The organism is Bacillus piscicola (genome assembly GCF_022458745.1).
Classification (GTDB): domain Bacteria; phylum Bacillota; class Bacilli; order Bacillales; family Marinococcaceae; genus Alteribacillus_A; species Alteribacillus_A piscicola.
The window spans coordinates 57,672-115,342 of the sequence record NZ_JAJJJF010000009.1 but is presented as its reverse complement, the minus strand read 5'-3'; the positions used below and the strand labels follow the sequence as shown (position 1 = coordinate 115,342).

The window sequence follows — 57,671 nt, the reverse complement described above, 5'->3', positions numbered from 1 at the left end:
TAACGCCAGGCGCCAAGCAAAACAATCCAACATATTCTGTTCCCAATTCGATATTGATGGATGGTATGAAAAGCTGGGAGATGGTACGCTGGCCGAAGCTATTCTCGACCGGATTGTCCATGATTCCTATGATATATTTATTGATGGAAAGGTATCCATGCGAGAACGCTTTGGTGTGCACCAAGAAGCAAGGAACGAAGAGAACGACGTTCTCCTCTAAAGAAAGGGATAAAGGACAAAAAAGGATGAAATCACAAGTGGGTTTCATCCTTTTTCAAGCGTGGTAAGAGGTAACGCAAAGAGTGGTACATTTACTCGCAAAAGGTGGTAAAAAAGATTGCAGTGGTGGTAAAAATCGTCCGCCGTACTCAGTACTAACCCGAGCATAGCCAAATAACATTTTTTGGAACCCCTTTTTGAATTTCGTTACTTATATGTTATCAAAAATGATTAAATAAGCACATATTGTAACTTTGTTTTTGATACGACTTTTGAAACTTGAGTTCAGGCCAAGTTTCGGGAATTTTTAAGAGTTTCAAATGAAAGTGTGGACTGTCTCAAAAACGAACGTTTTGGGGTAGCTGTCCGATTCGAAGCATAAGAGTTAGTTTAAACAGACTACATGATGGTGCCCGTCAATTAGTTTGTTTGAGCCATCTCTTAGATCGAGATGAGTTGAATCATACGGTTGATGAAATTAAGGAACGTTACGGGACTGATGCCATTATGTATGCGACATCTACATCAGCAGGAATAGCTAAATAAAGGGAGAAGGAAAATAGGTGCTCGTTTTATCGTTAACTCACAACTATTGGGACTCCTGTAAGGGAGGACGATCGCATGCAAATGAAGTTGGGATATCTTTGAGGGTAATTAAAAGATAATCATGTCAGGCGTCGTTTTTTTTTATCAATCTGAGCTAAGTATAATTCTAATTGTTTCAGTAAATTATCAATATCTTCTTTCGTTGGATAACAATTATCTGATGATTTTTTTGTTAAATAGCTCATAATAGATACCTCCTGCCATTACTATATACCTACTGTTATAGTACCGCAACCTGAGGGTGGGGAAGGAACTGTAATGGAGGAATCTGCAAAAATTGTGTCAAAATAGACTAATATTGGAAGCGAAGAAAAGTGTTGTCCACGTACCCTGCATGTTCTTTAGTAAAAAATTCACACAGTTAAGTTATTTATTAATGGTAGACGGTTCTTAATTAGCTGATAGCAGCTCTCTAAATGTCTAAATTCTTTTGTATCCAGTGTTTCCATATGGCAAATTTTATTCCGAATATCGGTTAATTGATATAAATGCTGCCGCTCTATTCTGGAAAAAAAGCCTTGTAAGGGAGGGGACTTGGCAAAATAGGGGATTAGCTCATGAAAATAACAAGTTTCCAACGCGCGATGCTCTTGTATTTGTTGTTCCCAATTTACCCCGTAGGCGGCCCGCAGCTCCTGAGCAATAGTCCTACTTAGGCTGATCTCAGGGGTTGGTGCTATTTGGAGGACAGGTGAACCTTGTTACCACCCACTGATGAAAAGTTTTTTTGGTCTTTCAGAGAAAGATGAAGTTTTAGGATTTATCTATTTGGGCTATGCAGATACTTTTAAGAGTAAAAGTCGTAGAGTCCCTTTTGAAGAAAAAACAGTATGGATTGAATCGGACTCTACAAAGGGAACATAGTGCCTGCTTCCAATATAGCGTCCTATCCGTCTGCCTCAGGCGAGCGGGGCAGGAGCACTTAAAAACAATGAAAAACCGGTTTCGAGAGGCAGCTTCGGAAAAACGAGAAGTGTTTGGAGATAAGGTAGTGGTACGGACGGTTCCCATGCCAGTTTATGAGACGGAATAGTGGTTATGATCTATTTGCCAAATAATCATCAACTGTTCCTTCTACCTTAATACACTTTTTTATAGTTTCATCTCTTCTTTTAGTATTTGGATCTGTTCTTTTGACAAATCCGTAAACTTGGCAACCATTTCCACGTTCAAACCTTCTTTGAGCATTCTTTTTGCCGTTTCTTTAATGGTAGCTTCTCTTGCTTCCTCTCTCGCCTCTTTTACTCGTAATTCTGCTTCTCGTTTGGCTGCTTCTTCATCCAGCACCTGTTTGAGGCGAGCATCATATGCGAGGACTTCCTCCGTTGATGCACTGAGTACATCCCATCCTTGGAAGGCACTTTTTAATGTTTCATCTTTCATGGCAATTACCTCCAACTCTTTATAGATATCTTCGTATACCTGGCCATTCCGATGATCTACCATCCCTAACAGCAGCATCCATCTTGCAAGAACATCATTCCACGGATCGAGTTTCTCCTGCTTCCAATCGCTCATAAGCTTTGGCATCTCTAAAAAATGAAATTCCATGACATCGGTCAACCGGAAGCACTCTTCATCCTCGTATAAATGATAGGTGGTATGAAAGCGGTCTGTTTGCTCAAATAAGGAAAAATTCATGATGTTGATGGCAATGACGGGACGAAGCTCGCTGTATCCCATCCTTCTCTTCATGGGGGCACGATATACAGTGGACCAGTAATAAATAGAGCGTTTCACCATATTGTATTGGTTTGTAAATTGTATCTCGATGTTAATCCATTCTCCGGTATTAGTCATCGCTAAAATGTCTAATCTGGAACGCTTATCTTCCTCGTATTCACCACTAAACTCGGTATTTTGAAAAGAAATGTCCTGGATTTCTTCGTGACCGCTTTGCTTGAGGATCGCATTCAAAAAGACGACGGTAATCTGAAACGGCGCTATTATCTATATTTTAGTGAATATTTACACCAAGTCCACCAATATGTTCCTCTTTTAAAAAATAGACAGTTAGGGTATGTTATATACAGAACACTAGTTCCTTTTTCGGAGGGTTGGATTATGGGGAAAGCAATCCTATTATGTGACATGGTTTCTTTCTATGCCAGTGTAGAAAAACTACATCGACCAGACTTGGACAATAAGCCGGTGGTAGTTGCCGGTGATCCCGAAAGAAGATCGGGCGTGATTTTGGCTGCATGTCCAGTCGCCAAACGATACGGTGTGAAAACAGCGATGCCGTTATGGGAAGCTCAAAATCATTGTCCTCATGTTGTTGTCATTAAACCACGAATGCAAACATATATAGAGATTTCTCTGGCTATTACAGAATTGATGCAAAGCTATACCGATAAGGTTGAGATATTTTCAATAGATGAACAATTCTTAGAGGTTGATGATGTTGTGGCTGATCAGGTAGCAGCCTCGTTACAAGAAGATATTCTGCGACATCTAGGATTGCAAAGCAGAGTGGGTATAGGCACTACTAAATCGTTAGCTAAAATGGCATGCGACCACTTTGCAAAGAAAAACAATAAGGGGATTTATCGTCTGCGACAAGATCAATTAGAAGATACATTATGGCCGCTTGATATTGGAAAGTTATTCGGTGTGGGAAAGAGAATGGAAGCGCACTTCCGCAATATGGCAATACGAACCATTGGGCAACTAGCTAATTACCCAGTAGACTTGTTGCAAAAACGTTGGGGTATTAACGGCGTGGTCCTTCATCAAACAGCATGGGGAATCGACTCTTCTCCTGTATCGCCTAACACTCATAATCGCAATAAAGCAATTGGTCATCATATCACTTTGCCAAAAGACTATGCGTTGTGGAAGGACATACGAGTTCCCTTGCAGGAACTTAGTGAAGAGGTGGCCAGGAGAGTGCGCGCCAATGGTTATATGGGGAAAGTTGTTGGAGTAGGGGCTGGTGGCCAAGACTTAAATGAACGTACTGGATTTCATCGTCAAGTATCCCTGCATGAACCTACAAATGATGGGAAAGTCATTTATCAAGCAGCGAAGAATTTGTTCGATAAATTTTGGGATGGTTACCCGATTCGGAGTTTAGGAGTCAGTTTAAACGGATTAGAGGACGGAACTTATCGACAATTAAGCTTGTTTGAATCATCATTAGAGCGTGAAGAATTAAATGAGACCGTAGACAGTATTAAAGAGAGATACGGAGCAGATGCCATTATGTATGCGACATCCTTAACTGCTGCAGGTTTAGCTAAAGAGCGTGCTAAAAAAATAGGTGGTCATTATAGATAACGAGCCTGGCATTGTTATGCTATGAGCCGACTATTACACAGTATAGTGACTTTAGTTATCTGGAACTTTCCATTAAAGAAAAAATGATATAAGAAAGGCAACAGTTTTAGGACGTGTTTTATCAATTTGTTATATTTAACTATTTTTTATATTTAATAGTTTTAGAACGAAAAAAAGCCTTTAGAAACAAGCCTTAGAGTCTATTAAGGCAACACTATTAGGATGATGAGCAACACTATTAGGATAGAAGGCAACGATTTTAGGATGACAAGCAACAAATTTAGGATAAGAAGCAACGATTTTAGGATGATGGGCAACAATTCTAGGACAAGAAAGCAATCACTTTGTTTATAAAGGCAACAGTTTTAGGATAAGAAGGGTACACAGTAAGGCAACAAATTTAGGATGGAAAGGCAACAGTTTTAGGATGGTAATTTCTAAACGAATAAACAAACGAGTGATGACAATAAAAAAACACGTATAAAGGCAACAAAAATAGGATGAATTTGAAATGAAAGGATTAAGGATAATATATTGAGTGAAAAAATTAGAAAATATAAAATGAAAGGCAACAATTTTAGGATGCGAGGTCTTTAAATGCCTATATCCATCCTAAAATTGTTGCCTTTAAATATTCGCCGTAGCCTTGTCGCACTTTGAAAAATGTACCATAATTATGTTAAAGAACACAGTTAAGTAGGTGCTGGTATATATGGTAGCTCTTAAAACAATTGAAAACGATACAATAGTTAAATCAAATAAGTTGAATGAAGCTCTGTTTAATTTAAGCTCGATAGAATATAAACTAGTTCTGTATATTGCATCTAAGATTAAAAAAGCGGATAAAGATTTCAAAACATACAAAATACCAGTACGTGAATTCACACAAGCTATTGGCGTGAAGGGAAATGCCTACCATAAAGAAATTGAAAATATTAGTGAAGAAATTATGTCTAAGCCTATTAAGTTTGTGGATGAAGAAGGCTTCCAAATAAGCAACTGGTTTAGTTACATACGATATAGAAGAAATGACGGATACATTGAAGTTCGATTTGATGCCAATTTAAAGCCTTACCTATTAAATCTTGAAGGGAATTTTCTACAATACACCTTTAGGCAAATCTCCAGTCTTAAAAGTACACATTCTATACGCATGTTTGAATTAATCAAACAGTACTTAGTCATTGGTCATCGAATCATTGATCTAGAGGATTTGAGGAAAATGCTCGATGTGGAAGACAAATATAAACGTTATAGTAACTTCAAACAGCGTATTCTACTGAGGGCTATTGATGAGATCAAAGGAAAAACGGATCTTCGCTTTGAAGTCGAGGAGATTAAGAAAGGTCGCAGCGTCCAGAAAATAAAATTTTACGATATTAAATTTATGGAGGCTGAATTTAATTCGTATGAAGAAGCTTTTGTGACCGATACTCCGTTAGAAGAAAAAGTAAAAAATGCTTTTTTTGCTTTAGGAGTGTATATTCGAGAAGATGATCTAAAAGAAATTACGAGTTATCCTGAAATGGTAGTCCAAAATGCAATGGAACAACTCAATAATAAAATGAGATCTGGGAGCGTTAATTATCCAGTAAGCTACCTAAAGGGTATCTTACAAAACCTGCATGACGCCCCAGAAGCAATGGAAAGCAGCGTGTACGATAGGTTGTGTAAGGCAATTTGTGATACGTATAAGGGTGAAAAAGGTACTGTACCTGGGTGGTTAATTGAAGAAACGGCAAAAAGTGTATTAAAAATAGACTTGAAAATAGAAGATGAAGAACAGATGAACAGTATTTGGAGTCAGTTTGGTAAGAGCATTATCCAACAGGTAAATAAAATGATTGAGAAAAATAGACGGCTGGGCAAAAAATAAACGATGTGGGAACATCGATGACCAGAACAAGGAATCACATTGACGTCATACAGCGCGCAGAGTTTCAAGCCGATGTGTGTGCTGTTTCAATGTTTATTGTATGTTTAAAAATAATATTTGTTCCTAAGATAAAAAGCGTAATTTTACTCTTTCATTAATTTTTTTAAAAATATACGATTAAATTATTATAAAAACACTTGATATTTATTAAATCTTATAATACTATAAGGGTAAGCAAAAAATAACTTGCTTTTTTAAAAAAATAATAAACCAAACTACCGGAACCCCCGATGTTTGTATATGATCTCAACAAGTGTACGTATGTATTTCTTGTATTCACTTCCTGTATTCAGGAATCTTTGGATACATAAATTCAATTACCGTACAAGTTGATTTTCATATAACAACGTCGGGGGTTTATTTGTGTTTAAGGGGGAGATACATAAAAAATACTGCTGTTAGATGAAGTTTCTAGATGTCGATTTTGTAACGTTCTCGATCTATGACCAACCCTATAATCTACAAAGTTATTCTCTGTGTCTCGTTCTTCTGTGATTGGTTCAGATGAGATGTTATATGCGTTTTCCAAATAGGTAACTAGAAGGGAACGGTAAGGTGGTGCTTATAAAAGACATCACCACAGAATCGAAATGAAAACCTTTTAGAAAAAATAAAAATTATTTTAAGGAGGAATACAGAAATATGAATCTGATGAAAAAATGGTTAAAAGAAGAAGAAGGTTTCCAGGTATTTGAAAAATTTGGTCTGACACAGGGCGGTGTTTTGCTTGCACTAGGTGTTGCTGCAGTCTGTGTGGTTGTTATGAATAACTACTGGGGTGAAGTAGGAGGACAATACTTCAGTTCCGATACAGGTATTGATGGTTTCGTAGACCCATCAAACGCTGAAATGATGAACTGGGGAACTTCTACTACTGGGCAAACTGGATGGCAGTAAGTCGACCGCTGAAAAACTCTCGCTGGATAGCGGGAGTTTTTCTTTTGAAAGGAGGTTTTTTAAATGACAAATCCATTTATCAAATGGTGGAACGAAGAAGATGGCTTTATTGTCTTTGAGTCATTAGGGCTGGTGAAGGGGAGCTTGATCGTTGCTACGGGTGTGATCAGTATCTTCCTAGTGATCATGGCATACGAGTACACCCGTATGGAAAACGAGTTCATTGGAAATGAGGTGGAGGCAAATGAAGCACTTCAACGTTTTTCAACAGGGTAAGCGGATGAGAAATGTGCTAAAGAATGAATCTGGTCATTATCTGATTTTTGAATGGAGTAAACTTACCTTGATTTTTATGATTCTCCTTTTCATTTTGCTCCCGGATCTCATCATGATTGGACGAGTTGCGTTTTATGGTCACAGCGCCAGCAGTTATGCAGTTGAAAGAGCAGCCGATCAAGGCCAAATGAACGACGCGTTAGCTAGTGACGTAATAAGCTACTTGAATGCACGAGATATACCGGATTGCGACAGTAGCGGGAGCGGGCGATCATGCTATGAACTGTATGGTAGCACCGAAATGAAAGGGATGAATAGTCCAGATCCCGACGTAGAAGTAAAGGTTGTCATGAAACACAAGCCTGCAATATTACAGGTTCTCCCTTCGTTACGGCTAAATGACTCGCTTGCAATGGAAGAGGGAGTTATTAATATGTCTTTTACTAAAATGGCGTCGGCAACACCGTATGTAAGAGATTAGCTATATATCCAACTTATAAATTTATGAAAATCTCATTTATCTTTTTTAGGAGGTATTGATAGTGAATAAAGGTGCTAAACACGATAAAACCATTTCTAATATAGGGAAGTACTCCACTGTGACAGCAACATTGGCAGCAACCATGATCGTACCAGCGATGGTGCAAGAAGCACCGGGCGCGGATGCCCAGCAAAACGACCAGAAAGACGAGAATACGCCGTTTAATGTGCTGGCGAAGCCATTGGCGTTTGTAAAGGACCAAGTGGCCCCTGCGACAGCGGAAGCGGCGAGTGTAATTATGATTGAAACACCGGAAGATTTAGACAATATACGTAATAATACATCAGGACATTATGAGCTTGCCAATGATATTGATTTATCAGGGATTAATTGGGAACCAATAAATTATTTTAAGGGAACATTAGATGGTAATGGCTTTAAAATCACCAATTTAACTATTAATAGACCTAGCTTGGATTATGTTGGGCTATTCAACTTAGTGAATGAAGATGGAGAAGTACGAGATATTGTATTTGAAAACGTGGATATTAATGCTAGGTATTATACAGGTACGTTAACCGGAATGGCTGAAGGAAGTAAGATAAGTGGGATTAGCGTAGAGGGTGGCAGTGTTAACGGGTACGACTATGTAGGGGGTATTATTGGTCAATTAAGAGGGGACTTAAAAAACAGTCACACCACTGTTGATGTAACAGGCCGTCGTGAAGTTGGAGGATTAATAGGTAGAGCTAAGTATTATGATACAAGAACACATAATAACTTTGTTGAAAATGTTTATTCAACCGGTAACATCAATGGAACAAAAGACGTTGGAGGATTAATAGGATTTTTATGGGGAGATATAGTTGTTAATGCATACACTACCGGAAGCGTTGAAGGGCGCATAAACGTAGGGGGAGTGATTGGAAGATCCGAGTCAAATGGTCCGGAAATTCATAATGTACTTACGACATCTAGTGTTATCGGAGTAGATTATGTAGGTGGATTGGTGGGGAATAACTTAGCTGGAAGGAACTCGAATTTATTTGCGCTTAATAGACAGATAGTGGGGAAGTCTGATGTTGGATTAGCTTTTGGTGGCTACAGATCAACTTATAGTGGGTATTGGAATGTCCACGTTAGTGATAAGTTAAAATCTACCACTAACACTACAAACAATTACTTCAATAAATTTATTAGCGATGAACAAATAGTACATCAACAAACATACGAGGAACTAGGAGCACCAAGAGGGTATTCCTTTGATTTCGGACCTGGGGCATGGTCTATTGATGAAGGAAGAAGTGTCCCTTATTTGTCTGAACCGTTCTTAACTTTCGAGCCTGAAATACCTATTCCAGAAGTTCCGGTAGATTTTAAAGAAACTAATGTAACCCCTGACTCTATCACTCTACAATGGGGTAAAGATAAAGATGCAGAATCATATGTTTTAAAACGGGACGGAACAATAATTTATGAAGGTAACAGTACTACTTTTAAAGACGAGTCGTTAGAAGCCAATACTACCTATGAGTATGAACTTATTGCCATAAATGAAAGTGGAGCCTCAGACCCCTCAACATTGACTGTTTCTACGACGAACAATTCTCCGACGATTGATAAAAATATCAAAAATCAAACAGCAGTCGTGAACCACGATGAACACAAATACATCACTATTGAGGATCTTAATATATATTTCCGTGATGAAGATGGAGACAGTTTATCATTCGATGCCACATCAGCTGACAAGTCCATTGCTACCACTGAAGTTAATGGTCATAGATTAACGGTTGAAGTCCTAAAAGACGCGGAAACAGAAATAACAGTTACAGCTAGAGACGGTAACGGGGGTTTAACTTCACAGACTTTCACCGTAAAAGGGGAGTACATTTTAAGTGAAGTACCAGAACTGGTAGTAGGAGAAACTACAAATAGTTCCATTTCGCTCAATTGGAACGAATTAATAGGCGCTGATGAATATGTGTTAGAGCGTCGTCCGAAACAAGCGGGTGTATTCCGTACACTATCTGCTTTCTCCCCTTTTACCGCAGGTGATGGGTTTGAAGAAGTGTACCGCAGCTCTGGTACCTCTTTTACGGACGACAACTTGCGAAAAGGTTCTCGATATGAGTACCGACTAAAGGCTGTTAATAAAAACAGTGAAACGGAATCAGCCATTCAAGAAGCTTATACCTATCAAATAGTTACCTTCCACTGGCTCCCAGTGTACGATGACAACCATGAAGAAGCGGAGGCATATGAAGTTTCTAAAAACGGAGAAATTGTGGATACAGTAACCGGTACATCTTACACCGACACGAAGGCTGTACCAGGTGAAACGAATCTCTACCGTGCAACACCAATATTCGCGGATGGCACCAAAGGTGACGACATTATCATTGACGATATTGTTGTACCAGAAGGAGAGGACGATGTTGTGGTTGATCCGCCAGCGGATCAAGACCAGGGGAATCCACCACCCGAAGAAGGGGATGGAGATGGAGAAAATCCAACAGACCCAGATTCCGGCGACGAGAATGACCCTACTGATCCTGGAAATGGAGAGGGCTCCGGCGGTGACGGAGAGAACACTGGTGGAGATGGGGACACGGGTGGTGAGGATGGTAGCGACCCAACAGATCCTGGTAGTGGAGAGGATGGTACAGGTGAGGATGGTAACGATTCAACAGATCCTGGTAGTGGAGAGGATGGTAGCGATCCTACACCTCCTGTCACCGATGAGGACGACAACACACCGATAGTACCGCCGGCGGATGAGGATCAGTTAGAGAAGCCGGATAACGGGAATATTGGAACACCTTCGAATCCTCCAAATCCAACAGACAAAGAAGATCCCGGCGACTTGGATAAACCGGACGCTCCCGGTGTAGACGTTGGACCCGACTACATGCGTCTTGCTTGGGGTGCGATTGATGGGGCTGCTTACTATGAAATCAAACGAAACGGCACCATCATTCACACCGAAGATCACGTGTCCGGGCACGATCTTTACAGCTATACCGATCAGCCTATCGACCCAACGGTGTCGTACCATTATGAAATCATTCCTTATGCGGCGAATGGCGACAACATCACGGATGAGGACGGAAACAATCCAATTCCACCGTTTGATGTGCTGGCAAAGCCAACATTCACAGAGATGCAGGACGCGGACGGGAATCTCTTACTGGATCTCTCCGACCTATCGAACGGCTCCACAGTCGCGTCTCCAGAAGCGGAAAGTCTGGTGTTAACGGCTGACTATCACGACGTCAAGGAAGGCCAAGTGGCAGAGTATTACACCGATGCGGATGGCTGGACCACGTATAACGACACCATTTCTTTAACGGAAAACGGGGATGTGTTCCTGCGCGTGCGATCCACTGAGCCAAACGACGATAGCGTGAGTGCTTACTCTTTCTTGACGTTTGCGAATATCATCGGAGATGGCAATGGCGATGAAGAACCATCGAAAGATTATACCGCTATTCCGTTTGCGATCACAGACGGCTTCCGTGGCAGTAAAGTGTTAGAGATGGAAGAACTGGAAGACGGCGTGACCGTTGAATTGAGGCAACAGGATGAAACAAAGTATGATGCCTACGCACGGAACGGACAAGCAAATTTTGGAAAGGTAGCCGCCGGCACCTATGACGTGTACTTTGACGGGGCGAAGCACCAAGACCAAGCGGTCATCGGCGATGCTTCCGGTGAAGATGGAAGCGGAGAGGGCGACACTGGGGAGCCGGGGGAAGACCTGGATTACAGCACCACCCCGTATGAGGTTGTGGAAGGCTTTCGAGGAAGCATTGGCATTCGCATGACGGGACTCCAGGACGGCGAAACGCTGGAAGTCACGCAAAACGGCGAAGTTGTTGCTAGTGCCACGTCTAAAAATACCGAAGCGTACTTTGGCCGCTTACAGGACGGCACGTATACGCTCGTGATTAACGGTCAGGAACACGAGACCCCGATGGTTGTAGGAGATGCTGCCGGCGAGGACGAGGGCGGTACAACACCGGACGGTGATTTTACGGCGTTGCCGTATGAGGTGGAACGCGGATTCCGTAATGCCGTACTTCTGAATATGGAAGGACTGCCGAAAGGGCAGAAAGTAGAGCTTCGCTTAGATGGCTCGGTCATCAAAACAGCAACCTCCACAAACGACAAAGTAAACTTTGGCATTGTTGCCGATGGCACCTATGACCTGTATATCAATGATAAGCGTCATGAGACGCCATTCTCGTTACAGGATAATTCGGATAGTGGAAACGACGCTAGTGGCGAGGACTACCAAGATACACCGTTCACAGTGTCCAACGGTTTCCGCAACACCATCAACATGGAGATGGAAGGGTTAGCGAGCGGGTTACGTGTGGAGCTTCACCAAAACGGAGAAGTGGTGGCTTCTGATACGTCTTCCAGTGGCACGGCGAACTTTGGTTTCGTGGCAGACGGGGAGTACGAGCTGTATATTCAAGGCACGAAGCATAATCAACCGTTTGTCGTGAGTGCAGGGGGAAATGGCGGCAGTCAGCCAGGTGGCAGCGATTCTTCGGCAGACTATACCACAACACCGTTTGAAATCGTTCACGGCTACCGGGGATCCATCGGCTTCTCGATGGAAGGACTTCAAGACGGGGTATCCTTTTTGCTGAAAGCTGACGATAAAGCCGTCGCTACCGCTACATCGCTTCGCGGCGAAGTCCAATTCGGTGAGGTTGCCGTTGGCACCTATGACGTGTACGTCGAAGGAGAGAAGCACCAAGACACGTTTACCGTCGGAGATCCGGGAGCGCCGGAGCCGGATGAACCGTCTCTTGTCACCACACCGTTTACCATAAAAGACGGCTTTCGTGGTAGTAAGACTCTCCAGATGGAAGGGTTGCCCAAAGGTTCGGAGGTGGAACTGAAACAAGCCGATGAGTTGGTTCAAACCGCTACCGCTAGGAAAGGAAAAGTGAAGCTACGCTCCTTGAAGAACGGCATTTATGACCTGTTCATAGACGGCGAGCAGCATGCTTTTTCCGTTGTGATCGGTAAACCAGCCTCGGAAGAGGTGGCGGTGACGAAAGAAGCGGATGGGTACACGCTTCAATTAGACAAAGCGAAAGCCGGCAATGTAGTAGCCGCTTTTGACAACGAAGGAAGAGTTTCTGTATTTACAATCAACGATAACGGCACAGCGCACATCGAGAATCTACCCCCTGGCGACTATGACCTATTTTATAGGGGATACATTAGTCTAGTGGAGGAAGCCGATTCAGAAAACACTCTTTCTATTACCATCGAATAAGATTGTTCAAACAGCGCGCAGGCTTTCACACGGGTCTGTGCGCTTCTTTTTGCTTCCCTGTAAAAAAACCCATTTTGTGGTCTACATGTGGAATGTGCAGTCCATGTGAAAGACAATTTGTGGTCTACATGTGGAATGTTCTCTATATGTACTCTACATGAATGCCCAAATTATTTACGAAAACTCCTTTCCCAATAGGAAATAGGAATTAAGCGTGAAAATAGAACCGAACCCTTACTAATAATTTCAGTTAGGGATCGGTTTTTTGTTTGTAGTGTCGTGTGGTTATCTTAAACTTTTAGTAAGGAGAATCACGATACATATCCTCAGCCTCTGTAATGGACTTTACATCAAATACACCATAGATGGCCTGGATAAGCTCTTTGATTTGTTTTTCTTCATAACCAAGCTTTTGGGCTCCAACGATCGCATAACCAAGGCAGGCTTGATTACTCCACTTATTTTCCGTAGACTGAGCTTCCCAAACCAGGTGGCGCAGGAATTGCGAACGATTTCCTTGAGCTTCTTTCTCAAACCATTCCCATTCATGCTCTGGGAGTGTTAAAGAGATTTTTTTAGTCGTACCAACCGGTGGACGACCCACAGGCTTTTTCTTCGAGAACAATTCAGTGTAGCAATGCTGACAGTATACTTTAAGTTCGTCGTTGATATGGATTTGCTTCACATTATCACGTCCATCACAGCGATCGCATAAGTGAGTTGCATTCATTTTTCAGTTCCTCCCACTAATAAAAGTTACTTTTATTTTACAATATAAGTAACCTAAATTAAATGTCCTGTTGTGCCTACTGATTGAACATCTATACTTTCAATATTTAAAAAATTTATTCTTCATGATAAAATAGTAGTAGTAAAATAGTTTTGAAAGAGGGAGAACAATGAAGCATGTTCCTAAAGAGACCAATACTGTACCAACAAAAGAAGAGGTGGATCAGTTGTTAGAAGAGTTAGATCGTTATTTGGCGGCAAGAGTTGAAAGATCGTGGTTGTGCCAAAGAACAGAAACAAAATCCTAACGTAGACGAAATAAGTAAACGACGATGTTTTGTGGTACATTCCATGCACCAGAGAATGAGGAAAAGCATATGTGAGGTACAAGTGATCAGTGGTATACATGTGGCATGTAGATCACTTGTGGAGATGAATATGTGTCCTCCATGTGGTTTGAGAATGTTAATGGGCATGAAAAAGTGAGTTAAAAACAAGTTTCACGGGTATACAGAAAGAGAATTAACATTTGTTTTTACTAAAAGAAAGCTTTTATTTAGAAGGACTTTTAAGAAGGAAAGCTTCTATACAACGTTGCTACTTGTTCTGGCGCAAGCGTTTCCCTTTGTAACCCAAACAAAAAACCGAAATTATGAAGCCATAACTATTAAAAAAGCGAAAATACGATTACAATTATCCTTAAAAAAACAAAAGAATATTGATACAACCCAATGAATGAACATGCTTCCCATGAAGTAGCTTTTTTTGTGGCGGTTATCCCCTCCTTTCACAATGTCCAGACAAAGGTTTTTGGTTTTGTAAGAGAATAAGCAATTGATAAGGTGTTAACCATATTTTATCCTCATGTATGTTTTTGTTTTTTTAAGAGATATGGCTGAAAATAAGGATAAACAGAGGAATGAATATACAACGTTGTACTCTTAATAGTGGTTAGAAGGGAAGAAAAGGAAAAGGATAAAAGCAAAGAAAAACAAAAAAGAAAGGCAACAGGTAAAAGAGCATACCTAAAACCCCTCTTTTAATATTTTTCAAAAACAGGGGGCTATTTGTCCGCAAAACCATTGATAAATACAGGTTTGAAGGACTGTTGGTTATAATTTTTAGTCTGCTGTTTCACTAAGGAAGCAGAGGAGCATGGGCTAAGAGATAATCCTCAAACTTCCATTCTTCCAGCGGAAATCTCTGGCGATGCTGCGCAAGACGTTCTGAGAAACAGGCTCCAAACCAATGGAGGGCTTGATCTACTCCATGTACCCTAGCGTGTTCCAGTAGCTGGTACTCCTTCTCTACGTACCACTCCACGTCAAATTGATGAAAATGAGCGATGTCGCGATAGGTGACCATTCCTGGCAGGGAAGAAGCTTCCTCGCATTTTTGATAGGATTCTAACCGTTGGTGGAGGACAGGAAGTATTTCGCCAATCCAGTCTTTTGCTCGTTTAAATAACCACTTCAACTGCTTGGTATTGAAGTGAGACATGGTGCTCGCAAACTCAAATCGTCTGTCATCATGATCTTTTTCATCCCATTTCCAGGTGATATACGCTTCGAGTCCCTCTTGTTCAGCCAAATCAATAATTTCTCTTGATTAGGCGAGAAGACTCCCACTTCAAGGAGCGTTAGCGAGTAAGTGGGAGATGAATCGCCTTCGGACAAGGGATAGCTTTAGCTATCTCGATTGTCCGACTGTTCTAAAGCATATTGAATAAGATAGATAATCGTTTGGGTGCGAGTCGTAAACCCCTTCTTTTCTTTAAATTCATCAATACGTTTCAATAATTCTTTCGGATAACGCATATTTAAAACTTGAGACATCATTCACCCTCCTTGTGTATTAAAATAATACATGATATAATTACTGTATATTAAAACAATACATGATAAAGGGGGTGAAAATCAATGGTCAACAAAGCATACAAATTTCGCATCTATCCTAACAAAGAACAAGAAATCTTGATTTCTAAAACAATTGGCTGCTCTCGCTTTGTGTTTAACCACTTCTTATCCAAATGGAATGATACGTACAAAAAAACTGGAAAGGGATTAACGTATAACACTTGTTCCTCCCAACTAACAAAACTAAAGAAAGAGTTGGGATGGCTCAAAGAAGTGGACAGTATTGCTATCCAGTCATCACTTAAAAACCTTGCTGATTCGTATACACGATTCTTCAAGAAACAAAATAAAGCACCGCGATTCAAGTCTAAAAAGAACAAGGTACAGTCTTATACGACAAAGTATACCAACGGAAATATTGCTATTGTAGGCAATAAAATTAAGCTACCTAAACTTGGGTTAGTTAAGTTTGCAAAAAGTCGTGAAGTAGAAGGACGGATTATTAACACTACTGTTAGACGTAATCCTAGTGGAAAATACTTTGTTTCTATTCTTGTTGAAACAGAAGTGCACAAATTACCTAAAACCAATTCTAGCGTAGGTATTGATGTTGGTTTAAAAGACTTTGCTATTCTTTCTGATGGTACAGTGTACAAAAATCATAAGTATTTCCGCACATTAGAAAAGAAGTTAGTAAAAGCGCAACGAATTCTTTCAAGAAGAAAGAAAGGTTCTTCTAATTGGAATAAACAACGCATTAAGGTTGCGTGCATCCATGAAAAAATACAAAACGCACGTAATGATTACTTGCATAAAATCTCCACCAAACTTGTCAAAAACCACGACATCATCGGTATTGAAGATTTGCAGGTGTCTAATATGTTGAAGAACCACAAATTAGCAAAAGCCATTAGTGAAGTCAGTTGGTCAGATTTTCGAACCATGCTTGAATACAAGGCAGAGTGGTATGGGAAGAAAGTGGTCGCTGTTGCGAAAAACTTCCCTTCCAGTCAGCTTTGTTCAAGATGTGGTCATAAACACAAAGACGTTAAGAATCTAAACCTTCGTGAGTGGAATTGTCCTAAATGTCATACTCACCACGACAGAGATATTAACGCAGGAATAAATCTAAAAAAGGAAGCAATAAGGCTTCTACAACCGCAGGGGCTGCGGGGATAGCTTAGTAAACTTAGGTGGCTATCAAAAGCACCTACGACCTAAGAATCCCCCACTTCAATCAACCCAAAGGGTGATAAGTGGTGGGTAGTTCAATAATTAGGATGTATTATGATATTTTGTCGAATATACATAAGGGAATTTTATCGGAATCTATGTTCGGAGAGCTCCATCTTATCGAGATAGTTGCGAATGAAAGGGGATTAGCCATTTTAGCGGCATGTAAAAATAGCCCCGTAAGGGGAACACCAAGGATTATATAAGACATGCAATATGGTGAAGTGATGAAGTCCTTGGCGGGCTTCTTTTTTTTCTAGTCATGTGGAATGTCGATTGTGCCGAAATTCATAAAAAGTTTGATACAATTGCAATGACTAGCTGAAATACGACAATGCAACAATCGGGCCAGATTATTGAATTTAAATTGGAGTGAAATATAATGGCAACTGTCGATAATATAATTCAAGACATAAAACAGGAACTAGATGGACTGCCAGGTGTAGTAGGAGTTGTATTAGGTGGGTCTAGGGCAAGAGGAACTCATAGTCCAGATTCTGATATAGATATTGGAATTTACTATGATGAATCAAAAGGGTTTAATACCAATGATATAGAAAAAGCAGCGTTTAATCTTAATGACGATAAAAAAGAGCATTTAATTACTTCTTTAGGTGAATGGGGCGAATGGATAAATGGAGGTGGCTGGTTAGTTATACAGGGTTATCATGTAGATCTTATCTTTCGTGATATTAAACGAGTCAGTAAAGTTATTGACGATTGTTTATCAGGTCTAGTATCCATTCATTATCAAACAGGACATCCTCACGGTTATTTGAATGCCATGTATATGGGGGAATTAGCTGTTTGTAATGTTTTATCTGACCCTGAAGGTACGTTAAGTGAATTAAAAAAGAAAACAGAACCTTATCCCGAGAAATTTCAAGAAGCGATGATTCAATATTTTTCCTTTGAAGCTTCTTTTTCCCTGATGTTTATGGAAGCCAATGCGAATAAAGACGACATTTCATACGTGATGGGGCATTGTTTTCGGAGTATTTCTTGCTTGAATCAAGTTATCTTTTCAAAAAACAAGGTGTATTGCATCAACGAAAAGAAAGCTGTAGCCATGATTCAAGATTTTTCAATAAAACCTATAAACTATAAAAAACGTATTGATGAAATTGTTTCCTTTCTTTCAACGGATAAAGATAAAACAAACCAAGCTGTAAACAACTTAAAAGAATTAATTTCTGAAACTGAAGCATTATAAATATTCCGCAAACGGGCGCGATTGTTGAATCTAAAAAAAGAACCCTCAAATTTTGAGGGTTTCGGTTCAAACCTTGAACGAGTATTCTTTAATGATCGAAGCGATCTGCTCAAAATCATTTTTATGGTTAACGACATCAACCGTAAAATCTTCTTGTGCTTTTTGGTTCAGCATTTCAAAATCAAAACCATTGTAATAAAGAAATTGGGTGAGTGATGTAAAAGCCGTCCTCTTATTGGCATTGTGAAACGGATGATTCTGTGCTAACGATTCAAAAAGGGCAGCCGCCTTTGTTTCCATCGTCGGGTATGCATCTTCTCCAAACGCTGACTGTTGAGGACGATAAACCGATGATTCAAGCATCGAACGGTCTTTCACTCCGATTGGTTCATTCGGTGAATACTTTAAGATGATATATTGATTGATCGCTTCAACTTCTTTGACAGTCAAATAACGCATCTTATCGGTCGATTAACCCCTTTAATGTTTCATCGTGTTTTTGAGTATTCCGTTCTAGTACTTCAAAAAAGTCTGAGCTAATGCCATCTGGCAAATCCACTTTACGACTTTTCTTAAAAGAAATTTCGCCATCTTTCCCTGTTACGCTTACGGTATCACCTGGTTTAATGCCATGTTCCTTTAACATATCAAGAGGTATGGTTATACCATAACTGCGGCCAATCTTTGTAACTTTTCTTTCCAAATTATTCACCACCATAGACATAATATTCCCTTCCTCCTTTTCTAATATATAATTATGTCCGTTATAACCATTATAATACGTATAATTATTAAATTCCACAGTGGTCTATTAAAATCGAAGATGTAAAACATATCCGTTCCATGCAGAAACACTGGAAGCGCAGCGACCGAAACGTTAATTCTTGGGATTTCTTTGACTTGGTTAGAATTTTAGGTGGGGGAGGATGTCAAAGAGTCGCATAACCTACGAATTTTGATGTAGAAAAAGTAAAAAAACAAAAAAGTATTTGAAGAATCATGAGTATCATTTCCTTCTAACGTGTATATACTACGTATATACATTTTCGGTCGGAGGTGATATAATGGAATCGAAAGAAACTAAAATAAACCAGAGTAAAGGGGTTGACTACATGTCTACAGTTACTGCTCAAAAATGGGGAAACAGTTTGGGCATTCGTATCCCAAAAGAAGCTGCTGACAGAATAGGTATCGACCAAGGTTCAGAAATGGAAATAAATGTGAGTAGGAGTGAAAGTACTATCACATTGAAACCCAAGAAATCACGAAAAGAATACAAATTAGAAGAATTATTAGCACAGATTACTCCTGAAAATCGACACAAGGAAATTGACTTTGGAATCGAGGGACGTGAATTAATGTAATGTCGGCATCCATCACAGAAAGAGGCGATTTAATTGTTTTAAATTTCAATCCACAAGCTGGTCATGAACAAGCTGGGAGAAGGAATGCTATTGTTTTATCGCCCAAAGAATTCAATGAAGCAACAGGATTTGTAGTCGTTTGTCCGATTACCAATCAAAAAAAGGGGTATCCCTTTGAAGTAGCATTGCCCGAAGAAGGAATATCTCTTGCCGGGGAAGGCTATCCCATAACAGGAGTGATTTTAACTGATCAGGTAAAATCACTAGATTGGACAGCCCGGAATCTAAAAGTGTTAAAGAAGTATAATCCAGAAGATGATCAAATTGATGAAATAATTGATGAATGCTTAGCGAAAGTAGCAACATACCTGACATAACCCTTTCTTTTTTAGAAAGGGTTATGTTAAAAAAACAACTTAATAATAGTGACCCTGTTTTTAGACTAACACGAACCCCCCAGTAAACACCATGCTGTATACTAGTAACATACAAAACACATCAACCCCCTCCTCCTTTTCTTCCCTTCCTTTTCCCTATATGTTTTTGTGCTGCCTAACATCCCCCCAAACGACCAATTTAATCAATACGTACTTATTAAGTTCCTACGTACTAATTAAATAAATACGTTGGGAAATAAACAGTTAAAGGTAAGTTTTAGTTCAGAAAGGAGAAGCGAGGAGGAGAGTGTGTTGGTGATTGTATGAGGCTGGGGGAGTGTATGGTATAATCATTGCGTACCTTTGTATGAAGAATAGGAGGCTTGGCGGTGGTTAGTTTATCCCAGCACTTGCTCGTTCAAATGATTGCGTCACGAGACCTTTATTACACGCATCGCAGCACAAGGGAGATATATGAGCTTGTCCGCTCCGTTACCGGAGAGCAAGCTCCCAATGAACGATATTGTAAAAAAGCCATTCAGCAGATGCTTCACCAGCAATGGATCACTGTTTCTTTTCAAGAGTGGACGACTCCGTACTATTCCCTTACCGATGAAGGAAGAAAGGTCTTTCGAGATCGAAGGAAAGCGGTTGTATCGAAACTAAAAGACTGCCAGGTGGTCGCCAGACGGATTCTGTATGACATCACACGGGACGGTGAAATGCCTTCCCAATTCGTCACATTGGAAGGGAAAGACCGAACCTTTTTCAGCTATATTGTTTCAACTAAAGACATTTTTCGTTTCTATGTCCTTCAAGAAGCCATGAAGCAGCCCTATATCGTCATGGCTGATATGATGCGCAGCATTGAAGATCATTTCGGCTGGACACCTTCCCGTGGATATGTCTATCAACTTGCGATGGAGATGGAAGATGACACGGTTACCGGTCCTCTCTTAAAAGGGAAATGGGAAGATCCGCGAATGAGAACCCGACGTTTCTGGAAGATCACAGAAGATGGTTATCGTTTTTTTCCACGGCTCAAACAGGACACAGCAGACCGAGCAAGAAGCACCATTCACTATATCGATCGCGTCACTGGTTATCTGGAAAAGTAGGAGGCCCAGCTATGGATATGAACCGTTGTATTGTACACGGACGACTGACGGTACATCCTCAACTCCATTACACCAAGCAAGGAATAGCGGTCGTTCGCTTTCCCATTGCCTGTGAGCGGCCCTTCACCGGGAAAAACGGAGAAAAACAAGTCGATTTTCTTCCTATCATTGCCTGGCGTTCTTACGGAGAACGAATCGCAAATAACCTTGAAAAAGGGCAAGAGTGCGCTATTACGGGACGACTGCAATCACGGGTCCGAGCGGACATCAAGATCAATACCTACGAGATTCTTGCTCAAGACGTGATTTTTGGTCAAACGCAACGGGGTCTCTCGAAGGACATCAATCACATCTTCTTTACCGGTCGGCTGACCGTTGATCCTGAGCTTCATTATGTAGGAACAGATGCGATTGCGGTGTGCCAGTTTACGGTCGCCGTCGAACGCGATTATACATCCAAAGAAAATAATGAAGCGGTCAATGATTACCTTTCCGTGTTAGCCTGGCGTTCCTATGCCGAGCGGCTAGCCAATGACCTGCGACAAGGAATGGCGATAGCGGTGATCGGTAGAATACAGGCAAGGCAGCACCACCAACATCAAACGACTATTCATGAAGTTCATGCGGAACAAGTGAAATATGGCTAAAGTGAATTGTAGACCACATGTGATTTCTATGTATCCCACATGTCGAGAAAGGGAGGGAGCCACCAGTGGACCCCAAAGCACAAGTGGACGACACTACTTTTTCTGATTTACTTGAATCTCTCCAACAACCATTTCCAAAAGAAGCGGTCAAACATCGCAAAATCAGCGATAGCTTAACGATTTCGTACATCGAAACGGATAACTATGTAGAACGGTTAAATCAAATGGCTGGACAGCATTGGAGCTGGCGCTTATCCAATGACCCCGTGTTCTATGATCGCGACGTGCTTGTCATTGGCACCTTAACGATCATGGGAGCCAAAAGAGATGGCATTGGAACAGCACCACTAAAAAACCAAGACGGTCGGACCACGAACCTAAAATATGCTTTACGTTCCGCTTCCCAAGACGCCTTGCGGGATGCTTGTGACTTATTCGGGATGGGGTGGACGAACCTGAAAGGTTCTCGTAGTAAACAGCAAAAACACCGCAACGCAACAGCAGGAGTGGCCGTTCCTACTTGTCAAAAGTGCCAAGAACCATTATCAGAAAGTCAAATCACATGGTTAAAGGAACACCATATTACCCTATACTTCTGCGAAAACTGTGTTCCTGCCCATTTCAAAAAAGACATATGAGCGTGTTTGGCGACAGAAAGATGATCTATCTCACACTATGTCACGTTAAGATGTAGCTGTCTACTCCTCGAAATGTAATAGTTAGCGGCGGTAGTCGATTGAAAGCAAGCTACAGCGGTGTACGATCATTTTGTTAAGTGACACAAAAAAAAAACGGGAATCACCTTACATTACGACACTCGTCTTCTCTATGTATCTCTAGAAAGAGAATGCAGCCCCCACTAGTGATCCACAGAGTAAATGTAGACCACAAAAACATAACCCTAACCACATAGAATTAGGTGATATTAGTATGAATTTATACTTTTTGTTAGATGAATTCTCTTCAAAAGAGACTATTCTGGCTTCCTCGTTTGATAACCAGTTAAAAACGTTTGGCTCCCTTCCTTTTGTGGAAGATATAGACTACACAGAACTAAAAGAGGAATGTATCTGTTATATCCCCAATTGTAGCTTGCAGCACATGGAAGAAATCCTATTTTTTTTGAGGAGAAACAGGTTACATTCTTATCTTCCCATTGTGAATACCCAAGATTACACAGGTTTGAACGCCTTGATTACACTAGGGTGCAATCATTTTCTCATGGAAAGGGTACAAAACATATCCAGGTGGATTCGTGAGCTCAAACAGGCGATGAGCTTCCCTGGTTACTTACCACTGGAATATCAAGATTATGTATTAAGGTACATTCAAGCCCCTTACCGGAATCAAATGAGCGAAAAACGCTTAAAAAAAGAATCGTTAGAACACTTACTCACACAGGCTGAGATGAAAGTATTCATGGAGTTAATTCAAGGCAAAAGCAACAGGCAAATCGCAGAAGCATGCCATTTTGCAGTCTCCACCGTACGTGACCACATGAGTCATATTCTAAGAAAATTAGAAGCAAGTAATCGTATTCATCTTATCAACAAGGCCGTTGAATATGGATATATCGACCTTCCTGTGACTGACGAAATTGAGCCTTGAGTTGTAGGTTATGCAGTTGTCAAAGAACAAAAGCGTGCGTTCACTGTACTTAGCATACAGAGGTTTTCTCTGCTGTTTCTCGTCTCTGTTTCCTTATTTGCATTAAACGCTCAAATTCTGCTAGATGTATTGACATCTCTTCCTGGGAATAGTGAGATTGATCTTGATTTTCGTTAGTCAGCCAGGAAGGGAGTGTGTCTTGACGTACAGGCAATGCACGACTGATCCCCCTGTGCCGGTGAGATGGCATTGGTGTGTCAGTAAATGCTTTTAACGCTTTTTTAAAGTATCGATAAAAATTACTTGGCTGGTAGTCTAGTACGGTATCTAGGACGTCGGTAAAAGCAAATGGGTTGTTAACTATTCTTTTTTCCCAAAGAGTATACGTTTGTTGAATCATAGAGTCAGTCAATCTATCTTTATTTTTGTTAATGAAGTTTACTATCTGATCGGGCACATGGACATTTTTTGATGATTTAATATTACTAGAATTAGTATTACTAGAGTCTATATACATAGGTTGCGTGTGCGCAACGGCCTGTTGCATGTCTGCAATGGGCCTAGTTGCATCCTTGCAACGGTCTGATTCTTCCTTGCAACCTTGCTCAGCGAGTTTTAATGCTTTATGGTCTTTTTCGAACACAGTGTCGCTATTTATGTTTGCAAGGGAGTCATCAGGGATCTGCTGTTCACTTTGCCTTTCCCTTTTTTCACGTAATGCCATCAGTCGATTAAATTCTTCTTCAATTTCTTCATTTGTAAGGTTTTTTGTTGTTTCGTCTTGGCTTTTATATGCATGAATACCATTTTTCGACGTGGTAGATAGGGAATCTGACACTTGTTGTTGCGCCACTTGCGAATGGTTCTCTTCACGGCTACTGTTGTGCTGATTATCTTCTGATTGTTTCGGATAGAAGACGTAAATGCGATCATTGTTTTCGTTTTCATCCTTATCCGTAGCGATCAGTCCAGATTCTTTCAATCTCTTAATACTTCGTTGAATAGAGGATTTATGATATCCTAATTTATTTCCTAATTTTTGAAGCGTATACACACAATAAACACAGCCGTTTTTATCCGTGTAATCCTTCTTGTTGTCAAGAGACAAACGGTATCGTTGAGCAAGTAGGCCATAAACCAATAGATCAAGTGGCTTTAGAGCACCTCTAGCTACATAGACGGTAAGGGGTTGGGGAATCATGAAAAAGGGTATGGAAAGACCTTCTTTTTTTTCTTCTTTGAAAGGAATTAAAAAACGTGGTTGTTGAGCAGTAACTGACATATTTAATGACCTCCTAATAGGAGGGAAGACCGTACACACCAACCGAATAAATGTTGAGCGTGGAAAGGCTAAAAAGTTCCATGAACCGGTTGCATGCGTCTTAATTGTATGGTATTATAATTAATACATGACACATTTAAATAATGTTCAATGGAACCTACAACTACCGTGTTATATGAGCGAGCTGCCAAACTTCTCATTCTTTTTTACGGTTGGTATGTAGGTTTTTCCCTGTCTTTATATTATATTTTTTTAGGTTAAAAATAAACGAGAAGAAAAAATAAACGTTTTTGAATCATTGAATTTAACAATAACATATAAAATCCTAATAGGAAATACTTGTTTTAAGTTTTTAATCTGATTATAATGGCAGAGGCGAAGACAGCATTCTTTCTTATTCCTAGTAAATACAGGTTATTCACTTTTATTTTCAATCGAGTAGGAGGGGGTGACTAACCCCCGACCTCTCACACCACCGAGCGTACGGATCCGTACTCGGCGGTTTCATCTAAGTCCAACGATGAGTTTGATATCTTTTCCATAGACTCTTTAACCCTTGACTGGCCCAGTATTGGTCATCAAGGGTTTTGTGAAGAATGGCACTTCCGGCAATTCGCCAATAGGCTTTTCGTGAATTTGCCCATTCCCAGGCCTTTGGCCTTGGGACACCGAATCTTCGAAGCATCTTTCCCTTTGTCTTCACTTTCTTCCATTCCTTCCACCGAATCATTCGAAGCCTGCGGCGAATCCAACTATCCATTTCTTTTAGGATACTCGGGGCATCAGTCAATTGATAATAACCCAGCCAGCCAACGAGGTATTTATTGAGTTTCTCCAAGCGATCTTCCATCGCAATAGATTTCTTCCGGCTTGTTAATTCACGGATACGTGTTTTGAACCGTTTAATACTTTCCTTGGCTATTCGTATCTTTGGACTCTTTCGGTGGTTAGTGAAACTGAAACCTAGAAACTTCCGTTTCCAGGGACGGTCTACTGCACTTTTCTCATGGTTCACTTTTAGCTTGAGTTTCTTTTCAATAAAGAGGGTAATGGAATTCATCACCCGTATTCCAGCTCGCCTGGAACGCACGTAGATGTTACAATCGTCCGCATATCTTACGAAACGCAGACCTCTTCTTTCCAGTTCTTTGTCCAATTCGTCCAGCACAATATTGGAGAGAAGAGGGCTTAATGGGCCACCTTGCGGGGCACCTTCCGTGTTTGGACGAACCAGTCCATCTTCCAATACTCCTGCCTGTAAATAGCGACGGATAAAACGTAGAACCTTCTTGTCCTTAATGCGTTCACTAAGCGTTCTCATCAATCGATCATGATTGACTTTATCGAAAAATTTCTCAAGGTCCATGTCTATAACCCAACGGTAGCCTTCTTTCATATAAGACTTCGCTTTCCTTACCGCATCATGTCCTCTTCTATTCGGACGAAATCCATAACTGTGGTCAGAGAAGGTTGGATCATAGACTTTAGTGAGAACCTGTGCAATGGCTTGTTGGAGGAATCGGTCCGTCACCGTTGGGATACCTAGTTTCCTTTTACCTCCATTCGGTTTAGGGATTTCTACGCGACGGACGGGTTCAGGAACATAGGTGCCCTTCGTGAGTTGATCCCGGAGGGATGGCCAATGGTTCATGAGGTGCTCTCGCAGGGATTTTGCGGGCATTCCATCTATGCCATGACTCCCTTTATTTCTTTCCACTCTTTCGAGTGCTTGATGTACATTGTAGTAATCAAGAATTTCCTCCAACATGATATCTCTCCTCGTGAATGACAGTATCTTCTTGTGTGGCACCATCTCTCGGCCCTTCTAACGTCCCCCGCGGGATTCACCGCATCCTCCGCTAGGAAGGTTTTCATGTTTCTGCTTCATCAAGTGGTACGTACGTAAAGTTGTCATTCTCCTTACATGATTCAGCCCTTCCCTGTTCTCTAGAATAACAGGTACTATGGCCTCGGCTGACTTCTGATCGTTCAGCGGCCTCTTTCGAAGCCGGTTACCGCAAGGGTACGGCGTGCCGATCAGACCTCCCCGGGTAAGTGCACAAACTTCCTCTCCATGTACCTGCCTCATTTACTGTCCTTCCCTTTGGTCGCTCGGACTTCGACTTGTGATGCAGCCTCATCCAAGAAGGACAGCCTTCTATGAGATTCGTGTTCCTCAGGTCGGAGATTTGCCTCCAGCTTCCTTCAGATTCCACCTTACGGTGGACACCCTTGCCTTTAGCTAACGGCTACAGCAACCTTCACCGTTCGGGACTTGAACCCTAAAGCGTGTGCACATGCCGGGCACACGTCAAAAAAAGAGCGATGAAAATTCTCGCTCTTTTTTTATTCTTATATTTCCTTATTGGGGGCCCTGCCGACAATCGCAGATATTATACGTTAAGAAAAATTAGACAAAAAAAGCCGAATTCCTCAATCAAGGAACCTTATTGCATCTATGAATCCTCTAAGTTTTCCTCATCTTCCTGCCTTTCTTTATCAAGGAGATCTCTTTCATATGCCTCAAAAAATAAGCTGGATAATATTTTTTTTAGTCGATCTATATCCTCTACCGTTAATGGCATACCCCTATATACAGTTAAGTTCTTTTCTAAAAACTCTTCCAAATCAGCTGTTTGGGGAGTCCTAGAGCTAAACTCATCTTCTTGATCCACATATCCAGATAAATAATCAGGTGTTACACCAAGACTTGCTGCCAAATCAAATAGAGTTTTTGCAGCAGGGATTTCATTTACATCCTCTACTTCTAGTCGTTTTATTTCCTCCACCGGTACTCCGGACCTCTTGCTCAATTTTCTTCTGGAAATATCCTTTTTCACTCGTGTAGAAAACAATCTCTCTTGGAATACGTGGAAATCTTGGTCTTTGTATAGATTTTCCAGGCTTTCAACTTCCTGATTATGACCAAATAATGTGTTGGCATCCACACCAAGTGCATTACAAATTGTCGTTATTTCATCTGCCTTTGGATGATTTTTATCACGTTCAAATTGAGAAAGTCGGACATTTGAAATCTCATGATTCATTAATTCAGCTAACTCTAACTGAGAATACCCTTTCTCGACTCTGACTTTTCGTAAACGTTTACCGAATGTAGTCAAGTTCATTACACACCTCTCGTTTTTTAATGTTTAACAAAAAAATAGGAATCATTGACCTTTAATTAAATATATGTATAATTTATAATAGAATTAATCGTAAAATACACCTTTGTTTTATATATTTGTTAAATAATATAACCTATTTAACAGTGTTTAACAATAATAAACACATAATATATACATAATAAAATCTTTATCCCGACATGGCATAGTGCACCTAAAAAGAAAGAGGTGGAATAAAACATGCTCCAGGAAAAGACAAACTGGCTCGAATTAAAAAAAGAAATCAAGAATCAAATCCATGAGCTTCAAAAACAAATACGACCAGAGTTTGAGAAAGAAAATATCAATGACATTCTCTCCCCTGGTATTTCAGTCGATCAACTCGTCATTAAATCACGAAACAAAAAAATCCAAGCTATGATCCAAGAATTATACCACCAATACGAGAAAATGGATAAAATAATCGCCTTTGACAATTCCAGTGAGCAGAAAAAAGATACTTTGTATGAACCTTCTTTTAAAAAGGTTAAAAAAGATGCTTGCAAACAAAGCATTCAATCATTCAATAAGTGCTAATAAGTGTACTGAAAGTATGGATATTATTACAGAATTTCTGTGTGCAATATAATATTTATTCTAACATAATCTAATTTAACTATCGCGTAAAAAGTTTTAAGAAATTGATAGGGAGGGGGTTTTTTCATGAGTTATTTTGCGGTTCTTTGCAGAAACGGTGAGGAATTTGAATTAGAATATTTGATTGATAAAATTGACAATAAAAAAGTGAAGCAAATGATCAAAAAAATAATTTCGCCAGCCATTATTAGAACAAAAATAACCTCTAATTCCCCGTCAAAGAACCGGGTTAATTCCTCGCTGGGCTATGTATTTATAAAAGTAGCCGAAGAAACATCAACTATTTCAAATGATCTTTACCATTTTCTGAAAAGTATTCCCTTTGTTCAAAAAATTATACCAGAGGAAATACCAGAAAATGAAGTTAGAGACTTTTGTGAAAACGTCGGTACTGATATAGATAAGGAACCAGAAGAAGCTCATATTGTAGATTCGCAAGTTGTCATTGAAACAAAAGAGGAGCACGAACGCACATTAAGTGATTCTATTAAACATGTAAATCAAATTAAAATACCAAAAGAACGTAAGAAAGCAGAAAAACACTTGGAGCAGGAGATGAACACGCCCTCTTGCGTTACAGAAAAAATGCTGCGTACTATTCAAAAGGGTAAAAAGAAAGGGTTGCAATATTTTAAGACCATTACTATTACCGAAAAAGTACATAAAGACCAAAAAAGAGTTTCTTTTCACATGCCGCACAGCATTTTTGCTAATGCCTTAAAGCCACTGATGAATAGCCTGCATATTAAGGATTTTAGTGAACCTAAATATATCTTAGATTTAATTTGTCAAGACTTACAAAATCGTTTTTGTGTAACTTGACATAAAATTCTGGAAGTGTCTCTTTTTTACTTAACTTCCCTGGGACATGTGCGCTCGCGCAATGGCCTTATTTTCCTTTGTCCAAATTCACGTTTTCCTTTCATCAAATATATTTGAACAGTATGCTAGTTCATTTAGGTTAGGGGCCATGTAGTATGTTCACAACGAATAGAGAACTAAATTGCGCTGATTTATTAACAAAGATGACGAAAGTTAAACTCTTTGAAACTGCTTATGGGCAAAAATATTATAAAGTAACTCCTGAAACGCTTAAAACTATTGTGGATGTGTTATCACACAATGTAAGCGGTACTATTGAAGAAGGTAAGCAAGATCAAGAGGTTTTAGCCGTTAAAAAAATTTCTGCAAGCTGGGAGCGCCTCCCAGAAACATTTCGCGCACCACATGTACCTCACACCTCCACTTTTCATCACAAAAAAACAGCGATCAATGCTTATGAAAGAGCATAATAAGGGGTCATTTTTGCTGTTCTCAGGGAGCAATCAACCATACCGAGTATTAGAAAAAATTCAGCAGACCTTCTAAAATGATCGTATTTATAAAAAAACTATAAAAGGTGTCGACTATTTCATTTTTAAAGGGTTGCTTTCATTATAAATTTTCGTTATTATAAAAATTGACAATTCATATCGCTATTTCTATGTTTATTTTTAATATATCATTAATTTCAATGATTATCTTGCGAGACATTATATCGAGCAGTCATATTATCTGGTAAATATAACCAGGTGCGTATGACTGCTTTTGTTATGGGCAAATATAAACGTAAGGAGAGTTACGCAATGAAGCTAATACCTACTGTTGATTTTGGCATTATAGAAAGCTGGCGTTTCAAAAAACATAATGTTACTGGTGTAATCACTAAAAATCGTAAAACTGGTATGTATCAATATGAAATTACACATGAGACTTTTGTTGAGAAAAGAGAAGGTTTTTTAACACTAGAAGATGCAAAGTCTGTTGCTGAAAACAAAATTAATTTATGGTATAGCGTGCAAGGGAAGCTGCTTGCCATTAAATAGTTTGTGTCTGGCATTATAAAGGCGCCTATGGCAGTAAATCTATCATTTTGATTAGATTTACTGCTTATTTTTGTGGGGATTTTTGCAGAAGAGGGGGTGATTGGGGTTGACTGCGACCACTCATCAATTAACCGGTATGTTATTCGGCCTAATCACAATTACTTTTTTTAACCTATTTTCTATTACACCAGAACACGGTACAGAGCTTATATTATTTTTTCTAATAGTATTGTTTGGTTCATTGTTGCCAGACTTGGATACACCCCGATCAAAGTTAGGTGGACGTTTCCCATTTTTTTTCATTAGTTATCCGTTTAATTGGCTGTTTGGACATCGTACATGGTCACATTCTTTTACTTTCATAGCGATAGTGCTGGTGATTGGATGGGGATTCGGAATGGCCGTGGACTGGGAGTGGTATCTATCTTCTGCACTAGCGATTGGAGTTGCTTCCCACGTGTTAGGAGATTTCTTTTTTGACGGTGGTGTTCCTCTTTTTTATCCATTTATTAAACGGAAGTATAAATTCTTTGTAACGGCGCGTACGAAACGCCCAGGGGAACTTAACATTTCAGAAAATTTAGTCGCTATGATTTTGCTTCTTTCGAATGTAATTTTAGGAGTTTCGCATATTGGATTTGATGTATGGGAGGTGATTCTAATGGTACTTACAAGCTAAAACGGTAGGTGAGGTGGGAGGGATATTTAAGGATGTCATATGGATAGGCGATATGTTTTTATTTCAACAAAATATGAGAAATGAAGGAAAAGTAAAGGAGGAATAGCATGAAAATGAATAAAAAATGGTGGGTTAGTTTAGGTGTTATCATGGGAGTATTGGCGTTCACCTTTTTAGTAGCTCTCCCTCCCGATCAAGCAATGGCTTCCATCACCTCTAAGATCTCAAGTAACACAACCGGTCTGACGACAGCTGCTGACACTGCAGGAGGAGCATTCGTGAAGTCGGTACGCGCCATTGCGATTGTAATAGCCATTGCTTTGTTGTTATGGATTGGTGTTACTTTATTTTTCTCGGGAAATGCCCAGTCCATTGGAAACATGAAAGTTAAAATTGGTGGTTTTGTTTTGGCTCTTATTTTGGCTTTTAAAACAGAAGATGTCCTGTCTTGGATCTTTGGAATACTTGGTGCGGAGGTGCCCAGTATTATCCTTCCGTTTTTGTGATAAAAAAATATATTGAGAAACCCCGCTCTTTTCAACTTGAAGGGCGGGATTTTTTATGTAAACGGTCGTAAAAGAGAGGAGTTTTTTATGGCTTGGGGAGATTATCATGAAGTACCATACCAGTCAGGATTAGAGGAGAAAATAGTAGGTCCTTTTTCGTTTTCAAAATTAGCATGGATTGTGCCGGCGATCATCGTGTCTAATCAAGTTGCTTCGGTACTTCCAACGCTTCCTTTTACAGACAACCCTGTTTTTCAACGATTACATTTAACAATACCTATTATCATCGCTTTAGTTTTTGCTTATTTTAAACACGGAAAAACCAATTTATCTCTAGCTCAGATGATGTGGAGTTTTTACAAGATACGTAAACGGAAGCGAGTTTTTTATTATAAAAAAGAAAACTTATCCAAATTTCAAGTGAAGGGGAGAGAAACATAATTAATGGGAAGCACAATAGGTTTAATCCTCACACTCGCTGCGTTCGGGTTTCTATATTACCGTTTGCAAAAGAAGCATAAAGGCAATGTCAAAGATAAAGAAAATGCTGACTCTGTTCAAGAGTTATTTAATTATAAAAAAATAGAAGAAAATGGACTAGTTTTCATGCCGGATGGAACGGTTGCTATGGTGTTGGATGTTCAGTCAATCAATATCAAAATGAAGTCTCCTAGTGAAAAGGACAGTGCTTGGCTTCATTTCAGAAGCTTTGTCAATTCAATGCCAACTCATTTCACTTTGCTAGTTCAATCACAGTACTTAGATATGAGCGATTACCTCGATGACTATGTAGCTTCTGCTCATAATCCTGACAACCATCTAACACCTCAACTGCTGGAATCATCCGAGAATGTGGCCAACCACTTAAAGGGATTTTCCGAACGCAAAACACGGGATTATCGTGGTTATATTATTGCTCGATACAATCCATATACACAAGGGACAGAAGCGGGAGTTATGACGGGTAATACAAAGATCGATACCCTTGTTCAACAATTGCGGGGAGGAGCTAATACGATGCCCCAGGATGAAGCTGAGGAGCTAGCGGTTAATATGATGGATGAAGTGGCTGAACTAGTTTTTCAGAGTTTTGACAGTATCGGCTGCAAGGTCAGCCGCTTAAATAAAATTGGAGTCTTGAATATGTTGCATTACACAATGAATCGCGACATTGCCTCTTATCAACATCTACATGATATTTACGATTCAGGTGGGTTTAGTGATGCTGTTCAAAGTCTTACACCTTACTTGTCAGAGCAACAACACGAAGCTTTTCGGGACACAAAGGCACAACAAAATAGAAAACGTAAGGAGGATGTCGGATGATTAGATATAAAAAAAGTAAAGAAGAATCCTCTCCGAACAAGCAACCACGAATTAGTAAAAAGAAAAGGAAAAATACTTCTCTACCTGTAGAACAAATACCATCGGAAAACACTTCACCTACGGGAATTGATTTTGTATCTCCGTCGCTAGTCAAAGAGACATTACCAGAAGAACACGGGGTGTTCGGACGTTATAACGACTATCTCGTTGAAGTGGGCTCTACGGTAGAACAAGCAAGATATTACCGTAGTTTTTTTGCCGAAATAAAAGGTGGGAACACGTGGGCGTCGATGCTTGATCCGCTTATACTAGGAGAGTTTGGAAAAGGCGATACCGATGTTGCTATCCATGTAGAGCCCGTAGACACCACTGTTGAGCTAGAAGAGGTGAAGCGGCGCATACAGGGGTTAGAATCAGATTTAATGCTTGAAAAAAATGATTCTCGTGCTATTGATATGCGTGATGAAATTGCAGACTTAAAAGATCGGCAGCGGCGCCTCCGAACCAATATAGAAAAACCTTTTCGTGTTAGTATACAGGCTGTGGTCAGTTCACTTGATTTGAAGCTATTAAAAAAGTTCACAAACAACTTAGTTAGACGTTTTGCTGGTAGAGAGATATATATGAGAAGCCCTGATGGTAAACAGTTAGATGCGCTTTTTAATATCACACCTTTTAGTCAAAATTTCATGTACAAAGAACACACGTTTAGCTATGAAACGAGTAATGTAGCTGACTTTTTCCCCTTTGGTCATGGAGGTATATCTCACAGAAGTGGCATTGTGCTAGGTTCCGATGATTTAGGGCGTCCCATTTACTATGATGCTTGGCATCCTAAGTTGATGAATCATAACATGGTCATTCTTGGACGTTCCGGCGGCGGTAAAACATTCTGTACACTCACACTAACACACCGCTCAGCGCATCTTGGCATAAGAACAGTAATTATCGATCCAAAAGGTGATTACAGACGATTTGTAACCACGATGGGGTGCCCGTATGTGGACTTAGCACCAGACAGTCAATACCGCATTAATTTCTTTGATGTAGACGTGGAAGATAGAGAAGACGGTACAGATTACGTCAATATTGAAGAGACTGTTCAAGGCGTCCGTGCCATTGTATTTAAAATGATACGTGTTATGGATGACACGGTATTAACAGGGAAAATCAAGGTAAAAATTGAAAATGCAATTCGCCAATTATACCGGGATGCAGGAATCAACGAAGACCCAAAAAGTCTTATTGACCCAAACCAACAAGTTATTACAACAGAAGATGGCCAAAAAACGTACAAGTTGAGTGGAGCATATAAAGAAATGCCTACACTTGGGGATTTGTACACTAGCATGACTCAGGAACCAGAATTAGAAGAGGTTGCTCAATTGCTACGAAATTTCACGAGACACGGGGATTCACCAACACAAGCTATATTTGATACACAATCTAACGTGAGTATTCAAGATACTCCAATTTTTGCCTTTGGATTGGGTTTGTTAGATGAGGAAGTTATGCGTCCTATAGGTTTATTTATTGCCACAAAGTGGCAGTCAACTAAATTTGCTAAAAAAAATAGAAAGTTACGAAAGCGGGTTGTATTTGATGAAGCTCAAACCGCTATGTATGAACCGGAAACGGCACAGTGGTTAGAACAAGAGTTCAGAACAGTTAGATTTTTTAATTGTTCAATGACTGCTGTTACACAGGGATTTGAAGTATTTACTCGTGTAGAACAAGGAATGGGTATTTTAAAGAATGCACCAACAAAAATTTTTTTAAAACAAGAACCGATTGATATTGAAGAAGTGAAAGGAAAATTTGACTTAACGGAAGGGGAAGGCTCTTTTCTCGTGCACCAAGCTGAAAAAGGTCTCGGCATTATTCGTGTAGATGATGAAGCAAGTATTATCAAAATTGATTCAACACCTTTGGAGCACGAGTTATTTACCACCGACCCCAACGAATAGAGAAGAAGGGAGGTGCGATATTGATCATAAAGGTAAGAACTATTGTATTACTACTCTCTCTATTGCTGCTATTGTTCCCTACCGTTTCCGTTTTTGCAGAGGAATCTTCTGAAAACAACAATGAAAGCTCACTCATCACAGAAGAAGAGATAAAAGAACGTAATGATGAGGCGAACTACGGGGAACGCTTTATGACGTCTATTATGCTTGCACCTGTAAATTTTGTCTTAGATTTGTTTGGTGCAAGAGACGTGTCCTACCTCGTGTTTCAGCGACCAGAGCTTGCTCCTATGTTTGGTAAGTATTCCGAAGAGGATGGAACTTATATTCACAAAGAAACCACTGATGATGGAGTAAGTGGAGTAAGAGATGAAATGTTTTTTGGTGTATTTCCAAAGGAGTATTTTGAAGGAATAGCCATGTTATATGATGCATTTCATGACTTACTAACGATTCCACTAGCGATGATGTTGACGTTTGCAGGACTGGTACTCCTTATTAACAATTTTAATTCCCAGGACCGCTCGAAATTTAAAGATTATATCGCAGGTACCATATTTGTTGTAGTGTGCTTACGTTTTGGCCACGTCTTGTGGGGGATTATTTTTGATGTCAACTATTTCATTGTAGATTTGATTTGGGTTACCCTTTCCGACAATGGAATATGGACTGGACGCTTTATAAACGTAGTGTTTGGCAGTCAAGTTGATTTGAACATCATCGAATCAATGGGGATTGGCCTATTAGCATTGGTTGCCTTTTTTATGACATTTATCCTGAATTTCCAGTACACCATGCGAATGATAACGTTATCTATTCTTATTTTCACCTTCCCATTAGTGAGTTTATCGTTAATTTTCCCAAGCAGGCGGGATGCGATGAACATATGGGTCCATGAATTTACGTCGCAAGTATTTATTCAGGCAGCCCATGCCCTTGCTCTTGGGATGTTCTTTTATGTTCGACATCAATTTGGGGATGGTTTATCGTTTTGGATTGTTTGCGCATTTATGTTTGGCCTTCCTACCGTTGCCTTCTTGGTACAGAAGATCGTAGGTGCTTTTACAGGAGTAACAAGCGGGGGACGAGCAGAAAACTTCGGTACAGCACTAGGTGTAATGTCTCTCATGAATATGGGGCGTATGTTACAAAACGCTTCTAAAGGAAGGTCCACCGGTGGAGCAAATTCAAATAGTGATGATGCAGGAACGTCTAACCACTCGAATAACTCCAACATGAATAATCTAGGACCAAGCACCGGCACTCTTGGATCCAGCAACAATGGAAGGGGAAGCAGAGTGCCCATGAGTGACGGGACAAGCCGTAATAGAACAACATCTGGCATAACTGGTTGGGGAGAGCAAAGAGAAGCAACCGCAAGAAACATGAGATCTCTAGGGAGAGCTACAAGAGCCATGACGAACTTAAATGATCCGATTGTACGTGGAGGTGTACGAGCTGGTGCTATGGCGGCCGGCGGTGCGCTAAGTGCAATGGCAACCGGTAACACGATTCCTGGATTAATGGCAGGAAACTTAGCGTCGGAAGGTATGATTGGTGGATTTGATAATAATAGTCAAATCAATAACGATGAGAGCGATGAAGAACCACCTTCTCAAGGCCCTGATCATCCGAGCCACTTGCCTAGATATTATCAAACGTTTGCAAGTTCTCCGGAGCAATTACGATATTCAAATATCAACGGGAGTACATCAAGTAATAGTAATAATGGAGAAACAAGTGTGCGACCACCAGGAATAGCGTATCCAACTAATGAAAGAGGGCGTAGTATAGCGGTGAATCGTGCGAACGAAGGTTACCAGAACGCCAAAGACCGACTGAAACAAATGAATCGTAGAAATACCGACCCAACCGCTTACCGTTTTGCGCAGGTTAGTGCAGCCCAATCTCGAAGCACACGAAACTTGGCAAGAAATCTTTCGAATCCACAGCTTCATATGGCAACCCCTGCTCAGGCAACTCGCCAGGCTTCTTTAGCAACACGCAACTATCAAGAAGCACAGAGGGCTCTGTCACAAATGAACGCTGGTACGGAAAGTCATGCTAGGCAAGAGGAAGTAGTGCAAAATGCTAGATCGGTAATGAATCACAGCGTAGGTTATGCAAATAGAGAGTATCCGCAACTGCAGAACCCTGCACTACAGGAATCCATCGTGAATTATAATCATTCGTTAGATACCGGGAACAGTAGCATGGTGAGCCAACTTCAAGAACAGATTAATAATGCACCAGCTAACTACTCATCTGCAGCTGTTCCGCAAACACAGATCCAAACACAAACGAACTCGGCTATCGGTCAGTCAGGCGTAGCCCCTATATCGCCAACAATAGAAGATAACGGTGTTTCAAGTACATCGAATATAGTGAGATCACAGACTTCAAGACAACAAGTATCTACCGGTAACAATGGGGTCATGACACAGTCTGCCGCTCCAAGTTCTATCAGCAATGACAGTAATATGGGGAGCAATGTAAACCCTGTTCAAAGCAGAGTGGAGAATCAACCCGGAGCCGCATCAACAGTAAGAAGAGAGCATGATGAAGCTTCTATCGTGAATCAAAAAACTGCTCAGAACAATAAAACACAATCCTCATCTTTAAAAGGCGAACGTTATCATACAAAAGGGACATCTGTTCAGAAGCAACAAACAAAGGCAGAGCCACATAATACTCAAATTAAACCAGCATCCACAGGGAAGGAAAAGGTTAATCGTGCCCCTGACGTAACGATGCAAGACCTGAGTATGATGCGTCGAGGACGAGGTAAACTATGATTAACAAGCAACACGATAATCAGCACTCAGAGCGAGATCCTTTATCCAAAGTAGGCAATCTAATTGGTCAACAAACTCAAAAACTTGGAAAACGGATCGGAGCTAGAATCGGTAGAAAACTCTTTCAGAAGCTGCTTCTTTCGTCTGCTTCTTTGGTGAAAAGTATTTTGATAAAGACATCTGTTATGTGGGCACCTATTCTACTGTTATTTATGGTAGGGGTGCTCGCTTTTTTGCTTATCTATGCCATTCCACGAGCAGTAGCAGAGGATTCAATTGGTGAACAAGCGGATAAGATTAAAAGCTTTTTTGGTTTTTCTCAAGTAGACCAAGATCAATATAGCGGCGATGACGTATTTAAAGATTACGAGGATGCTGCCGCTACATGGGACGAAGGCTTAAATGATAACCAACGGTCACAAGCAGCCCCCTATGCAATGTCTTGGGGTGTGTTAGCCGGTGTGGATCGGATGCGCAATGATCCTTTGATGAAAGAGAAGGGAACCATTGTGATGCATGTAGGGGACAATGAAATCAACGTAGAAGGCGTGTTTCCTCCAAGACCGTTTATACCGATTTACCTTCAAGCTGCAAAAAAGTACAAAGTGGATTGGGAAGTCCTTAGTGCGATACACCATATCGAGAGCACATACAGCACGTATCCGGTAGGAAATGAATCAGCCGTAGGTGCAAAAGGGCCTATGATGTTCATGCCTTGTACTTGGTTTGGGTGGTCCCATTCCACTTGCGGTGGAAAAGGAAAGGGTAATATTCCGTCATCCGAGTTGAGCAATCCTAATTTAATCCGCAAAAATGGCGGATACGGGGTAGATGGAAATGGGGATGGGAAGGCAGACATTATGAACAATATTGATGCGATTCATTCTGCTGCTAAGTATTTATCCAAGAACGGATATCGACGAGATAAATATAAAGCGATTTTAGCCTACAACCATGCCGATTGGTATGTACAAAAGGTATTGGCGACCGCTGAACAAATCCATCAAATGTTCGGAATAAAGAAAGAAGAAGGAGAAGTAGAAGAATACGATTTAGACGGAATGGATATTACCGACTTTGAGTTTTTTGATTTGGTAAACGACTACGATAACCTCATTACGCCTGATCCTTATGGAATAATGGAAATACTTAGACCTGAATTTGAATGGGAAGAAGAAACAAGGATTCATACATGGGAGGAAAGAGTTTGTAAAACCAAAAAAACCGAGGATGGAGGCACAAAGAAAGTTTGTCGTTGGGTTGACAAAAAGAAAGAAGAAAAAACCGAAATTCTTACCGCAGCCCACACTTATGAAGGAACGTACACACATTCGTACACCATACAAACCAGATCATTATCGGAAGGGAAATACGGAAGTGGAAGTGTGCGTAATTACAAAGTGACAGAGCCGGTGACCACAGGGGTGGAACCACCTACCGAAGAGGAATACATGCAGCCACTATTCGATCAGTTGACTCAATTTGGCATTACCGAACAACTAGATATAGATCTCGTTTTGGAACTGATGGACATGTACGATGAAAAATATGCAAGCCTTCAAGATGATTTACAAGGCTTGTATCCCGGTAATTATCCAGTCATAGAGGGTTCAAATAATTGGCGATGGCCTGCCGTTTCTAAACGAGTAACAAGTCGATATGGCCCTAGATCGTGTACAGGTTGTTCCAAGTTTCATAGGGGTGTAGATGTAGGGGGGCTTACACCTGGTGTAGATGGTGATCCTATCTTTGCGATGGAAGATGGTGTTGTAGAAATTGCAACATATCACTCTGCGGCTGGTAATTATGTTCGTATTGGACACGGAAACAATCTTCAATCGCGTTATTTGCATTTGTCACAAATAGGAGTAAAAAGCGGTCAGAAGGTTAAAAAAGGAGATGTCATTGGAACAATGGGAAACACCGGAAATTCAAGAGCCACACATTTACATTTTGAGATCATCATTGATGGGGTAAAGCGTGATCCTTTGCATTATTATCCGACTATCAACTAAATTAAAGGAGCTGGCCGACACATGCCAATATATATAAAGAGATTCACAGTCTTAGTGATTTTGGGAGCCATATTGAGCTCTCTTTTTTTACTATCCCCTGCCATAAGTGACGCGGCAAGTTCTTCTATAACTGGGGAAATCAATGTAAATGCTTCAGAACCAGACATCGACATAGATACAGCAGCAATAAAGGCGAACGCAGAAGATTTCAGCTTTGGTAAAGCCATTAATAAAGTGAAGGACATTTCCTTTCACTTGCTAGTAGTGTGGATACTCGCTGCTGGTATTCTCTTTTTTTTCTCCTTCAAATGGGCGGTACGTATCACTGTGCTAGGGGTATTAGGCTTTGGAGTTATCACCTATCATGAAGAAATACTGTCAATGTTACTGGGATTGGTGGATTGGATTGTATCAGTTGGAGAATAACCGACTTGCATTAACTGTATGAAAAGTGTTAAAATATTGACATAACGAAGCGCAAGAGTTGTGTCCATTTTTAAAAAATGCTCTTTCCCTGCAATTTTGTGGGGAAAAGAGCTTTTTTGTATTGGGATTTCACAAAAAGGGGGAGGTCGATTGGCCATCGAAAAATTACACCTTGTATTTCCTACGGACGGAAACATATTAGATAACATTGCTTCAGATTTAGAAGAAATTGGCTACCCGATTGTCCAAAAAGACTCATCATTGGATACGATGGTAGACTGGGCACAATCTACAGCAGAAGAGTCTGCGGATTGTGCCCTTATTTATGGGTTGGCTGTTACATCTAAAGAGGGAACGAATCACATTAAAGAGGCTGTCTACCAGCATTTAAAAAATGTACGTTTCTATCGAGAGAATCTTCGTTTAATTGTTATGTTCCCAGAAATGATAAAACATGATAAAGAGTTTATCTCCAAGATTGCTCAACTCATGATTTATGACATTCATTTTAATGACTCTATTGATGCACATGATTTGGTAAGCTGGATCAATCAGCCAAAGGGGTTTCAATATGTAGAGCGGTTGCTTACAGATTACAAAGCAACAGACGAAGAAGAAGAAATTTCAACCCCGAATTTCTATGAAACAGAAGAAGAAGAGTTCGAGGATGGAGATACACTTGAAGAAAAATTCAGAAAAAGGAAGATAAGAGACGCTACAAAGAGCACCAGACCGAAAAAACCATTGTCTGGCATTTTTTCAACAAAAGAAAAAAATAAAGAGGATTCCAATGACATAACGAAAAACAGTTCTTCGTCTGAAACAGATAAAAAGAACGAACCCAGGCAGTACAATATATTAAAGAATATTTCGGAGATAGCCGTTCAATTCACCAACCGTCAAACACCGGAAATTCATTATGAATACCGTTCTTTTTCTTCCAAAGTCATGGTGGTGACAGGTACAAAAGGCGGCATAGGAAAAACCGATGTAACAATTAATCTAGCAGCCGCGTTAAAAGAACACACGTTTATTGATCGTATTTGTATAGTCGATCTGGGATTTCCGTACGGAAGTATTGCTGCTGCTTTGGATTTGAATCGCACCTCGAATGTGTCGAATTGGAGATTAGCATCGAAAAAAGTGACCGAGGAAGGGCTAAAAAACATGGTTGTATCCAGGGAGGGCATGGATTTCATACCCCTACCGCTGAACATACGTGAATCGTTCGATTTCCAAGTCGAACACGCAGGGTTCATGATCGACGTATTAAAGAATTTTTATGATGTAATCTTAGTCGATACAGCTGGATTTACCCCTGTTACGAAATTAATGCTAGAACGTGCGACAGACATTATCATGTTGGTTACGCATGATGTAGCAAGTATTAGTCAGTGTCTTGCATTGAAAGAAGATATTATCCGCTCTTTTGGAATTGACTATGAGAAAATATCTATCTTCTTAAATCAGGTTCCGAAAACAGAGGATATCTCGAAAGGCACGATTGCAGAGGCGTTAGAAGACAGTCCATTTCCTTCCCCTATTATCGCTTACGCTCCTTACGATGATATGGTCAGGCGATTTAGGAATCGGGGAGAGTGGATATATTACGAAAAGCCACATCACTCTTTTTCATTAGGCATTGATATGGTGTTGGACGGGCTGGGGCTGATGTCAGACTCTGCAAAAAGGCAGAAGCGTAAGGGCAAGTCACCAAGCATGTTTCAGGGGATGCTAAACAAATCATAAATGTGAAAGGAGTTTTTCATGGTGGATACAAACGCAAAAATCATCACGGTTACAAGTATGAAAGGCGGAGTCGGTAAAACAGAGGTATCGTTGAACGTAGCGGCGGCGGTAAAACAACAAACTGGGAAGCGGGTAGTTGTTGTTGATTTTGATATTCCGTATGGGGGGGTTGCCCAGGCGATGTCTTTTTCAAAAGAACGCTCTCTTACGGATTGGATGGACATTGATCCAGACGTACTATTAACCCCGCGACAAGCCGAAAGTTTAGTGATTCAAGACGAGAAAACAGGAATTGATTTTATTCCCGCGATTGCAAACACGATGGATGCTAAAAGGTTTGATGGGGCCGCTGCCAAAAGGATATTGGAACAGTTACTAGTGTTTTATGATTATGTAATTGTGGACAGCGGAGTAGACCTTAGCAGTTGTACGAAAACCGCATTAGTATCTTCTGACAAAATTATTCTTGTCACTTCTATGCAAAACGGCTCTGTTTACAATAACCATCAATATAAGGAAGATTTAATTGCACATGGTGTTCAACCAACGAATATCCTTTTATTTATCAATCAAGTTCCGAAAAAAGACGCGGGCAGCCAAGCAGAACGTATAGAAGAACTGTATTGGAGTAACGGAAGTTCGGTCACAACAGCAAGTTATGCTTATTTTGATCCGGAAATTAGTGTATGCCGAAACAAACGGCAGTTTATGTACCTTACTCATAAAAACAGCAACTTTTCTCAAGCCATTGGGGATGTGGTGAAGAAACTCGGCATTCTCTCCATTGAGGATGAATGGTTTCAAGAAAAAACAGGCTTCTTTACTCAATTGAAAAAGGTGTTTGTTCGATGATGTACGTCGGGATTGCTATAATTGTATTGATGTTTGCTATCTCTTTATATACGGATACGAAGGGATGGAGAATCAAAAACATCGTTACATTGCCGGCTGCTTTAATCGGGTTGATTTTATCCTTTTTTTATTTCCATCCGCTCCATGTCAGTCTCTATGTAGTCCTTCTGATCATAATTGGGGGAATCGGGTGGGTTATTAATTTGTGGAAGGCAGGCGACACCAAGCTAATTCTTTCAAGTGCCGTGTGGGGCATGTTTATTATGGGTCCAAACTTGTTGTTTGTTCTTTTTTATTACCTAGCCTTTTTGGTGTTTCATCTAATTATCGGGCACATACTTGGGCTTAAAAAGTACAAATTCAATCTTAAAAAATATATGTTATCTCTAACCACAAAAGTGAATGAAACGTATGGAAAGATGCCTGGCACATTCGTTATTATGTGTAGTTTTTTTATTGCTCTTTTTATAACTAAATAATTAAGTTATTGAAATCATAATTATTTAGTGGTATATTCATAAAAAGATGTATTGAAGGGGATTTTGGATGTACTCGACTGGAACCAAGGTGATTGGAACGCTCATTCTTTTCTTAGGAGCGATGGTATTGTCGGCTGGTATCACATATTCTTCGCTTTACCTTTTCCATCCTGATTCAACAGGGAAGGTGTCTGAACAAGAGGGAGAGTGGGGAGAAGCAGGAAACAGTTAGACGATACTTAAAGCTTTCTTTTTTAAACCGATCTAATATTTAACAGAAAAAAAGGACGGTGACGCAATGGTTATGCGTAAAGGAACAAAATTAGTGTTGGTGGGAACCTTAGTAGCAAGCAGCCTGCTTACGGTAGGAGGAACTACGTTTTCCAAAACTAAAGACGGTTTGATGGATATAGCTTCTGAACATGAAGTGACGCCTGAAAATCCGTTCACAGATGTTGATGCTAATTATTGGGCATACACCGAAATCAATTGGGGTGTCGGACAAGGATTAGTTTTTGGTTATGATGACGGAACGTTCCGTCCTAGTAAACTCGCCACGCAAGCTCAATTTCTCGCGATTCTTACAAGGTTTGCAGGGGAAGATCTAAACGAATCCTTGTCGGAAGACCATTGGGCAGATGTTCACTACGATTATTTAGCGGAACGTAACTTCCCAATTGTAGGTGAAGCCACGGACAGAGAACGTAATCAGCCGGTCAGACGGGGAGATATTGCTCGTATTTTGAGTGCGTATCTTGGAAAAGACTTACATGAAACTGAAGCAATTGCTTATTTATTTGAAAAAGACATATCAACTGGTAGAGATGGAGAACAAACCATAGAAGGGTTCGGTGCTGATGACCCGCTCACAAGAGCGCAACTCGTGACATTCATGTATCGAATGGCAGAGTTAGGATACACCGATCTTGTAGGTTTAGAACAACCGTCGAATGGAAGTGACGATGATACAGTCGAGGATATTGAAGATAAAGAAGGTACGTTTGAGTTAGTTGAACGAGGAGATTATGCGAATTATGTAAGTGCTGGTGAACAATTAGATGTTGTTCGTGACATGCAAGAAGTCTTCGTTGAGTTACAGAAGGTAGCGAAAAATAAGCCGTATAAGGCAGAAATAGACCAACATAATATTTTTGTTAAGTTAAACAACGATAATATGAGAGTTTCAGGGGCTTATAGTGGTGAAACAGTGGATGGGAAAATACGCCATAACACAAACGTTCATATCACAATAGGAGGAAATAAAAATAAACATGCAGCAGAAGCGGCAGGATACATCGCTCATGCCTTGTTTCCTGACATTTCCCAAAAAGATTATCAGAAAATGATTGAAGAAGCACATGAATCAACGAATTACTTTGAAGGTTTAAGTTCAGCAGGATATTATAATAGTGAAAGCGGGTATTCCGTAAGTATTGGTGGTACCTCTGCGCCAGATCAAACCATCATTGGTATAAATAAAGTAAAAAAGAGAGAAGGGGATAAATCATGAAGAAATTCTTCATGTCCCTTCTTTTTTTTCTTGTATTTTCAGTGATTGTCATACCATCCGTCGCACAGGCAGACCAATTATATACTAACGAGCGTTTATATTATGACAACAATGATACTTCTTCATGGATACCATACTGGTCAACAGATGGTTATGTTCAAGTGCGGATTTATGAACCAAATAGCACGACAAATCTTCGTTCCACTCAAAACAATACCTGGGATAAATATATTCCGTATAAGCCATATTCTGAGTGGGAACATTTAAACTCTTACCCGTTTCAACATCATATATTGGATGACTTGGCAAGGGCTATTCGAGATGAAACGTCTTTAGGAGCCGTCGCCCAAAGCTTTAATGGGAATAGAGATTATGTAACCAATTCGTACATGAGAAACGAATTGTTGTTCCCTGTTTACCTAAACTCCACTTATATCGGTCATAAATTTTATATTCGTGAAGTAGCAAGACAATCAGGGGCTTACACCGAGTACGACAGCTCTCGAGACATCGCCCACGTATATACATCTAAGTACCCGGAAGCTGAGTTCATCAAACCACAGGGGCAATCTTTTGAGTCTGGTCAGTCGTTTCAGCCACAATTCCGCGCACAAGCGTATGCCCTGATTGGAAATAACCCAACCGACTCCGGTTTCGACTGGAAAGATGTCAGTCGATATACGTTTGAATTGAAACATAAATTTTATGAGAATGGGATGCTGCGGGAGAAAGTCATCGCAACCAACAAAACAATCAGTCCTAGCACCCAATACATTCATCGTCATTGGGGACAGTCCGTACAAGTGCCATCCGTGACGTTGAAAGAAGGAACCAACATTTTTGAATTGGAAGTCACTGACGCAGTACAACGTACAGTCAAAACGGCTCCCATGCTGATTGACACGAGCACTCCTTCCGATCCAGATGTGTGTGGGGGAAACATTGTAACCTCGGTCACTAAGATATCCGGTACTTATTCGTGTCCGCCTTGCTCGGAGGATGGGTGTTCTACTTGCTATTACTATGAAACGCTAACCATTGATATGGACGGCCCTAATCCATCCACCGTTAAAGCAGGACAAGGAACAGAGATGAAAGCAAGGACTTACTATACGAATGACAATCCTTCCCATTCAGGGCGACCTTATGCTCCAGGGACAGCCACAGCCACAGGAGATATTACGGATGAATGGCCATACGTACATCAAAAAACAGTTAATATGTTAACGGATGTAGCAATGCCATCTTATTACTGGGGTAGCGGACGAACCGTGGAATGGGGATTGCCATACGCTAAAATCCATAAAGATGGGACATGGGATATGACGAATAGTGAGTCAGACGCGATGAATTTCGTCAATGCTGACCCGTTTCATTATGGGGGCTTCCAACGTTGGTACACAGGATTTGATGTACCGGACGGTGAGGTCATACACATAGAAGCGGAGGCAAAAGGGGGGTACAATGATATGACTGTTTGCGATGCAGGCACAGTCGAGGTTCAAGGTTCTCCATATGATGATTTTGTTTTCAGAACCGTCGATCCTTCTAATCCTTTCCCCGACGAAACAGGGCTTAATTGGCAAGGTCATGAGGAAACCATTACGAATCTTGATGATTGGTACCATACAGGGGACAGAGATTATGAAAGTCGTGAACAGGAAGCTAAAGATGAAGTACCGTCATTGTTTGAAAGAGCTAGGCAGCTATTTGGTGTAGAATGGGGGAAGTAAAATTTGCAATTTACATTTAAATATACGCTTATTCTCCTGTTCATGGTGGTCCCCGCCCTGTTCTTGATTGTTGATTACGCGAGTCATACACTTGCTAAAAACGATGCTGGCACGGCGACCGAACAAGGTGGCCTTTATGCTATGAAGCAAGGCGTTGTGGAAGGGAGTCTGAGAGATACCAATGTGACAGAAGAAAAAGACGGAAGCTATACTGACAAGTATCGCACACAGATAGCGGTTGACCCAGATCCAACATTAGTAGAAAAAGGTTTTAATGGCTCAATGAACAGGCATACCCAGGGAAGTTTGATTAACGTAGCAGATCAAGACACAAACGTTGGTATTTCGCATAGCCCACCTATGATTGCCCTTCGTACAAACACCGTGAATACGGCGATAGGCTTTCGATCAGTGGCAAAGCTGCTGACAGACCGAAATGCTGATTATGTGATTCAAAATGAGAAAGTTATCATATTGGAGATGAAAGAAACAGATTAAATTTACAATGAATGATTATGGGCTGCAATTAGAGAGTAGGGGGAAGGAGTTGAAAGTGTGCATTAAGCTTGAAAGTTTCTGGGATTCGAAAAGAATACATTGTTGGAGAAAGAGACAGATAAAATTCTGTCTCTTTTATATTATCAAAGGGAGGAACAAGCGTTCATGAGTAAAAAACGTTCAGTTGTCAAACGGAGAAAAAAACCATCAATATTAATACCAATCATTATCGCGGGATTGGTCGCCTTCTTCTTTTATACCGGTTCAGCTAAAAAAGCGGAGGAAATCATCAAACCCGTACAGGTGCCGCTTGCTGCTAAAAACCTAGAAGAGCATGATGTGATAACAAAAGAGGACATTTTAGTGAAGGAATTACCTGCCTCTAGTGTACCGCCGAATGCAATTACCAAGCCAGATGATTTGTTAGGGAAAGTTATTAACACGAAAAGTGCGTTACCGACTAATTCCATGTTTTTAAAGGAATCGGTAGCGGAATTAAAAGACATTCCTTCTCGTATTGGAATGATGTTGGATGAGGGGGAATTAGGATTAACGATGAGAGTGGATTTAGAAAAGTCTGTGGCTAACTCATTGACTGATGGAATAGACGTGCAGGTTCGGTTTTTCACCAAACAAACTCCTAGCGGAAAAGCCTTTGAAGGTGTGTTGGAAGAACGCATAAAAGTCCTTGCCGTGCGAGATTCCAAAGGGGAAGATGTGAGCGGACCGGTGTATGAAGAAATGACAGAGGAAGAAAAGAAAGAAAAAAGAAACACAGGACGTGTACCGACAATCGTAGTATTTGAAGCAACCGATGAACAGGCCAGTTATTTGCTACGTGCACAGCAACTTGGCGATATTAACATATTAGCGATTAGTGAGGAGAACGAAGATGAATTAGATGAAGAAGGAACGATTACAGAAGGAAAAGAAGAAATAGATAAAATCACAAAGGAAGAGAAAGATAGTAAAGGAGAGAAAGACAAAGAAGAACAAACAAATAGTGAAAAAATAAAAGATGTAAAGGCCATGATAAAGACAATCGAAAAAAACACAAAAGATAAGAAAGAAGCCAAGCGTCAGAAGAAGTTGCTAGAGGAAATGATAAAACAACTAGAGAAGGAACCCCTTAAAGGGCATGGAGAGGTCTTTGATGGCAATAAGGTTAAACTGTTCATTGACGCTATGTCGCACACACTAGACAGCCAGTTTACCGAGAAAGGGTACTATGTTACTCCAGACAGGGAGATTGTTGTGTATGATGAGGAACTAAATGAACTAAGATATTTTGAAAATCGGGAGAGATTTGAAAGAAGTAAATATGTGTTGCAAGAAATGAGCGAGGCCGAACTGGATCAGTATTTTAAGGAAATTAAAAAGTTAGAGGAAGAAGACTAATTTTACTCCACCCCGCTTCTCAGAAGAGAGGCGGGGAAATTTTATTGGAAAGAAAGGAAGTTAAACTATGGAACATTTCATCATTTTATCATCAGATATGAAAGTGAATAACAAAATCATGGCGCAGTTGCGCCAACAGAATGAAGCTGTCTCTTTTCAGCTATGTGATTATTTGGAAGATGTAGAAGTGATACTTCAAGATGGCCAGAACCACCAAGTGATCATTCATGAAGGGTTTGATGTAAAAGGGAAGGGGAGTGAGCTAGCAAAAGAAGTAAGGCTTAAAGAGTTTATTACAACATGGCAAGGGAAACTCACAATTCGTTTGGTGACGGAACAATCCTTAGAAAATCTCCTAGTGAAGCAGTTGTGCCATATAGGATTTTATCAAATCATTCCTATTGATAAGCTAGAGCATTTACTGGAACCGCCACAAAACGAAAAAGAGCTCTTTTATCTCTTTGATTATAACGAAGTGACGTATGGGAGTCCGCAAGAAGAATACATTCACAAAGTATCCAGGCCCCAACAAGAAACCTCTGTTATCGAAAGTGAACGAGAAACCCCTTCATATGAAGGTATACAAAAATCAACGAGGCGAGTATTGGTTCCTGAAAAAGAAAGCGATTATCAACATGATGGAGAGAATAATTCAAATGATCGCGCTGATTCAATTACTTTTGATAAGGCTCCAAAGTATGAAATCTCTGAACTTCCAGGACAGGAGACACTTTCATTAGAGCTAAAAGGGAAGGACAATTCCCTGAATCGTCCGCTTGTAAGTGTGTTTTGGTCACCGATACCGAATGTTGGAGTAAATACGTTAACAAAAGCACTCGGATACACCCTCGCACTGCGTTCTAGAAAAGTATTAATTATTGAATTAGACACGGAACTTGCGAAATTAGCCCGAACTACGTCATTAACACACACAGAGAGGGATCTATACCGAGCTATATCTGCATTAGAAACCGAAAAAGAATATGCGCTTCGAGATAACATAGTCAATAGTGAATTGGCAATGGATAATCTATCATTCCGATTTAAAGAAGCGAAAAGCAGCTTGCGTTACCTTCCGTCTAATTTGTACGTGCTAAGCAGGGATTCCATGATCGGTTACAAAGATGAGCCTGAGATAAACAATGATAGAGTTATTGATCTATTGTTTTACCAAGCCAAACAAGAGGGTTTTCAGCATATCCTAGTCGACGTCCCATCAAGTCCAGACAACTTATTTACTACTCTTTCTTTTTTATATGCCGACGAACGTTTTGCGATAGTCGATGAGAGCTATGCAACTTCCGGCGTGTACAAAAACTCTATGAAAGCCTTAGAGAACATTGATTTTGAAAAAGAGGATTTTGAATTAATTATTAATAAATATAGGGACAGAGAATCTGCAGAACATATAGCGAGCTTTTATGAAACATCTCCTGTACTTGAGCTACCCTACGACCCTGATCTTTTTTATCAGCAACTGGATCTTCGGTTTAATGGGGGAGAAGCTTATATGGATGCCATTGAAACGTTTGTGACGCGTTACGGACTAGAAAAAACCAAAAAAAGAGAAGGGAAGAAAAAGCTGGCTTTGTTTGGTCGATAGCAGGCAGCGGCGAGGGGAACTTAATTATAAAGAGAATTAAATAAGTAGGAAGGGGTGAACGGCGGTACCCGTATGCTTAGCATAGACGGGTTTGATTTACCGTCGGTAAAAATGAGTCATACCACCAAAATGACACTAGAAGAACGAAAAGAGTTAGCGCTACAACGTCATGAAAGATCGAAGAAAAGGAAAGGACTTCAAGAGGTAGCCTACAGACAGCAACAAGTAAAAGAGGAGCAAAAGCAACAGTTAATCCCAGAACATGAAAAGGAGTATGAACAACAAAACCGAAAAAATCAATTAGAAAAACTAACAGAAAGGATTGCTGATCATCTAACTGAACATCATTCTGCGGATTTGCAAGGATCTATGTTTGATTTAACAGTGAGAAACCGTCTGTATCCGATCATAGAAAAGTATATATTGGATCGAAAAGTCATTATATCGGGGTTCAATGATGAAAAAGAGTTAACGAAAATGTTAGTCGATGAAATTGCTGGTTTAGGTCCGATTGACGAGATCATCCGCCAAGGGCAAGGTGCAATCAATGAAATATGGATTAACGGTGAGAATCCGGTCACGAGGAACGTGGACATATTTTATGAAGCTAGTGGAAAAAAATATAAAGTAGAAGAACCACATTTACAATTTCGGGATCAAGAGCATGCTTATAAGATTGCTCAAAAAATCGCAAGGAATGGTCAACAACAATGGGGGGATGCGAAGCCGGTAGCCAATGTCCGGTACCCTGACGGTCGTGTAAACCTTGTAAGAGGGCCAATTGCCACAGGGGGCGGCGGTCCATATATATCTTTCCGCTTATTTCCGAAAGACACATTACAAGCCCGTCATTTAATAGACGGCGGCTCCATGAACCAGGATTTATGGCAGTTTATCGAGATGTCTATCCAATACGGGCTTAATGGGCTAATGGTAGGTCCTACTGGTTCGGGAAAAACTACGCTTTTAACGGCAAGTTTGGAAGCCATCTCAGAGGATCATCGTATTTTACTAATGGAAGACACGGAAGAAATGCGTCTGCGCCATAAGTACCCAGAGAAGCATATTATCACCGAAGAGTGCAAATTTGACCGAGATCAAGAAAAAAACTTCGATTTGTCTCGACTCACCACCAATGCCCTCCGTCAGAAGCCTGATTATATGATATACGGGGAAGTTCGTGATAAAGCAGCGTATGACATGCTAAACGGTGCAAACACAGGACACCGCGTATGGTGTACGTTACACTCTCGTTCTGCAGCACGCTCCGTTCAACGATTAAAAAACATGGTGCTAGAACACGGTTCAAAAATGGACGCAGATAGTATTGGGAGTTGGATCGCGGAGTCCATTGATATAATTATCTTCCAGAAACTTTATGAGGATAAAGTGAGACGTGTCAAAGAAGTGATTGAGCTAGTGGATTATAAGCAGGGTCGCCCTATATTCAATACTATTTTTAAGTTTGTAGTAGAGGGGAAAAATGCTGATGGTACTTTTCAAGGTCGACACTACCGCACGGGAAAGCTTTCAAGAGAGTCGGCAGAACACTTAATACATGAAGGGGCACCAATTGAGGTTATTGAAAACTTCATGCAAGAACCTGAACTTCTACCAGAAACGTCATTTGACAATATTATTGACAACTACTATGGCGGGGACATGGAGAACCAACTTTTTCAGCCGTAACCGGAGTATTTTCATATGATACTCACCACGCAGCTCACAAATTATGATCAATGTCACACATGACGAGTGTAAAACACTGAAAGGAAAAGGAAGGTGAGATGAAGTGAATTCAATGGTTTATTTTATAATGGCGGGAGCCTTTCTGATCTTTGTCCTATATGAAATAGTTAAGCGAATACAAAGGAAACCCTTGTCTGTTGTTATGGCACAGAACGAAGAGGACAGCCCGAGCGTTAATAAAAAAGAAAAGAAAAAGAGACAAAAAGAAAATGAGAGCTTTCATAGCAGAGCGAAACGAGTCAATTGGCAGGTAAAACAATTGTATCAACAAAATATTTTTATCGCAGCAACGGTGGGAAGTTCCATCGTTGCTTTTATTTTGGAAATGCCTTCCCTCATTCTCGCAGGAATAGCTGCTGGTCTCTTTTTTCCTTATTACCAGTTAAAGAAGAAAGAAGATGCGTTTGATCGAGAGCTTCCCCTTCGAGCAGAACAAGCTATTAACGCGGTCGAGCAACAAATGCAATCAGACATCCCGACATTTGAAGCGTTGAAGAAGGCCACGGCTTATATGCAGTCTCCAATTAAAGAAGAGTATGAAAAAGCTATCGAAAAAATCGAAAGAGCGAACATACCAATAAAACAAGCCGTAGAACACATTCCAGAAAAGTTGAACCTGTCAGAATTGGAATACTTTCATATGATCCTTGAAGTAGCGGAAGAAACCGAAGAAAAAGCAGGCGATATTATTCGTGACTCTTCGGATACGTTACGACGTCGTCAGAAACACCGTACTCGTTTAATTCAAGAAATAGCGTCTAGTATGACGGAAATGAAGTGGATGTTTTGGCTAGTTGTCATTATGGTGCTCTCCTTCCGCTTCATGCTGGATGAACGTATTATTCCTTTTGCGGGGACTCCGTTTCACTTAGCTATTGATTTAATTTGTGTCACGATATCTGGCTGGGTCACCTGGTCTTACATGAAGAAATTAAAACCAAGAAATATTATCTAATTTGAAACAAGTCCTATTTTGGGCAGAAGGAGGTTGCATCGGTGGATCTTAAAATATATGCCATCATCGTTGGTTTTTTAGTTTTTTGGGCTATTGTCCGAATCATGATTCCCAAAAAGGCATCGTATGCAAGCGATGATTTTATACGAGCAGAGAATATAGAAGAAGTGGAACGTAATATCATTCACCGCTCCCTTATTCACCAAATTACGTATCCAATTTATCAGAAAGTGGAGGCTTGGCGACCAACAAACGATGAGTATCATGATCGCTTGTTAAAGTTGATTGAAGAAGCGGGTGAACATGACACAACACCAGAAGACATACAAATAGGCCAACTCTTTAACGCCATCTTGTATCCTCTTATATTCACAGTATTATCGTTTTTTGTTGGTGATTATCAGGTTTACGTATTTCTGTTTGGATTAGTGGCTGGCTTCTACATGTATAGAACGCCTATTAGGGGGCTTCGTGCTAAGGTAAAAAAGAACGATCAACAAATGTTGGAGGATATGACAAGATTCACAACAATTTATATGTTGATCAGTGCAGGAAACAAAACGCCTTATGATGCCATTATTAACTCCATTGAAAGGACGGAAAAACGCACACCAGCCCTCGGTTTGTATTTAACAGAATTGAAAAATGAAATGTTAACGCGAACACCAGAAGAAGCTCTCCGGCGATTTTCGGAACGACTCGTTAAGTTTCCATATGTCGAACGGTTCGTGAATAATATTATTTTGGCTATGCAAAAAGGGGATAGCAATAACCAGGAAATCAATATTCGTCTGCGAGAAACCTTGAACGACATGGATGATGAAATGACAAACAAAAAAATAGAAGATAAGAAAGCGCAAGCAAGAGTACCCACATATGCAGGGGTATTAGTCATTTCAATTTATATGGTAGTAGTGCTTATGGTTACTATGTTTATGGTCTTTTAATTTCAAAAACAAGAAAATGAATATCAGCGTGCGGCGATCATCTTAGTAGCTATACGGTGTTTTTAGAATGGAGAAAGGTGGTCTACTATTGAAAACAAACAAGCAGCAGCTTAAAAAACACATAACCACTTCGGAAATTAAAAACGTTATAGATGGGTGGAATGGCAGTTATAAGATGACAAAACATAATGACCAAATAACCTCTGTCACACTTATCTTAGATTATCCTTGCACAAACTTTAGAGAATCACAGCGATTAAAAAAGAGTATTAAGTCCATGTATCCTCATCACATCGACATGGTGCTGGATACTAACCGTCAAATCACCACCGCTTATTTACGAATTACCAAGGATAGTTTACACGACTTTCTGAAAAATAAAAATCTCATTCAAGAGGGCCACTGTTAGGTTGGTCCTCTTTTGTCGTTAATAAACCATATATGTAAGGAGATATTGACAATGGAGAAAGGTTTCTTAGAAAAAGACATAGAGAAATTAGCTTCTCTGTGGAAAGGAGAAGTTTCTTTTATCGAAAAGGATCACAAAATCACAATGCTGACAGTCAAGCGACGGTACCAATTGAAAGATAGCAAAAAAGATGTGCAGGTACTTATAGATAAGGTTTTATCCAGCAGCCACGGTTATGTATCTGTTCAAGGAGATCCTGAAGGTCTAACGGTGTCCGCCTCTGTAAAACCAATTCCTGAGTCAATGATTTCGTTTCGCCGTTTGGCAAAGCAATTAGACAATGAATAATTCAAAGAAAAGGAGTAAAGCACATGAGTGAGTACATCGATTATACGGAGCGTTTAACCGAAGAAGAGATAAAAGAGTTAAAAGAAAAATACGGAATATTTTGGGAAGATAGTTTGCCAGGTTATTTTGGTTCATCGATGCCTAACGACATTACTGCTTTTTATACAAGGAGAGAATTAGATGAAGAATTGTCTTTTTTGAATCACCAAATGAGTCGAAATGCTGTTTTGCAAATATATTTGCATGAACGGTACGAAAAGGTAATGAAGTGGATTGATAATGACAAACAACATCACGGTGATAATTTTAAAAACGATAAATTAAATAAATTAGATTCACCGCCTTTTAAATGCGAAGCAAAGTGGGAGGAAGGGTGTCTTGTTGTTCAGGCAAATCATTTGTTGCCTCGCATGAAAAAAGTGTTCACTCTTCCGGAATATCAAACATTACGTGATTACTATATCCCAAGGATGACAGAATCATTTTTGAACGTAAAACCGAACGTTCCAATGGAAAACTCATTAATATACATCCAGCAGAACATTCCAAATAACCTTCAATTTGATATTGACAACAGGTTCCGTTCTTTTCTTTTAGACTCTCTTATACGAGGGGGGATTATTAAAGATGATGACATCAACAATGTAATGTTGTTTGAAAAAAGTGTTAGGAGAAAGGTAGAAGATAAGACGGTTATTTATGTTGTTCCAAAAAATTCAGCAAAAGAATTTCTCCAGAAATTGGACCTATAATAAACTAAGAACAATATAGTCTTTATGCGTGGTAAATAAACTAAGAACAATGTCTTTATTTATCTAAGAACAATGTCGTTTTTTTGCATATCATGATCTTAACTAATTAATAACAGCATTGTTCTTAGTTAAAAAGTGAACGGTAAAGCTGACATATCAAGGTTTGATTAAAAAAATCACGATAGAGACGTAAAATGATATTGTTCTTATAAAAATATAAAGCATAAAACATTGGTGTAACAGCATTTCTCACTAAAAACTCCGAAAGGGAGCAAAAAAGAAAGTTAGGATGTGCTTCTGGGAAGCACGACTAACAGACACTGGTTTAAGCCTTTCGGAAAAATGGAGTGAAAACACGAAGAAATGGCACCATCGAAGAAGAGGTTTTTGAAGAGAGAGAGATAAAAAGTTAAGAGTCAGATTTCTGTTGAAAAGGGAAAAAATGATCTGGAAAATACGTAAACAAAAAGATAAAAATGAATCAGAAACAGATGGGATGACAAGCATGTCATAGATGTGAAAAAAAGAAAACAAACATATAATGGAAGAAATAACAAGAAAAAAATCAGTTTAACGGTACGAATGAATATGGTTATATTCAATAATATTATTCGTATTTACTGGAAATATGGTTGTTGCGTCCGGGAGTCTATTTGTCTCCCGGACGCAACAGCCTGGCATATGAAAAGGACGTGATCATTGATGACTAAATCGGTAGCTTCTCGAAAACGAGGGCGTGGTAGACCAAGAACGATAGATGAGGATCAATTGTTAAAGGATATATGTCGCCACAAGACGTTATCGGCTCAACAGATAAGAACGCTACATTTTCAAGGACGAGAAAATTATTTATACGTGAAAATGCATCAATTGAAGAAAAAAGGGATGGTTCTTGCAAAACCTGTAGTACGTGGGGGGAAAAAAGCAGAAACAACGTATTACTTATCAGAATACGGGATAAAGGATTTAATGGGGAGGGGGATCATAGAGACTTCACGTCGTTGGGAATATAATACTCCTGATTGGAAACGTATTGATGATATTTTGGATGATAACGAGATATATGTGCAACTTAAAGGTTTGGGTGCTGATATATATGAGAAACGTGAGTGGAAAGAGCGCCATCAAATGCGTAGGACCGACTATGTGGCAGCAGGAATACGTTTTTTGGGCAAGGAGTATCATGTATACCTCATTAATGACGAAAGCCACGATCGCACATTAAAACGGATACAGAGAGAAATAGAAGCGGAGAAAAAATTAAGCCGCTATATACTATTTTTTAAAGGGCAATCCTCATTTGAGCGATTCCGATATGAAAGAATGGTAAATGGAAAGCTGGAACTACTAATGTTTTCCTACTTGTATTTGCCGTTACGATTAGGTTTTTTGATAGATACGCCTCCGTTGGTACCGTACTTAGAAAAAACGTTTCAAACTACTCCTTATCTAATTAAAGAAGGAAAAGACATGGAGAATGACTTTGCAGATTATGAGGTTACTCTGGACAAAGAAACATTTTACGTTGCGGATTTGTTGTTAAATGACTATATGAAGTTTGGGCAAGTCTTACGCTACCAATCTAACGGTTACGAAAGACACCAGAAGCGAGTTTTACTTGTATGCTGGAAGGAAAAACTAGACGAATTTGGGAAAAACGTTGACCCTGAAAAGATTAAGCTAATAGGGATCACAGTAAATGATCTTTCCTTTCATCCATTTTATCCTACCTACAAGAAACGGATAACGGAAAGAGACTTCCGCGCCCCCGAGAAGCGGCTAAGAGAGCTGCGAGAACTGCAAGAAAATAAGAAAATAACGATGAAAGATGAGGAAGGTCTTAATTGATCCCCTCCCGTAACTCAAAAGCAAAAAGGCGAAAAGTGACGCCTCCGCCACAACTAGTTGATCAACTAGTTGTTGTTAAATAAATTGGTAAACTAGTTAACTATTGAAAAGAAAAATAGACAAATGCGGCGTAGAAAAAACAGAATACCTTAGTGGTGCGGCCTTTCTTGTTTTTCAGAAGGGAAAAGTTGAAAGCCACACCCCCACCCTCAGTTGATCAACTAGTTGACATCAAATAAATGGATAAACTAGTTTATTTGTGGTATTATTGCATTACCATTTAATTGTTAAACTAGTTCAATATTGTAATTGAGGATGGAGGAATAGAATGGATAACTTGGAGAAAGTAAAAGAATTATATGAGCAAGATACATTAATTGCGGGGGTTGACCAAGGGAATAAAAGTGCTAAGTTTAGTTACTTAGACGAACATGGCAACATAAAATCGTTTGCAATTCCAACGGTAGTGGCTCCTGCTAATAATAAAAAATCATCCTTAGAGGGTGCGACGAATTCTAGTATTCTGGAGAATCATTTACATTTGAAAATATCATCCGACTCCATTGCAGCACTTGAAGAACGGTACGTGTATGTAGGGCACTTCGCAAGAAACAAAGAAGGGAAAGAGGAGCCTAGTTATCACGTCGAGGTAGGAAAGGAAAGGAGCACCGCCAAAACAAAGTTTTCGAATGAACTTCATATAATCACTACATTAGCTGGATTAGCAGTAATGGCGGGGAAAACGAACAAGACAACTGTACGTATACCGTATGCTGGTGGCCTCCCTGTCAGCGAAATGAAGGAATTAGGTCCAGAGAAGGCTTTGGAAAGTGTAAAAGGTACACATGTGGTGAAGTTCATAGATGGTCCGATGGAAGGCACGGAAGTAACGGTGATCATTGAAAAAGGAAAAATGTACGGCGAAGGGGCTATCACTGACTTATCCTTGAATTTTGATATCCAAAACGGGGTATTGACGGAAACGTCACTAGAAGAACGTTTAGACGATACCTATGCATTAGGTGATTTAGGAGCAGGTACAAGTGACATCATTATCTTTACAGAGGATGGCATTGACGGT

General features: G+C 40.1%; 56 protein-coding genes (2 of these 56 cut by a window edge). 45 read left to right on the top strand and 11 right to left on the bottom strand.

Annotated elements, in window-relative coordinates; all coding sequences use genetic code 11:
* Positions 1-220, top strand: partial view of an IS21-like element helper ATPase IstB gene (istB, locus tag LOR49_RS13615; RefSeq protein ID WP_240377291.1) — the end only. It extends 560 nt beyond the left edge of the window; only the last 220 of its 780 coding nucleotides appear in the window; its start codon lies beyond the left edge, outside the window; its stop codon occupies positions 218-220.
* A 664-nt stretch (positions 221-884) separates the two neighbouring features.
* On the opposite strand, the gene LOR49_RS17535 is transcribed toward istB, so the two are convergent.
* On the bottom strand, positions 885-1,010 hold the full coding sequence (locus LOR49_RS17535) for a hypothetical protein (RefSeq protein ID WP_275899669.1): 126 nt from the start codon (positions 1,008-1,010) through the stop codon (positions 885-887).
* Positions 1,011-1,917: 907 nt separating this feature from the next.
* Positions 1,918-2,742, bottom strand: a complete 825-nt coding sequence (locus LOR49_RS13610) for an Rpn family recombination-promoting nuclease/putative transposase (RefSeq protein WP_240377290.1) — start codon at positions 2,740-2,742, stop codon at positions 1,918-1,920.
* A 147-nt stretch (positions 2,743-2,889) separates the two neighbouring features.
* Here LOR49_RS13610 and LOR49_RS13605 point away from each other — a divergent pair, with 147 nt between their 5' ends.
* The 6 genes from LOR49_RS13605 to LOR49_RS13580 all read left to right on the top strand — a co-directional run bounded on the left by LOR49_RS13605 (position 2,890) and on the right by LOR49_RS13580 (position 12,993).
* On the top strand, positions 2,890-4,104 hold the full coding sequence (locus LOR49_RS13605) for a DNA polymerase IV (protein WP_240377299.1): 1,215 nt from the start codon (positions 2,890-2,892) through the stop codon (positions 4,102-4,104).
* A 712-nt stretch (positions 4,105-4,816) separates the two neighbouring features.
* Complete coding sequence (locus LOR49_RS13600; protein WP_240377289.1) at positions 4,817-5,980, top strand: replication initiation protein; 1,164 nt, start codon at positions 4,817-4,819, stop codon at positions 5,978-5,980.
* A gap of 702 nt (positions 5,981-6,682) precedes the next feature.
* On the top strand, positions 6,683-6,937 hold the full coding sequence (locus tag LOR49_RS13595; RefSeq protein WP_240377288.1) for a hypothetical protein: 255 nt from the start codon (positions 6,683-6,685) through the stop codon (positions 6,935-6,937).
* Positions 6,938-7,000: 63 nt separating this feature from the next.
* On the top strand, positions 7,001-7,213 hold the full coding sequence (locus LOR49_RS13590; RefSeq protein WP_240377287.1) for a hypothetical protein: 213 nt from the start codon (positions 7,001-7,003) through the stop codon (positions 7,211-7,213).
* Positions 7,182-7,694 (top strand): hypothetical protein, encoded by a 513-nt coding sequence (locus tag LOR49_RS13585; RefSeq protein WP_240377286.1) that lies wholly within the window; start codon positions 7,182-7,184, stop codon positions 7,692-7,694. Before LOR49_RS13590 ends, LOR49_RS13585 begins: the two co-directional genes overlap by 32 nt.
* Before the next feature lie 61 nt (positions 7,695-7,755).
* Positions 7,756-12,993: a ZmpA/ZmpB/ZmpC family metallo-endopeptidase-related protein gene (locus tag LOR49_RS13580; protein ID WP_240377285.1), complete on the top strand. Its 5,238-nt coding sequence runs from the start codon at positions 7,756-7,758 to the stop codon at positions 12,991-12,993.
* Between the two features lie 298 nt (positions 12,994-13,291).
* Here the strand turns inward: LOR49_RS13580 and LOR49_RS13575 are convergent, their stop codons facing one another.
* Positions 13,292-13,723: a hypothetical protein gene (locus LOR49_RS13575; RefSeq protein WP_240377284.1), complete on the bottom strand. Its 432-nt coding sequence runs from the start codon at positions 13,721-13,723 to the stop codon at positions 13,292-13,294.
* A gap of 169 nt (positions 13,724-13,892) precedes the next feature.
* Between LOR49_RS13575 and LOR49_RS13570 the strand changes: the two genes are divergently transcribed.
* Positions 13,893-14,030 (top strand): hypothetical protein, encoded by a 138-nt coding sequence (locus LOR49_RS13570; protein WP_240377283.1) that lies wholly within the window; start codon positions 13,893-13,895, stop codon positions 14,028-14,030.
* Between the two features lie 829 nt (positions 14,031-14,859).
* On the opposite strand, the gene LOR49_RS13565 is transcribed toward LOR49_RS13570, so the two are convergent.
* The gene (locus tag LOR49_RS13565; RefSeq protein WP_240377282.1) at positions 14,860-15,312 is read right to left on the bottom strand and encodes a hypothetical protein; all 453 of its coding nucleotides are present in this window, start codon (positions 15,310-15,312) and stop codon (positions 14,860-14,862) included.
* 95 nt (positions 15,313-15,407) lie between these two features.
* Complete coding sequence (locus LOR49_RS13560) at positions 15,408-15,557, bottom strand: ribbon-helix-helix domain-containing protein (protein WP_198297593.1); 150 nt, start codon at positions 15,555-15,557, stop codon at positions 15,408-15,410.
* A gap of 84 nt (positions 15,558-15,641) precedes the next feature.
* On the opposite strand from LOR49_RS13560, the gene tnpB reads away from it, so the two are divergent.
* Both tnpB and LOR49_RS13550 read left to right on the top strand, forming a co-directional pair.
* Positions 15,642-16,757 carry an IS200/IS605 family element RNA-guided endonuclease TnpB gene (gene tnpB, locus LOR49_RS13555; RefSeq protein WP_240377281.1) on the top strand — a complete coding sequence of 372 codons (1,116 nt, stop codon included), beginning with the start codon at positions 15,642-15,644 and terminating at the stop codon, positions 16,755-16,757.
* A 436-nt stretch (positions 16,758-17,193) separates the two neighbouring features.
* On the top strand, positions 17,194-18,024 hold the full coding sequence (locus LOR49_RS13550; RefSeq protein ID WP_090085136.1) for a nucleotidyltransferase domain-containing protein: 831 nt from the start codon (positions 17,194-17,196) through the stop codon (positions 18,022-18,024).
* Between the two features lie 66 nt (positions 18,025-18,090).
* On the opposite strand, the gene LOR49_RS13545 is transcribed toward LOR49_RS13550, so the two are convergent.
* Both LOR49_RS13545 and LOR49_RS13540 read right to left on the bottom strand, forming a co-directional pair.
* Positions 18,091-18,483, bottom strand: coding sequence for a type II toxin-antitoxin system death-on-curing family toxin (locus LOR49_RS13545; RefSeq protein WP_240377280.1), 393 nt, complete (start codon positions 18,481-18,483; stop codon positions 18,091-18,093).
* 1 nt (position 18,484) lies between these two features.
* Entirely contained in the window at positions 18,485-18,748 is a 264-nt protein-coding gene (locus LOR49_RS13540; protein ID WP_240377279.1) for an AbrB/MazE/SpoVT family DNA-binding domain-containing protein, read from the bottom strand.
* Between the two features lie 340 nt (positions 18,749-19,088).
* Between LOR49_RS13540 and LOR49_RS13535 the strand changes: the two genes are divergently transcribed.
* The 6 genes from LOR49_RS13535 to LOR49_RS13510 all read left to right on the top strand — a co-directional run bounded on the left by LOR49_RS13535 (position 19,089) and on the right by LOR49_RS13510 (position 23,138).
* The gene (locus LOR49_RS13535; protein WP_240377278.1) at positions 19,089-19,388 is read left to right on the top strand and encodes an AbrB/MazE/SpoVT family DNA-binding domain-containing protein; all 300 of its coding nucleotides are present in this window, start codon (positions 19,089-19,091) and stop codon (positions 19,386-19,388) included.
* Positions 19,388-19,765 carry a type II toxin-antitoxin system PemK/MazF family toxin gene (locus LOR49_RS13530; RefSeq protein ID WP_240377277.1) on the top strand — a complete coding sequence of 126 codons (378 nt, stop codon included), beginning with the start codon at positions 19,388-19,390 and terminating at the stop codon, positions 19,763-19,765. Before LOR49_RS13535 ends, LOR49_RS13530 begins: the two co-directional genes overlap by 1 nt.
* Positions 19,766-20,154: 389 nt before the next feature.
* A complete protein-coding gene (locus tag LOR49_RS17660) occupies positions 20,155-20,883 on the top strand; it encodes a helix-turn-helix transcriptional regulator (protein ID WP_240377276.1) in 729 nt (242 codons plus the stop codon).
* Positions 20,884-20,894: 11 nt separating this feature from the next.
* Positions 20,895-21,530 (top strand): single-stranded DNA-binding protein, encoded by a 636-nt coding sequence (locus tag LOR49_RS13520; protein WP_240377275.1) that lies wholly within the window; start codon positions 20,895-20,897, stop codon positions 21,528-21,530.
* 65 nt (positions 21,531-21,595) lie between these two features.
* Positions 21,596-22,168, top strand: coding sequence for a Rad52/Rad22 family DNA repair protein (locus LOR49_RS13515; RefSeq protein WP_240377274.1), 573 nt, complete (start codon positions 21,596-21,598; stop codon positions 22,166-22,168).
* 292 nt (positions 22,169-22,460) lie between these two features.
* Positions 22,461-23,138, top strand: coding sequence for a response regulator transcription factor (locus tag LOR49_RS13510; RefSeq protein ID WP_240377273.1), 678 nt, complete (start codon positions 22,461-22,463; stop codon positions 23,136-23,138).
* 49 nt (positions 23,139-23,187) lie between these two features.
* On the opposite strand, the gene LOR49_RS13505 is transcribed toward LOR49_RS13510, so the two are convergent.
* The 4 genes from LOR49_RS13505 to LOR49_RS13490 all read right to left on the bottom strand — a co-directional run bounded on the left by LOR49_RS13505 (position 23,188) and on the right by LOR49_RS13490 (position 27,548).
* Entirely contained in the window at positions 23,188-24,420 is a 1,233-nt protein-coding gene (locus tag LOR49_RS13505) for a helix-turn-helix domain-containing protein (protein ID WP_240377272.1), read from the bottom strand.
* Positions 24,421-24,928: 508 nt separating this feature from the next.
* Entirely contained in the window at positions 24,929-26,191 is a 1,263-nt protein-coding gene (ltrA, locus tag LOR49_RS13500) for a group II intron reverse transcriptase/maturase (RefSeq protein WP_240377298.1), read from the bottom strand.
* 54 nt (positions 26,192-26,245) lie between these two features.
* Positions 26,246-26,509 (bottom strand): hypothetical protein, encoded by a 264-nt coding sequence (locus tag LOR49_RS13495; RefSeq protein ID WP_240377271.1) that lies wholly within the window; start codon positions 26,507-26,509, stop codon positions 26,246-26,248.
* A 367-nt stretch (positions 26,510-26,876) separates the two neighbouring features.
* Positions 26,877-27,548 (bottom strand): helix-turn-helix transcriptional regulator, encoded by a 672-nt coding sequence (locus LOR49_RS13490; RefSeq protein WP_240377270.1) that lies wholly within the window; start codon positions 27,546-27,548, stop codon positions 26,877-26,879.
* A gap of 237 nt (positions 27,549-27,785) precedes the next feature.
* Here LOR49_RS13490 and LOR49_RS13485 point away from each other — a divergent pair, with 237 nt between their 5' ends.
* The 29 genes from LOR49_RS13485 to LOR49_RS13345 form a co-directional block, all read left to right on the top strand.
* Positions 27,786-28,121 (top strand): hypothetical protein, encoded by a 336-nt coding sequence (locus tag LOR49_RS13485; RefSeq protein ID WP_240377269.1) that lies wholly within the window; start codon positions 27,786-27,788, stop codon positions 28,119-28,121.
* Positions 28,122-28,247: 126 nt separating this feature from the next.
* Positions 28,248-29,003, top strand: a complete 756-nt coding sequence (locus LOR49_RS13480; RefSeq protein ID WP_240377268.1) for a hypothetical protein — start codon at positions 28,248-28,250, stop codon at positions 29,001-29,003.
* A 155-nt stretch (positions 29,004-29,158) separates the two neighbouring features.
* Positions 29,159-29,473 (top strand): hypothetical protein, encoded by a 315-nt coding sequence (locus LOR49_RS13475; RefSeq protein ID WP_240377267.1) that lies wholly within the window; start codon positions 29,159-29,161, stop codon positions 29,471-29,473.
* A gap of 333 nt (positions 29,474-29,806) precedes the next feature.
* Positions 29,807-30,046: a hypothetical protein gene (locus LOR49_RS13470; RefSeq protein WP_240377266.1), complete on the top strand. Its 240-nt coding sequence runs from the start codon at positions 29,807-29,809 to the stop codon at positions 30,044-30,046.
* Between the two features lie 106 nt (positions 30,047-30,152).
* On the top strand, positions 30,153-30,725 hold the full coding sequence (locus LOR49_RS13465; protein WP_240377265.1) for a metal-dependent hydrolase: 573 nt from the start codon (positions 30,153-30,155) through the stop codon (positions 30,723-30,725).
* A 107-nt stretch (positions 30,726-30,832) separates the two neighbouring features.
* Positions 30,833-31,231, top strand: coding sequence for a hypothetical protein (locus LOR49_RS13460; RefSeq protein ID WP_240377264.1), 399 nt, complete (start codon positions 30,833-30,835; stop codon positions 31,229-31,231).
* 87 nt (positions 31,232-31,318) lie between these two features.
* Positions 31,319-31,672 carry a hypothetical protein gene (locus LOR49_RS13455; protein ID WP_240377263.1) on the top strand — a complete coding sequence of 118 codons (354 nt, stop codon included), beginning with the start codon at positions 31,319-31,321 and terminating at the stop codon, positions 31,670-31,672.
* 3 nt (positions 31,673-31,675) lie between these two features.
* Positions 31,676-32,557, top strand: coding sequence for a hypothetical protein (locus LOR49_RS13450; protein WP_240377262.1), 882 nt, complete (start codon positions 31,676-31,678; stop codon positions 32,555-32,557).
* Complete coding sequence (locus LOR49_RS13445) at positions 32,554-34,524, top strand: VirB4 family type IV secretion system protein (protein ID WP_240377261.1); 1,971 nt, start codon at positions 32,554-32,556, stop codon at positions 34,522-34,524. The genes LOR49_RS13450 and LOR49_RS13445 overlap by 4 nt, the downstream gene beginning before the upstream one ends.
* 20 nt (positions 34,525-34,544) lie before the next feature.
* On the top strand, positions 34,545-37,319 hold the full coding sequence (locus tag LOR49_RS13440; protein ID WP_240377260.1) for a Yip1 family protein: 2,775 nt from the start codon (positions 34,545-34,547) through the stop codon (positions 37,317-37,319).
* Positions 37,316-39,334 (top strand): peptidoglycan DD-metalloendopeptidase family protein, encoded by a 2,019-nt coding sequence (locus tag LOR49_RS13435; protein WP_240377259.1) that lies wholly within the window; start codon positions 37,316-37,318, stop codon positions 39,332-39,334. Before LOR49_RS13440 ends, LOR49_RS13435 begins: the two co-directional genes overlap by 4 nt.
* 21 nt (positions 39,335-39,355) lie before the next feature.
* Complete coding sequence (locus LOR49_RS13430; RefSeq protein WP_240377258.1) at positions 39,356-39,760, top strand: hypothetical protein; 405 nt, start codon at positions 39,356-39,358, stop codon at positions 39,758-39,760.
* A gap of 150 nt (positions 39,761-39,910) precedes the next feature.
* Entirely contained in the window at positions 39,911-41,509 is a 1,599-nt protein-coding gene (locus LOR49_RS13425; RefSeq protein WP_240377257.1) for a CpaE/TadZ family protein, read from the top strand.
* 18 nt (positions 41,510-41,527) lie between these two features.
* Complete coding sequence (locus LOR49_RS13420) at positions 41,528-42,361, top strand: CpaE/TadZ family protein (RefSeq protein WP_240377256.1); 834 nt, start codon at positions 41,528-41,530, stop codon at positions 42,359-42,361.
* A complete protein-coding gene (locus LOR49_RS13415) occupies positions 42,358-42,840 on the top strand; it encodes a hypothetical protein (RefSeq protein WP_240377255.1) in 483 nt (160 codons plus the stop codon). The genes LOR49_RS13420 and LOR49_RS13415 overlap by 4 nt, the downstream gene beginning before the upstream one ends.
* A 67-nt stretch (positions 42,841-42,907) precedes the next feature.
* Positions 42,908-43,072: a hypothetical protein gene (locus LOR49_RS13410; protein WP_240377254.1), complete on the top strand. Its 165-nt coding sequence runs from the start codon at positions 42,908-42,910 to the stop codon at positions 43,070-43,072.
* A 66-nt stretch (positions 43,073-43,138) separates the two neighbouring features.
* Positions 43,139-44,350 (top strand): S-layer homology domain-containing protein, encoded by a 1,212-nt coding sequence (locus LOR49_RS13405; RefSeq protein WP_240377253.1) that lies wholly within the window; start codon positions 43,139-43,141, stop codon positions 44,348-44,350.
* A complete protein-coding gene (locus tag LOR49_RS13400) occupies positions 44,347-46,083 on the top strand; it encodes a hypothetical protein (RefSeq protein WP_240377252.1) in 1,737 nt (578 codons plus the stop codon). Before LOR49_RS13405 ends, LOR49_RS13400 begins: the two co-directional genes overlap by 4 nt.
* Positions 46,084-46,086: 3 nt before the next feature.
* Positions 46,087-46,581 carry a hypothetical protein gene (locus tag LOR49_RS13395; RefSeq protein ID WP_240377251.1) on the top strand — a complete coding sequence of 165 codons (495 nt, stop codon included), beginning with the start codon at positions 46,087-46,089 and terminating at the stop codon, positions 46,579-46,581.
* 165 nt (positions 46,582-46,746) lie between these two features.
* Positions 46,747-47,979, top strand: a complete 1,233-nt coding sequence (gene cpaB, locus LOR49_RS13390) for a Flp pilus assembly protein CpaB (RefSeq protein ID WP_240377250.1) — start codon at positions 46,747-46,749, stop codon at positions 47,977-47,979.
* 67 nt (positions 47,980-48,046) lie between these two features.
* Positions 48,047-49,582, top strand: coding sequence for a MinD/ParA family ATP-binding protein (locus LOR49_RS13385; RefSeq protein ID WP_240377249.1), 1,536 nt, complete (start codon positions 48,047-48,049; stop codon positions 49,580-49,582).
* A gap of 72 nt (positions 49,583-49,654) precedes the next feature.
* Positions 49,655-51,271 carry a TadA family conjugal transfer-associated ATPase gene (locus tag LOR49_RS13380; protein ID WP_240377248.1) on the top strand — a complete coding sequence of 539 codons (1,617 nt, stop codon included), beginning with the start codon at positions 49,655-49,657 and terminating at the stop codon, positions 51,269-51,271.
* 112 nt (positions 51,272-51,383) lie between these two features.
* Positions 51,384-52,286 carry a type II secretion system F family protein gene (locus LOR49_RS13375; protein WP_240377297.1) on the top strand — a complete coding sequence of 301 codons (903 nt, stop codon included), beginning with the start codon at positions 51,384-51,386 and terminating at the stop codon, positions 52,284-52,286.
* 41 nt (positions 52,287-52,327) lie between these two features.
* Positions 52,328-53,233: a type II secretion system F family protein gene (locus LOR49_RS13370; RefSeq protein ID WP_240377247.1), complete on the top strand. Its 906-nt coding sequence runs from the start codon at positions 52,328-52,330 to the stop codon at positions 53,231-53,233.
* Positions 53,234-53,321: 88 nt separating this feature from the next.
* A complete protein-coding gene (locus LOR49_RS13365) occupies positions 53,322-53,642 on the top strand; it encodes a hypothetical protein (RefSeq protein ID WP_240377246.1) in 321 nt (106 codons plus the stop codon).
* A 51-nt stretch (positions 53,643-53,693) separates the two neighbouring features.
* Positions 53,694-53,990, top strand: a complete 297-nt coding sequence (locus tag LOR49_RS13360) for a hypothetical protein (RefSeq protein WP_240377245.1) — start codon at positions 53,694-53,696, stop codon at positions 53,988-53,990.
* 23 nt (positions 53,991-54,013) lie between these two features.
* Positions 54,014-54,742 carry a hypothetical protein gene (locus tag LOR49_RS13355; RefSeq protein WP_240377244.1) on the top strand — a complete coding sequence of 243 codons (729 nt, stop codon included), beginning with the start codon at positions 54,014-54,016 and terminating at the stop codon, positions 54,740-54,742.
* 702 nt (positions 54,743-55,444) lie between these two features.
* A complete protein-coding gene (locus tag LOR49_RS13350; RefSeq protein WP_240377243.1) occupies positions 55,445-56,590 on the top strand; it encodes a replication-relaxation family protein in 1,146 nt (381 codons plus the stop codon).
* 328 nt (positions 56,591-56,918) lie between these two features.
* A protein-coding gene (locus LOR49_RS13345; RefSeq protein WP_240377242.1) for a ParM/StbA family protein crosses the window boundary here: on the top strand, positions 56,919-57,671 show its 5' portion. The gene runs 540 nt beyond the window's last position; 753 of the gene's 1,293 nt are visible here — the first part of the coding sequence; it begins with the start codon at positions 56,919-56,921; the stop codon falls past the right edge of the window.

Bases quoted from the DNA above. Each gene is read 5' to 3' on its own strand.
- LOR49_RS17535 (WP_275899669.1), bottom strand. From the start codon at position 1,010: ATGAGCTATTTAACAAAAAAATCATCAGATAATTGTTATCCAACGAAA.
- LOR49_RS13605 (WP_240377299.1), top strand. From the start codon at position 2,890: ATGGGGAAAGCAATCCTATTATGTGACATGGTTTCTTTCTATGCCAGT.
- LOR49_RS13600 (WP_240377289.1), top strand. From the start codon at position 4,817: ATGGTAGCTCTTAAAACAATTGAAAACGATACAATAGTTAAATCAAAT.
- LOR49_RS13595 (WP_240377288.1), top strand. From the start codon at position 6,683: ATGAATCTGATGAAAAAATGGTTAAAAGAAGAAGAAGGTTTCCAGGTA.
- LOR49_RS13590 (WP_240377287.1), top strand. From the start codon at position 7,001: ATGACAAATCCATTTATCAAATGGTGGAACGAAGAAGATGGCTTTATT.
- LOR49_RS13585 (WP_240377286.1), top strand. From the start codon at position 7,182: ATGAAGCACTTCAACGTTTTTCAACAGGGTAAGCGGATGAGAAATGTG.
- LOR49_RS13575 (WP_240377284.1), bottom strand. From the start codon at position 13,723: ATGAATGCAACTCACTTATGCGATCGCTGTGATGGACGTGATAATGTG.
- LOR49_RS13570 (WP_240377283.1), top strand. From the start codon at position 13,893: ATGAAGCATGTTCCTAAAGAGACCAATACTGTACCAACAAAAGAAGAG.
- LOR49_RS13560 (WP_198297593.1), bottom strand. From the start codon at position 15,557: ATGTCTCAAGTTTTAAATATGCGTTATCCGAAAGAATTATTGAAACGT.
- tnpB (WP_240377281.1), top strand. From the start codon at position 15,642: ATGGTCAACAAAGCATACAAATTTCGCATCTATCCTAACAAAGAACAA.
- LOR49_RS13550 (WP_090085136.1), top strand. From the start codon at position 17,194: ATGGCAACTGTCGATAATATAATTCAAGACATAAAACAGGAACTAGAT.
- LOR49_RS13545 (WP_240377280.1), bottom strand. From the start codon at position 18,483: ATGCGTTATTTGACTGTCAAAGAAGTTGAAGCGATCAATCAATATATC.
- LOR49_RS13540 (WP_240377279.1), bottom strand. From the start codon at position 18,748: ATGTCTATGGTGGTGAATAATTTGGAAAGAAAAGTTACAAAGATTGGC.
- LOR49_RS13535 (WP_240377278.1), top strand. From the start codon at position 19,089: ATGGAATCGAAAGAAACTAAAATAAACCAGAGTAAAGGGGTTGACTAC.
- LOR49_RS13530 (WP_240377277.1), top strand. From the start codon at position 19,388: ATGTCGGCATCCATCACAGAAAGAGGCGATTTAATTGTTTTAAATTTC.
- LOR49_RS13520 (WP_240377275.1), top strand. From the start codon at position 20,895: ATGGATATGAACCGTTGTATTGTACACGGACGACTGACGGTACATCCT.
- LOR49_RS13510 (WP_240377273.1), top strand. From the start codon at position 22,461: ATGAATTTATACTTTTTGTTAGATGAATTCTCTTCAAAAGAGACTATT.
- LOR49_RS13505 (WP_240377272.1), bottom strand. From the start codon at position 24,420: ATGTCAGTTACTGCTCAACAACCACGTTTTTTAATTCCTTTCAAAGAA.
- LOR49_RS13495 (WP_240377271.1), bottom strand. From the start codon at position 26,509: ATGAGGCAGGTACATGGAGAGGAAGTTTGTGCACTTACCCGGGGAGGT.
- LOR49_RS13490 (WP_240377270.1), bottom strand. From the start codon at position 27,548: ATGAACTTGACTACATTCGGTAAACGTTTACGAAAAGTCAGAGTCGAG.
- LOR49_RS13485 (WP_240377269.1), top strand. From the start codon at position 27,786: ATGCTCCAGGAAAAGACAAACTGGCTCGAATTAAAAAAAGAAATCAAG.
- LOR49_RS13480 (WP_240377268.1), top strand. From the start codon at position 28,248: ATGAGTTATTTTGCGGTTCTTTGCAGAAACGGTGAGGAATTTGAATTA.
- LOR49_RS13475 (WP_240377267.1), top strand. From the start codon at position 29,159: ATGTTCACAACGAATAGAGAACTAAATTGCGCTGATTTATTAACAAAG.
- LOR49_RS13470 (WP_240377266.1), top strand. From the start codon at position 29,807: ATGAAGCTAATACCTACTGTTGATTTTGGCATTATAGAAAGCTGGCGT.
- LOR49_RS13460 (WP_240377264.1), top strand. From the start codon at position 30,833: ATGAAAATGAATAAAAAATGGTGGGTTAGTTTAGGTGTTATCATGGGA.
- LOR49_RS13455 (WP_240377263.1), top strand. From the start codon at position 31,319: ATGGCTTGGGGAGATTATCATGAAGTACCATACCAGTCAGGATTAGAG.
- LOR49_RS13450 (WP_240377262.1), top strand. From the start codon at position 31,676: ATGGGAAGCACAATAGGTTTAATCCTCACACTCGCTGCGTTCGGGTTT.
- LOR49_RS13445 (WP_240377261.1), top strand. From the start codon at position 32,554: ATGATTAGATATAAAAAAAGTAAAGAAGAATCCTCTCCGAACAAGCAA.
- LOR49_RS13435 (WP_240377259.1), top strand. From the start codon at position 37,316: ATGATTAACAAGCAACACGATAATCAGCACTCAGAGCGAGATCCTTTA.
- LOR49_RS13430 (WP_240377258.1), top strand. From the start codon at position 39,356: ATGCCAATATATATAAAGAGATTCACAGTCTTAGTGATTTTGGGAGCC.
- LOR49_RS13420 (WP_240377256.1), top strand. From the start codon at position 41,528: ATGGTGGATACAAACGCAAAAATCATCACGGTTACAAGTATGAAAGGC.
- LOR49_RS13415 (WP_240377255.1), top strand. From the start codon at position 42,358: ATGATGTACGTCGGGATTGCTATAATTGTATTGATGTTTGCTATCTCT.
- LOR49_RS13410 (WP_240377254.1), top strand. From the start codon at position 42,908: ATGTACTCGACTGGAACCAAGGTGATTGGAACGCTCATTCTTTTCTTA.
- LOR49_RS13405 (WP_240377253.1), top strand. From the start codon at position 43,139: ATGGTTATGCGTAAAGGAACAAAATTAGTGTTGGTGGGAACCTTAGTA.
- LOR49_RS13400 (WP_240377252.1), top strand. From the start codon at position 44,347: ATGAAGAAATTCTTCATGTCCCTTCTTTTTTTTCTTGTATTTTCAGTG.
- cpaB (WP_240377250.1), top strand. From the start codon at position 46,747: ATGAGTAAAAAACGTTCAGTTGTCAAACGGAGAAAAAAACCATCAATA.
- LOR49_RS13385 (WP_240377249.1), top strand. From the start codon at position 48,047: ATGGAACATTTCATCATTTTATCATCAGATATGAAAGTGAATAACAAA.
- LOR49_RS13380 (WP_240377248.1), top strand. From the start codon at position 49,655: ATGCTTAGCATAGACGGGTTTGATTTACCGTCGGTAAAAATGAGTCAT.
- LOR49_RS13375 (WP_240377297.1), top strand. From the start codon at position 51,384: ATGGTTTATTTTATAATGGCGGGAGCCTTTCTGATCTTTGTCCTATAT.
- LOR49_RS13360 (WP_240377245.1), top strand. From the start codon at position 53,694: ATGGAGAAAGGTTTCTTAGAAAAAGACATAGAGAAATTAGCTTCTCTG.
- LOR49_RS13355 (WP_240377244.1), top strand. From the start codon at position 54,014: ATGAGTGAGTACATCGATTATACGGAGCGTTTAACCGAAGAAGAGATA.
- LOR49_RS13350 (WP_240377243.1), top strand. From the start codon at position 55,445: ATGACTAAATCGGTAGCTTCTCGAAAACGAGGGCGTGGTAGACCAAGA.